Below are 57,671 nucleotides of genomic sequence, written 5' to 3' on the forward strand. Positions count from 1 at the left end.
GAACGTCGTACCGATCAGCAACCCGAAGGCGCTTCCGAGCAAGGAGGCGAAGATCAGGACGAAGATGAACAACGGGACGTTATGGATCGCGACTGACGGCGCCTGCCCGTGGGCGTGTACGAGGAGAACGATCGGGAAGACGATGCCGGCCGCGAACACCGATTGGGTCGCGCCCGAGAAGATCTTCGCCAGACCGACTGTCCAGACGGGTGCCGGCGCCAGGACCCGGTCCTCGATCTCTTTCGAGTAGGAGAACTCCTGCACGAGCGGCAAGGCAACCGCCTGAATGCCCTGGAAGTTGATCGCAACCGCGATCAGGCCCGGCACCAGGATGGTCGAGAACGACGGAGCTCCCGGGACGTGGTTGTGCTGTCCGATGCCTTGGCCGATCTTCGGGAACACGTAGGCAAAGACGAACGTGAACAGCAACGGCTGCATGACGACCCGCACGAGGAACTGTCCGACGTCCTTGCGCAGCACCCAGAGGTCACGGGTGTAGAGCGCGAACAGGACACGCGCGCCGCCGGGCGGCCTCGATTGGTCACTCACGGTAAGCCCTCCCGGTCAGGGTGAGAAAGACGACCTCCAGCGTCGGCGGCGTGATGCTCGCGTCGCGCAGGGCGAGGCCGCGCTGAGCGCCGGCGGCTGCCACTGCGCCGACGATCCCGGAGGCGTCACGCGTGAAGACTCGCGCAACCGGGCCCTCGATCTCCACCCGGGTCACTGCGGGGATCGCCTCCACCTCCGGCTTTATCGCACCCGCATCGACGTCGAAGGTGACCGTGACCAGGCTGTCGGCGCCCAGCCCCGACTTCAGCTCGCCCGGGGACCCGAGCGCCAGCACCCGGCCGTGGTCGATGATCGCGATCCGGTCGCAGAGGGTGTCGGCCTCTTCCATGTAGTGCGTGGTCAGCAGGATCGTCTGGCCGGCAGTGTTCAGCTCGCGCAGGATGTCCCAGAGGTTGATCCGGGTTTGCGGGTCGATGCCGCTCGTCGGCTCGTCCAGGATCAGGACATCCGGCTCGTGCAGCAGCGCCCGCGCGAACATCAGCCGCTGCGCCATGCCCCCGGACAAGGTGAGGACCTTGGCGTCGGCGCGATCCGCGAGCTGGAACCGATCGAGCAGCTCACCGGCGCGCCGCCGCGACTCGCGTCCACTCAAGCCGAAGTACCGGCCGTGGAACACCAGGTTGTCCAGCACCGACAACGCCCGGTCGAGGGTGTTGGTCTGCGGTACGACGCCGAGGTGCTGCTTCACCGCCGCCGGATGCTTCGTCACGTCGATCCCGGCCACCTGGGCCAGACCGCCGGTCGGCCTGACCCGGGTGGTCAGCATCCCGATCGTCGTCGACTTGCCCGCACCGTTCGGACCGAGCAGCCCGAAGAACTCACCGGACGCGATCTCCAGGTCGATGCCGTCCACCGCGACGATCGGGCCGTGCGGACCGTCGTACACCTTGCGCAGGCCTTGCACCTGGATCGGTGCCGTACCAGGTGTGGCAGCGCTCAAGCCAGCGCCTGTCGCAGGTCGGCCACCAGGTCGTGCACGGTCTCGATCCCGACCGAGAGCCGGACCAGGTCGTCGGGCACTTCCAGGGCCGACCCGGCAACGCTCGAGTGAGTCATGCGCCCCGGGTGCTCGATCAGCGACTCGACGCCGCCCAGCGACTCCGCCAGCGTGAAGACCTTCGTCCGGCGGCACACGTCCAGAGCCCTCTCGACACCGCCAACGACCTGGAAGGACACCATCCCGCCGAACCTGGACATCTGCTTCGCAGCGATCTCATCGCCGTCCGGATAGTGCACGGCCGTCACCGCGTCGTGCTCCCGCAGCATCGCGACGACCTGCTCGGCGTTGTCGCAGTGCCGATCCATGCGAACCCCGAGCGTCTTGATCCCGCGCAACACCAGCCAGGCGTCGAACGGCCCGGCAACCGCGCCCATCGCGTTCTGGTGGAACGCAATCCGCTCCCCGAGCTCCTGGTCGGCGACGACCAGCGCCCCACCGACGACGTCGCTGTGCCCGCCGAGGTACTTCGTCGTGGAGTGCATCACGATGTCCGCGCCGAAGCCGATCGGCCGCTGGAGGTACGGCGAGGCGAAGGTGTTGTCAACGCCAAGCAGTGCGCCGGCCTCATGGGCGATCGCCGCAAGTGCGGAGATGTCGACGATCTTGAGCAACGGATTGGTGGGCGTCTCGCACCAAACCAGCACGGTTTCGTCCCGGACCGCAGCCCGCACCGCATCCAGGTCGGTCTGGTCGACCGCCGTGTGGCGCAGCCCCCATCGCTCGAGCACCTTGTCGAACAGCCGGAAGGTCCCGCCGTACGCGTCGCCGGGGATGACGACGTGGTCGCCCGGCGAGCAGATGGTCCGCAGCACGGTGTCCTCGGCGGCCAGCCCGCTGGCGAAGCCGAATCCGCGCGCGCCGCCCTCGATCGCGGCGAGGCAGGCTTCGAACGCCGTCCTGGTCGGGTTGGCGCTGCGGCTGTACTCATAGCCGCCGCGTAGACCGCCGACGCCGTCCTGTGCGTAAGTCGACGTCAGATAGAGCGGCGTGATGACGGCGCCGGTCCCGGCGTCGGGCTCCTGCCCGGCATGGATCGCGAGCGTCTCGAACCCCGGCTGATCATCCACACGGCCAGCCTACGGCCCGGCGAAGGTCAGCGGGACGCGAGGAAGCCGAGGACGTCCTGGCGGGTGAGGATTCCCACCGGCCGGCCGTCGTCGAGCACCACCGCCGCGTCCGCGTCGTGCAAAGCCGTCATCGCCGCATCCACCGGTTCGCCGGCCCCGATCATCGGCAACGGCGCGGACATGTGCCGCTCGAGCGGGTCGGCAAGCCGCGCCGTACCTGCGAACAGCGCGTCCAGCAGGTCCCGCTCCACCACCGAGCCCATCACCTCGGCCGCCATGACCGGCGGCTCGGCGCGGACGACGGGCATCTGGGACACGGCGTACTCGCGAAGGATGTCGATCGCCTCGCGAACCGTCTCGTTCGGATGGACATGGACGAACTGCGGGACCTCGCCGTCCTTGCCGGTGAGCACCTCGCCGACCGTCGCACTGCGCTCGCCGACGGCAAGAAAGCCGTAGTCAGCCATCCACTCGTCGTTGAAGATCTTGGACAGGTAGCCGCGACCGCCGTCCGGCAGCAGGACGACGACCAGGTCGTCGGGCGTGAGCCGCCGGGCGACGGTCAGCGCCGCGCACACGGCCATCCCGCAGGAGCCGCCGACCAGAAGCCCTTCTTCGCGCGCGAGCCGCCGAGTCATCAGGAACGAGTCCGCGTCCGACACCGCGACGATTTCGTCGCAGATCTCGCGGTCGTAGTTCGCCGGCCAGAAGTCCTCTCCGACACCCTCAACCAGGTACGGCCGGCCAGTGCCACCCGAGTAGACCGAGCCCTCCGGGTCGGCGCCGATCACCTGCACCTGGCGATCCGACACCTCCTTGAGGTAGCGACCGGTGCCGCTGATCGTGCCGCCGGTGCCCACGCCCGCGACGAAGTGGGTGATCCGGCCATCGGTCTGCGCCCACAGCTCCGGCCCGGTGGTCTCGAAGTGCGACCTCGGGTTGGCCGGGTTCGAGTACTGGTCGGGTTTCCAGCCGCCCGGGCGTTCGAGAGCCAGCCGGTCGGAGACGCTGTAGTAGGAGTCCGGGTGCTCGGGCGGCACCGCCGTGGGGCACACGACGACCTCGGCGCCGTACGCGCGGAGGACGTTGATCTTGTCGCCGGAGACCTTGTCGGGACAGACGAAGACGCAGGAGTAGCCGCGCTGTTGGGCGACGATCGCGAGCCCGATCCCGGTGTTTCCGCTGGTCGGCTCGACGATCGTGCCACCGGGCTGCAGCTCTCCCGAGCGCTCTGCGTCGTCGATCATCCGCGCCGCGATCCGGTCCTTGACCGAGCCGCCCGGATTGAAGTACTCAACCTTGGCCAGCACCGGCGCGGCGACGCCTTCGGTGACCGAGTTCAGCCGAACGAGCGGGGTGCGCCCGATCAGCTCGGCGACTGAGTCGTAGACCTCCACGGTGCGCAACGTACCCTGAGGCAGACCTTCAGCGGGAGGAGCCGCCATGCCGGAAGCCGTCGTCGTCGCAACCGCTCGTTCGCCGATCGGCCGCGCGTTCAAGGGCTCGATGGTGGACTTCCGCCCCGACCACCTCGGCGCGACGATCATTCGAACGGCGCTGGACAAGGTGCCGCAGCTCGATCCCCACACGATCGACGACCTGATCGTCGGCTGCGGGCTGCCGGGTGGCGAGCAGGGCTTCAACCTCGGGCGCGTGCTCGCGGTCAAGCTCGGGCTCGACGACGTGCCGGGTACGACGATCACGCGCTACTGCTCGTCGAGCCTTCAGTCGACGCGAATGGCCTTCCACGCGATCAAGGCCGGCGAAGGCGAGGTGTTCGTCAGCGCGGGCATCGAGATGGTCAGCCGGTACGTCAAGGGCAACAGCGACTCGTTGCCCGACACCCAGGACCCGGACTTCGCCGCCGCGCAGGCGCGTTCAGCGAAGGCGGCCGAAGGCGGCTTCCACTGGACCGACCCGCGGGAGTCGGGCGAGCTCCCCGACGTCTACATCGCCATGGGCCAGACCGCGGAGAACGTCGCGGAGCGCGACGGCATCTCGCGCGAGGAGCAGGACGAGTTCGGCGTTCGCTCGCAGAACCTCGCCGAGAAGGCGATCGCGAACGGCTTCTGGGAGCGGGAGATCACCCCGGTCACCTCACCGACCGGTGCCGTCGTCGAGAAGGACGACGGCCCACGCCCCGGCGTCACGATGGAGGGCGTGGCCGGGTTGAAACCCGTGTTCCGCCCGGATGGCACGGTCACGGCGGGCAACTGCTGCCCGCTCAACGACGGCGCCGCCGCGGTCGTGGTGATGAGCGACACCAAGGCGGCTGAGCTCGGGATCACGCCGCTGGCCCGGATCATCTCGACCGGCCTGTCGGCGCTCAGCCCCGAGATCATGGGCCTCGGCCCGATCGAGGCAACCGGGCGAGCACTCGCTCATGCCGGCATGAGCATCGACGACATCGACCTGGTCGAGATCAACGAGGCCTTCGCCGCGCAGGTCATCCCGTCCGCGCGCGGCATCGGCATCGACCCGTTCGGGGACAAGCTCAACATCAACGGTGGCGCGATCGCGGTCGGGCACCCGTTCGGGATGACCGGCGCGCGCATCACGACCACGCTGATCAACTCCCTCCAGACGCACGACAAGACCTTCGGCCTCGAAACGATGTGCGTCGGCGGAGGCCAGGGGATGGCCATGATCCTCGAACGCCTTAACTAGCGGGTGAGCTCGAGCACCTCTCGCAGGACGGCCACCAGCTCGGTGAGCAGCTGCTCGTCCGGCGCGCCGGCCAGGGCCTCGATCGCGTCACCGCCGATCACCGCGACCGCGTCGGCAAGCGCATGGACCGCCACGGGCGGCACCGGCGGCACCTCGCGACCCTCGGCCCGCCCGGAGAGGCGGGCCAGCCGGTCCAGGCCGCTCACGACGACCTTCCGGCGCGAGCGCCAGGCCGGCGGGCTGAGCGACCGCAGCCGCAGCACCAGCCGGGCCAGGTCGCCCCTGGCCAGCACCAGCCGGTCTGCGTAGGCCGGCTCGTAGTCCGGCTCCGGCCCACCCATCGGCCGAAGGGTAGCGACAACTGCGCACGGAGGCTTGTCCCCGGAGCCGGACTGCGGGAAACTGACCAACACACCCGCGGTCAGCCAGGAGGCGCACATGTCGATGCCCCAGTCCGAGGACACCCACCAGTCACTTCTGGCGAGAATCCCTCTGGCGACGGGTCGCGACCTGCCTACCTGGCTCGGCTGTCTGGACGAGGGACCGACCCTGCTCCGCTTCGACGAGCGGGTCACCTGGCTCCGCGACGAGCACAGCCTCCCGCACGGCTACGCCCGCGCGATCGTGCACGAGCACGATCGTCGGCGAGCGGCCAACCGCGCCTAGCCCCGGCCGGTGGACCTCGACGAGGCGCGGGCGTTCGTCCGCGCCAACCACCGCGCCGTTCTCACCACCCTGCGCCGTGACGGCACCCCGCAGCTTTCACCCGTGCTCTGTGCGGTGGACGGCACGGGCGCAGTCGTCGTATCGACCCGCGAAGCCGCGGCCAAGGCGAAAAACGTACGGCGGGACCCGCGCGCCTGGCTGTGCGTCATCACCGACAACTTCTTCGGGCCGTTCGTCCAGGTCGAGGGCGCGGTCACGGTCGTCTCGTTGCCGGACGCCATGGACGGACTGGTCGAGTACTACCGGGCGATCTCCGGCGAGCACCCCGACTGGGATGAGTACCGCGCCTCGATGGAACGCGAGCAGCGGGTGCTGATCAAGCTCGAGCTCACCCGTGCCGGCCCCGACTACCAGGGCTGAGCAGCCGCTCAGCCGTAGATGATCCGACTCAGCCACTCGGCGACCAGCGCCGGCTTCGACTCGTTCTCGATCTCGACCGTGACCGTGCGCGTCACCTGGATGGTGCTCGGATCTTTCAGCTCGACGCCGGACAGGACGCTGGACGCGCGGATCCGGGAGTCGACCTTGACCGGGTTGATGAACCGCACCTTGTCGAACCCGTAGTTGATGCCCATGACGACGCCGTCCAGCCGGTCGGCACGTTGCGGGATCGACTCGCATAGCTTGACGAGAAGGGACAGGGTCAGGAAGCCGTGCGCGATGGTGACGCCCCACGGCGACACCTCGGCGGCAAGCTTCGGGTCGACGTGGATGAACTGATGGTCTTCGGTGACGTCGGCGAACGCATCGATCCGCGCCTGGTCCACGACGAGCCAGTCACCGGCTCCGTCCGACTCACCGATCGCAGCCTTGAACAGCTCGTACGCCGACTCCGCCTTGGTCATTGCGTGTCCCTTCCTCGTCGAGGTGCCGAGAGCCTGTGCCCGGGGTGGGGTTCGAACCCACAAACCCTTGCGGGCCAGGGCTTTTAAGGCCCCTGCGTCAGCCAGTTGCGCCACCCGGGCGACAGCAGTGACGCTACCCGGATTCGCCCGCTCGCGGCTACTCGCCGATTGCCCGCGTGAAGTCCCGTCGAGGATCCGCGAACGACCCGAACGAGACGATCTCGCGCCGGAAGAACAGCGCCAGCGTCCAGTCCGCGATCACTCGAACCTTCCGGTTCAGAGTCGGCAGCCGCGTGACGTGATAGGTGCGGTGCATGAACCACGCGGGGAAGCCCTTGACCTTGACGCCATAGACCTCGGCAACGCCACGATGCAGGCCGAGGCTCGCGACCGAACCCGCGTACGCGTGCCGGTAGTCCTGGAGCGGCTTGCCTCTGAGCGCGGCGACGATGTTGTCGGCCAGCCGCTTCGACTGCCGGACCGCGTGCTGAGCGGTCGGCCCGCACAGCGCATTCGGATCGTCCTTCGTCAGGTCGGGCACCGCCGCGCAGTCACCGGCCGACCAAGCACCATCAACCCCATCGACCCGCAGGTCCGCCTTGCACTTCAGCCGCTTCTTGTCATCGAGCGGAAGATCGGTTGACTCGAGCAGCGGGTTGGCGCGCACGCCCGCAGTCCACACGATCGTGTCGGCCTCGAACGCCGAGCCGTCGGTCAGGACGACGTGCCCGTCGACCATCGACTCGACCCTGGTGTTGCGGCGTACCTCGATCGCGCGCTTCTCGAGCTCGCGCACCGTGTACTCCGCCATGTCCTCGCTGACTTCGGGAAGGATGCGCCCAGTGGCCTCGACCATGACCCAACGCATGTCGCGCTCGGTGAAGCCCGGGTAGAAGCGCATGGCGTCCCGCGCCATGTCCTCGAGCTCGGCCATCGCCTCGATGCCGGCGTATCCGCCGCCGACAAAGAGAAAGGTGAGGGCGCGCTGCCGCAGCTTCTCGTCCTCGGTCGACGCGGCCAGGTCGAGCCGCGAAAGCACCTGGTTGCGGAGGTAGATCGCCTCGGCGACGGTGTGGAACCCGATCCCGCGCTCGGCCAGGCCGGGGATCGGAAGGGTGCGCGCGATCGATCCCGGTGCGATGACCAGGACGTCGTAGTGCAGGTCGCGACCCGCACCCTCGGACGGCTCGAAGCGCGCAACCCGACGGTCATGGCTCACCGACGTGATCCGGCCGTTGAGAAGCTCGCAACGCTTCAGCACCGTGCGCAGCGGTACGACGAGGTGCCGTGGTTCTAGGTTGCCGGCCGCCGACTCAGGCAGGAACGGCTGGTAGGTCATGTAGGACTGCGGGTCGACGACGGTGACGCGGGCCTCGTCCGCCCGCAGCCGTCGCTGCAGTCGCAGCGCGGTGTACATGCCGACATAGCCGCCTCCGACCACAAGAATCCGGGGCGGCGGTGACGTGGTCATGCGCTCGTTCATACCCGAACGGTCGATTGCCAATAACACCGACCCGGTGCATGCAATGGCACAGTAGACAGGTGAGTCGTGGACAGGGGGCTCGACCATGAGCGAGTCCGTGGGAACGGGCCGCCGGGCGACGTTCCGTGACGTCCTCGCGATCCACGAGTTCCGCTCGCTCTACCTCGCGCAGACGCTAAGTGTTGCGGGTGATCAGCTCGCGCGGATTGCGGTCGCCTGGATCGTGTATCAGCGCACTCACTCGCCGTTCCTGACCGGAGTCAGCTACGCCGTCACCTACCTGCCGTGGCTGATCGGCGGCCCACTCGGGTCGGTCTACGCCGACCGGTATCCGCGGCGCACCGTGATGATCATCTGCGACGCATTGCGAATGCTGCTCGTCTTGTGCGTCGCGATCCCGCGGATGCCGACCGCCAGCCTGCTCGTCCTGGTCACCTTGGTGGCCTGCCTCGAGCCGCCGTTCGCCGCGTCGCGTGCCGCCCTCGTGCCCGAAGTCGTGGGCGAAGGAGATGCCTACGTCGCCGCCGCAACTCTCGGGAACTCCACGAACCAGCTCGCGGTCGTTCTCGGCTTCGCACTGGGCGGCGCACTCGTTGCCTTCGTCGGACCTCACACCGCTCTGGTGGTCGACGCCGTCACGTTCGCGCTGTCCGGATTGGTCGCGAGCCGCTACGTCGCGCACCGGCCGGCCGCGATGGCCGCTCGCAGCCGGTGGCGTTCGGAGATCAGCGACGGCGCTCGCGTCGTCTTCGGCGATTCGCGACTGCGCTGGCTGGTCGTCACGTCGTGGATCGTGGTGGGCACCGTCATCGCGACCGAAGCGGTCGCCGTGCCCTATGCGCACGCGGACGGCCACGGTGCCTTCGCCGCCGGCCTGCTCAGCGCCGCAGCGCCGCTCGGCATGGTCATCGGCACACTGCTCATGGGCCGGGCGGTACGGCCGGAGGTCGCCGAACGGTTGATGCTCCCGACCGCGCTGCTGACCCCGGCATTGCTCGCGCTGACCGCCGCCAACTTTGCCATCCCGGCCACCCTCGGCCTGTGGTGCGTCGCCGGTGCAGCGAGCGCAATGACGGTCATCGCCAACCGGGTCTTCGTGGTCGCCGTGCCCCACGAGCTGCGCGGCCGGGCGTTCGGGATCGCGGCGGCGGGGATCTCCGGCTCGTACGGGGTCGGCACGCTGCTCGCCGGCCTGCTGACCGCACACGTGGGCCCCGCACACGCCGTGGCCGACATCGCACTGCCCGCTTTCGCCCTCATCGTCGTGTTCTCGGTCGGCTCGGCCACCTTCAGGCAGCGTCAGCTTCGGTCGATATCGGAACTATCGCCCCCGGAGGAGGACGAGGACTCCGCCATGCCGGCACTCAAGCGCCGATCTGAAGCACAGGTCTGGGCGCTCAACGTCGTGCTGGCAGCGATTGCCTGCGCGACGGCACCGATCCTGCACGGCGACCATGCCTACGCCGGGGTGATCCTGCCGAGCTGGTGGGTGCTCTGCCTGTTCGTCCTCGGCATCGCGTTCCCGCTGCGGTTCGAGTACCGCCAGCAGTCGTGGAACATCTATCTCGAGACCGTGCCGTTCGTCCTCGGCCTGCTGTTCCTGTCTCCGCTGATGCTGCTGGCGCTCAGGACCGGCGCCGTTGTGATCACCTACGCGATCCTCCGCCGCCAGCCGCTGATCCGCAGCGTCTTCAACACCGCGAGCTATGCCTGCCACACCCTGGCCGCGATCTGGATGTTCCGACTGGTCGCGCCGGTCCATGCCGGTGCACATCCCTCGGTGTGGCCGGCCGTGTTCGCCGCGGTGATCTTCAGTGAGCTGGTAGCCGGCTCACTCGTTGCCCTGGTCATCTCACTCACGGACACCTCGTGGCAACTGAAGCAGAGCGTTCGCACAGCGATGATCGGAACCGGCGTCGCCACCGCGATGGCGTTCCTCGGGCTCGCCATGGCAGCCGCGATCGACTACGACGAAGCGACGGCATGGGCGATCACCGTCTTCGTCGTACTGACGATCGCGGGCCTGCAGACCTACCAGCGACTGTCGGAGCGGGCCAACGCCTTGGACCGTTTGTACGTCGTGGCGCGCGAGCTCAGTCCGACGGCGACCGGACCGGCGGACCTCGCTCCGGCGCTCACCCAGCTGCGTCGCATCATCAAGGCGGACTCGCTCGAACTCGCGGCACCGTCGGGCAACGAAGGCGAGTTCGCCACTGTCGTCACCGTCTTCGACGACCCGCTCAAGGGCGAGGGCACGACGGTGTCCGAGCGACCGATCGGCGAGGGGTTCGGTGCCGCCAGTGACAACGCAGCGACCGCGCACTGGTATTCGTTGCCGGGGCTCGGGCGGCCGCGACGGGCGCATCACGCGCTGTCCGCTCCGGTCCGCGCAAGCGACCGGGTGCTCGGTGAGCTGACCGTTGCCAACCGTCCCGGCGAGTCAGCCGCCTTCGAACGCGGCGACCTGCGCCTGCTCGAAGCGGCCGCCGACCAGCTGGCCGCCGCACTCGAGAAGGGTCGACTGGTCGAGAGCCTGCGTCGCGCCGCGACGCTGGACAAGCTCACCGGTCTCGCCAACTTGGAGAGCCTGCGATCCTTCCTTGACACGACTCTCGACGGGTCGGCGGGCGGCGTGCTCGTGCTGCTCAACATCGACCGGTTCCACGAAGTCAACGACATGCTCGGCCACGACGCCGGCGACAGCGTGCTCGCCGAGGTCGCCCGTCGACTGGAGAGCTCCCCGACCCACGGCGCCCTGGTTGCGCGCGTCGGCGGCGACCAGTTCGCGTTGGCGATTCCCGGTGCGGCCGGCAGCGAGGTCGCGCGGCTGGCCGCGATGGCGGTCAAGTCGCGGGTCGACGGCTCGATCCGGTTCGCTGACGTCAGCGCCGATGTTCGCGTCACGCTCGGCATCGCGCGAGCACCCGACCACGGCAGCGATGCCGCCACCCTGCTCCGACGCGCAGAGATGGCGATGACCGCCGCAAAGGGCAGTAACGCCGGCATCGGTGAGTGGGAGCCCGACTACGAGCGGGACGGGAGCCGCCGCCTTCAGCTGCTCGCCGGGTTGCGCAACGCGCTCGGCGACGGTGCGCTGCGCGTCGCCTACCAGCCGAAGCTGCGCCTGGGCAGCGGCGAGGTCACCGGCTTCGAGGCGCTGGTCCGTTGGAACCACCCGGAGCTCGGCCCGATCTCTCCCGCCGAGTTCGTCCCGCTCGCCGAAGCGACCGGGCTGATCTCCGCGCTCACCAGCACCGTCCTGCGTTCAGCGCTCACCACGTGCCGGTCATGGCATGACGCGGGCAAGCCGGTGGGCATTGCCGTGAACATCTCAGCACGCAGTCTCGACGACTCGGTGCTGGTCGGCCAGGTCGCGGCGATGCTGACCGCGAGCGGGCTCGAGCCGCGTTGGCTCACCTTGGAAATCACGGAGAGCAGCGTCATGGAGGACCAGTCGCGAAGTGTTGACGTCCTTCGCGAGCTGCGCATGCTCGGCGTACGCCTGTCCATCGACGACTTCGGCACTGGTTACTCGTCGCTGCACCAACTTCGAGGGCTGCCCGTGCACGAGGTGAAGATCGACCGCACCTTCGTCGAGACCGTGGACTCCGACGAGGCGGACCGCGCGGTGGTTCGCGCCGTAGTCGAGCTGTGCGACTCACTCGGTCTGGTCACCGTCGCCGAAGGCGTGGAGAAGGCCGCCCAGGCCTACGCGCTCGAAACCCTCGGAGTCGCCCAGGTGCAGGGCTACTTCCACGGCCGCCCGATGACCGAGGCGGCGGCGATGGAGTGGCTGCTCCCGCGCCGGGTGGCAACCTTCGCCAACTTCTGAGCCGCTACCGCGCAGGAACAAGCCGGTCGAGCGCGGCCGGAAGGTCGGCGCTGTCCGCTGCGGCTTCCGGCGTCAACGTGGCGAGGTCGGTCGCTGCGAGCGACTCGTAGACGACGGCCATCGCGTCGTAGAGCTCGGGTCGCGCACCTGCCGCCTCCTGAGTGTCCGCGATCTGGTGCATCTCGCCGACGTACCTGCTTGCCTTCGACGCCGCCATCGCAATGCGGGTCGCAGCGTCCTCGATCAGCTGGCCGAACTCTTCAGACAGATCCGCCAGCACGATGTCGAGGACGTCGTTCGCATACGCCGTGCGCAATGCCTGGACGATGAGCGCGGTGAAGCCCTTGTAGACAGCGGCCGTCGACATCTTCACCGCAGACGCGGTTCCGATGCGGTCACCGACCTTCTTCGAAGCAAGCCCGACGCCTCTCAAGCGCACAACGGTGTCCGCCGACGGGCCCGAGAGATACAGATGCGTGGTCGATCCCGGCCTGGGTGGCCCGCCGCTGATCGATCCGTCGATCAGCTCGCAGCCGGCCGGCACGAGTACGGCGGCAATCCGGGCAACGGTCGCCGGCGAGATCGCGTTGAGGTCAGCCACTCGCGGCTGACTGCCGGTCGCCACGCACGCTGCGGCGATCTCACGCGACATCGCGACCGCTTCGGCCGGCGGGCCGATGCTGACGACCAGATCCGCAGCCGCAACGACCGCCTCGAGGTCCGGGAGTGTCGTCAGGTTCTCGGCAAGCGAGCGAGTGCGCTCGCTGCGCCCGGCAACGGTGGTCACCACGTCGCAGCCTTCGTCTCGCCAGGCCCGGCCGAGAGCGCTGCCCATCGCGCCCGGTGAATAGATGCCGATCGTCGTCGTGGTCACACCGTCAGTGTCGACGATCGGGTCGATCGTCATGGCGGGCGACAGCGGCGCGCACCGCCCAGCGCCGCAAGCAGAGGTCGTCGACTTGACCGGCTCACTTGACTGAACGCCGACACAGATGGTGGGTGGTGGGAGGCTCGGGAACGCGGTCCTGAGCGAACTGACCCCACAAATAGCGATGGGTTACGACTTGGCGCTGCAGCACCAACTCGTAACCCATCGTCAGGCGTGCCCTCTATCTGACACACCAATCACTGTGGAAGCTGTTCTCTCAGCCCCAGCCCTGTCCGCTCTGCACTGTGCTCACCTCCGTCCCACCCGTGACGAACTGTCGGCCACCAGTGTGGGCCAAACGGAGTAGGAGCGGTAGGCCAGATGGCGGAATTGGTATGAACTAAATTCGGACATTCAGTCGGAGTGAACCCTCATTCAGGCGGCCTGAGCGCCCCGAACGGCTCAAGAAGCCTGCGCCGAATGCCGATCAGGCGCTGCGCCGAGCGGCCTAGCGAGGACTCCGCCGGTCGAGTGACCCGCTGCGACGGGGGTCCCCGAGCCTCAGTTTGACTTTCCGATCTGACCACGCGCCCGGGCGAAGACGGCGTCGAGCATGGGTTCGGTCAGCTTTCCGGTGAACGTGTTCTGTTGGCTCGGGTGGTAGCAAGCGACGAGCAACAGGCCGTCCGGGGTCGATACCTCCACGCCGTGGCCGAACCTGGCTCTGGCCCTCGGCAGGTCGTAGCCGAGCTCGCGCAGCACCGGCCACGACGCCGTCCACGCGAAGTTGCCGAGTGCGACCACGACCCGAAGCGTCGGGCGGAGGAGCGACAGCTCGCGAACCAGCCACGGCCGGCAGGTGAGCCGCTCCGCCGGCGTCGGAAGGTTCTGCGGCGGCGCGCAGCGGACGGCCGCAAGCATGCGAACGTCGATCAACGCCTGCCCGTCGCCCGCGGTGACCGACGTCGCAAGCCGGGCCAACCCGTTGCGATGCAATGACGCGAACAACCAGTCGCCGCTGCGGTCACCGGTGAAGACGCGGCCGGTGCGGTTGCCGCCGTGCGCCGCTGGGGCGAGCCCGACCACCGCGATGCGGGCGTCCGCAGGTCCCCAGCCGGTGACCGGCCGCCCCCAGTACGCCTCGGTGGCGAACGACGCCCGCTTGGTGGTCGCGACCGTCTCGCGCCACTCGACCAGGCGAGGGCAAGCCCGGCAGACCGAAACACGCGCGTCCAGATCGCCGAGCTGCTCAGCACTCGCGGCGAGCGCCACGACCTCGTCAGATGTCGTCGCCACCGGCGTAGCAGCATCAGCGAGGTCGCCGGGCCAACCGGTTCCCGGCGCCACGACCATCGCGCCATCCCACCACGGCATCCGACCGGGCACTTCCAAGGCACCGCTTCACCCGCGCCCCCACCATTCCGTGATCTTGACGTTGGAGGCGCACAAACCTCGATCCGTGCGCCTCCTACGTCAAGATCAGCGCGGGTCGGGCCAGTGCTGGAGGCAGACCCGGCCACCGATGACGTCGAGGACCAGCTCCGGCCGGGCGGTCGCAGCATCGCGGACCCGGACCTCGTAGCTGCCCTGCTTCAGCGCCGGGAAGACCGCAGCCCACACGGAGCCGGTCGCCAGCACCCGCTCCAGAACCGCGACGTGCGTCCCGTTCCAGACCTGGCCGGCCTCGCGGATCTCGATCTCCTCACCGGCGAGCGACAAGGGCACGTACAGCACGACCGCACCCACGTCGCCCCCGATGTCGAGGACGACCGTGCCGGTGCCGCTCGGCTCGGGCAGCGGCGCGTGCCCGACCGACGTCAATACGCTCACCCGGTGCTGCCGGTGATCGTCGACGACGGGGTGGCGAACCCGCTGTACGGCGTACCGAGGTAGGGGAACGAGGTGAGGTAGTTCTCAGTCCCCTTCGCGGTCAGGTCACCGCCATCGGTGGTCAGGCCGAAGCTCACCGCTCCGGCCGCCGCGTCGGCACTGAACGAGGAGTCGACGAGCGGCAGCGTCGCGCCGGCGATCGCGCGCAGCTCGATCGTGGCCACGTCGTCGAAGACCCGCCGGCCGTTGGGGAACCCTCCCGGGTCGCCACCCAGGTAGCCGAGGTTGTTCGCACTGCCGAGGTCGGTCGGCGGCTGCGCGACGTTCAGCCTCAACATGTCCGCCAACGCCTTGCCTCCGACGTTGGTCGGCGGCACGCCGGCGATGACGCCGTGCGGGATTCCCGAAAGCAGGATGGCAACGAGGTCGGGTCGGGCCGGGTGCGTCTTCGACGTGCCGTTGTGCGCAGTGTTGTACGCAGCGAGGTTGGGGAACACGCCCGGATAGAGATCCGGCAACAGCCGCGCGAGCAACGGGTCGGCGAAGTACTTGAAGAACGGCGAGCCATCGGCGGTCGGGTCGAGGTGGTTCCACTCGTCCTTGTCGTCGATCGCGATGAGGACCTCGTTGACGAGCGGGTTGCCGAGCCGCGATACCTGGACGTGCGGGCCGGTGTGCACGTTCTCGCCGCGCTTGGACTCGTTGACGGTGATCTTGCGCCGGTGTGCCGTCGTCCAGACCCCGATGACGGCGTTCTTCGCGGTCGTCGAGGTCGGGGCCTTGCCGCCCTCGACCAGTTCCTTGATCGGCACCTGCAAGGCGAGCGAGTGCACGTTGACGTCGGCGGTCGAGTTCACGCCCGGCATCGCGCTGAGCATCCCGGACAGGTGCAGGTTCGAGAACGGCCGCAGGTCACCCAGGTCGAAGACGGCGCCGAGATCGACGTAGAAGCCCTCCGCGCGCTGACCGGCGAAGACCGTTCCGGTGTGGCCGTGCGCACTGAAGTGCTGGATCGCCGAGGTGCCACTGCTCGGCAGGTAGCTCGCCGCGTAGTTCGGCGTCGATGCGGGTCCGATGTTGCACGGTGGGACCAGCAGGTGCGTACCGAGCACCGATTCCTTGGGATGCCCCGTCTTGGGATAGTCGATCCGGGTCAGCGTGAAGGTCTGCTGCCGGTTCCAGTTGGTCCCTTTCGTGCCCGGCTTGGACAGCGTGATCGGGCCATCGTTGTAGAGGAACGACGACGGGATGTTGTTGACCGTCGTGAACTCGAAGCGGTACGTGATGTTCGCCTTGCCGTCGCCGTCGTTGTCGATGTGGATCCCGTACCGCACGTCATCAGCGAACTCGTAGAAGTTCGGACCGCCATCCGGGCGCTGCGACGGGATGTAGTTCGCGATCAACGTGACGGTCGACGGCTTGTCCGGGCTGACGAAGGCATACAGGTCGGTGCTGTCAGCACATGGATCCTTGGAGATCTGCGGGGCTTCACGGTGGGACGACATAGCTCACCTCTGCCAGTTGTGCGGTGGGATCCGCGGGAACGAAGTGGTACGACGAAGGGCTACTTGGCGGCGTTGTAGAGACGGGCGGCCAGACCGCGATCGAGAATGCTGATCTCGCGCTCGCCGGTGTAGAGACTGACCTCGCCGGTCTGCAGGTTCTTGACCTGAGCGACCAGCGGCTCCGACATCGACACTCCCGCGCCGACCTCGCTCTCGGCGGCCGGCGCCTCGGACTCGGCGGCGCTCACCGCGGCCGGCAGCGCCGGCATGGCACTCACGACGCCGGCGGCAACCACCGTCATCGAGCCGCGAGCGAGAAACAATCGACGACTCAACGCGCTGGACCTCTGGCGCTGGCCGGCTTCGACGGCGCGCTCGTCAGACTGGGGCATGGCCGGCCCACCCCACGGGGGTAGCGACTGGAGCAGCAAGGATCTTGGTCTCGGGCACACCGGTGGTTCGTCTCGCGACCCCGGTTTGGATCAGTCCCGGCCGAGAAAATTCCGGCGCCACAAACCCTCGGTGATCTTGACGTTGGAGGCGCACAAACCGACCGCCTGCGCCTCCTACGTCAAGATCACCGTTTCAGTCGGCGGCGGCGCTGAACGCGATCCCGTCAAGGATGTCGTGCTCGCTCGCAACCACGCTGTCGATGCCGGTACGTTGCATCACCGTGTCGAGCACGAGCGCACCGCCCCCGATCACGTCGACCCGCCCCGGGTGCATCAACCCGACCTGTGCCCGCTCCTCGTGCGTCGCCGCGAGCAGCGACTTCGTCACGGAGTGCACGTCGTCGGCCGCGATCCTGGCGTGATGGATGCGTAGCGGGTCGTACTCCGGAAGGTCGAGCGCGATCCCGACCACCGTCGTCACCGAGCCGGCCAACCCGATCAACGTGCGCGCGCTCTCGAGGTCCACGTGGGCGGCGACCTCATCGATCGCGGCGAGGATGTCGCCGCGAGCCGCCTCGACCTGCTCGGCGGTCGGCGGGTCGTCGCGCAGATGTCGCTCGGTCATGCGCACGCAGCCGATGTCGACCGATCGCGCGGCCTGTGGCCCGGTGTCGTCCCCGAGCACGAACTCGGTCGAGCCGCCGCCGATATCGAGGACCAGGTACGGCGCAAGCAGCCCGCCGGCCCCCCGCAGCTCACGCGTGGCGCCCGCGAACGACAGCCCTGCCTCGGCGTAACCGTCGATCACCTCCGGCTGCACGCCGAGGCGGTCGACCACGCCCGCCACGAAGGTGTCGCGGTTCGCCGCGTCGCGGGTCGCGCTCGTCGCGACCATCCGGATCCGGTCGACGCCCCGCGACTCGATCGCCGCCGCGTAGTCGTCGAGCACGCGAAAGGTTCGCTCGAGCGCCGCGTCAGCCAGCCGTCCGGTGCGGTCGACGCCCTCACCGAGCCGGACGATCTCCATCCGGCGTACGACGTCGGTCAGGCTGTCACCCTCGACGTCCGCGACCAGCAGACGCAACGAGTTCGTGCCGCAGTCCAGCGCCGCTACCCGGGTCACCCCTCGATCGAACCATCCGACGCCCCGATGGCGACACAGGGACCGTCGGCTCCCCAGCAGCCCAGCTGCGCGACCACCTCGTCACCGAGCGGGTTGACCCCGGCACCGACACCGAGCGAGTGCGCGACGAGGACGTGCAGGCACTTCACCCGGTCCGGCATCCCGCCGGCGCTGATCGGCGTCCCCAGGTCCTCGATCGCGTTCCGTCGCCGCAGATAGTCCTCGTGCGCCGCCCGATACTGCTTGGCGAGGTCCTCGTCGGTGGACAGCCGCGCGGTCATCTCGCGCATCAACCCGCTCGCCTCCAGCCGGCCCACCGCGGATCGCGCCCTCGGACAGGTGAGGTAGTACAAGGTCGGGAACGGCGTGCCGTCGGCCAACCGGGGCGAGGTTTCGACGACGTCAGGAAGTCCGCAGCTGCACCGGTGCGCGACCCGGCGAGCGGCGCGCGGCGGGCGGCCGAGCTGGGCGGCGACGACGTCCAGGTCCGCGCGCGAGACCTCCGCGCCAGCGTTCACTTGCCGGTGGTTGACGCGCCGGCCGACTCGACGGACGTCCAGAACGTCGAGTACCACGCGAGATCCGAGCCGGTTCCCGACCGGGCCGGCGTCGACCGGCCGCGCGCAGCCGACCGGCCGAGGACGACCTTCGTGGTCTGGCCGGGCATGGTGTAGTGCAGCCGCTTGCGGGCCTGCGACTCGACGTACTTCGGGTCCTGCCAACGACGCCCCTGCGCGTTGAGCCGGTCGAGCGCCCGTTGCTCCTGCTGGCTCTGGGACTGTAGCGACGCGATGTCACTGCGCTGGCCGAGCCAGAGCTTGAACGGCAATGCCAACGCGATCATGACCGCCGCCACGGCCACGACGAGCACCGCCGCACGTGCGGTCAAGGTCGTCGAGCGACCGCGGGACTCGGTGGGTGGCTCGGCAACGGTACGGCGCGGAGCCGCCGTCGCCCGGGACGCCTTCGGCCCGGAGCGGGCCGTCCGCTTGGAGTTCGGGCGTGGCCCGGCTGCTTCGCCGCGCGTCATCCGGTCGCCGTCTGGGTCGCTCGCGGGAACGCGCTTCGACCGGCGAACCGCGCGGCATCGGCGAGCACGCCCTCGATGCGGAGCAACTGGTTGAACTTCGCAACCCGCTCGCTCCGTGCCGGCGCTCCAGTCTTGATCTGCCCGCAGTTGATCGCCACGGCGAGATCCGCGATCGTCGTGTCCTCGGTCTCGCCGGAGCGGTGGCTGATCACGCAGCTGAAGCCGCTTCGGTGAGCCAGGTCGACGGCGTCGAGGGTCTCCGACAAGGTTCCGATCTGGTTGACCTTGACCAGCAGCGAGTTAGCCGTCGCCTCGCGCACGCCGCGCGCGATGCGTTCGGGATTGGTCACGAAGATGTCGTCGCCGACGATCTGGACCCGGTCGCCAAGAGCGGCGGTGAGCGCGGACCAGCCTTCCCAGTCGTCCTCGGCAAGCGGGTCTTCGATCGAGACGATGGGGTAGGCCGACAGCAGCTCGCCGTAGTACTCGGTCATCTCGGCGGCACTGCGCGCGCTGCCCTCGAACTGGTACTTGCCGTTGTCGTAGAACTCACTCGCCGCGGCATCGATGGCGAGCCCGACGTCGACGCCGGGGGCGTAGCCCGCGCTGCCAATCGCCTCGACGATCAGGTCGAGTGCCTCCCGGTTGTGCGGCAGGTCGGGCGCGAACCCGCCCTCGTCGCCGAGGCCGGTGCCGAGCGAGCGGCTCTTCAACACCGCCTTGAGCGCGTGGTAGACCTCCGCGCCCCACTGCAAGGCCTCCCGGAAGGTGCTGGCGCCGAGCGGGACGACCATGAACTCCTGGATGTCGACGTTGGTGTCGGCGTGCGCACCACCGTTGAGGATGTTCATCTGCGGCACTGGGAGCACGTGCGCGTGCGAGCCGCCGACGTACCGGAACAGCGGGAGGTCGCTGGACTCCGCCGCGGCCCGGGCCACCGCAAGGGAAACCCCGAGTACGGCGTTGGCGCCGAGCCGGCTCTTGTCCGGTGAGCCGTCGATGTCGATCAGCGTCTGGTCGATCAGGCGCTGCTCGGTGGCCTCTTGGCCGATCACCCGCGGCGCAAGCTCATTGACGACATTCGAGACCGCGGTTTCAACGCCTTTGCCGCCGTAGCGGTCACCGCCGTCGCGCTTCTCCACCGCCTCGGACGCACCGGTCGAAGCACCGCTCGGCACGGCCGCTCTGGCGATGGTGCCGTCCTCGAGCAAGACCTCGACCTCGATGGTCGGGTTACCACGCGAGTCGAGAATCTCTCGCGCAGCGACACCGGTGATGCTGGGCACGTAGATCCGCTCCTTGCACGGGGAAGCAAGCGCCGAAAGCCTATCGCCGAAGCGCTGGCGAGTGCGGTAGGCCACTCGGCGCGCAAACCCGGGCTGTTCCTGGGCGGAATCAGTGCGAGGGCGAGGAACTCTCGCGGAAGGCACGTGCCCTCGCCCGCAGCGCGCGCTCGGGATCGATGTCGGCCGATCGCAGTACCGCAACCAGTGCCCACAGCAGCGCCCCGGCGCTCACCTCGGTGGGACCGGCCAGATACCGGTCGACCGCGTCGGCGAAGGCCGCTGCGGAGTCGCTCAGCTCACCCTCGTCGAGGCCGGCCTTCGCCGCCTTCCGCTGCAGGGTCGAGGCGAGGGTCAAGGCGGGCAGGGCGAGCGGCACGCTCGACAGCGGCGAGGCGCCGCCGCGCTCGGCCGACTTGATCGCTTCCCAGTTCGCGTGAACCGCCTCGGCACTGTCGACGGTGGCGTCGGCGAACACATGCGGATGCCGGCGGACCAGCTTCTCGACCAGACCGGCAGCGACATCGTCGATCGACCAGCGGACGTCCTCGCTTTGCTCCTCGGCCATCCGCGCATGGAAGGCGACCTGCAGTAACACATCGCCGAGCTCGTCACGCAACGCCTCGAGATCGCCGTCCTCGATGGTCTGAAACGCCTCGTAGGCCTCTTCGAGCAGGTAGGGCGCCAACGTGACGTGATCCTGCTCCGCGTCCCACGGGCACCCGCCCGGCGAGCGCAGCCGGTCCATCGTCGTCACGACGTCGAGCAAGCGCGCGCCGGGAAGGTCCCAGGTCCCGGCCACCGACTCGACCACCAGGCTCGAGCTCTCATCGCCGGCGCCAAGCGCCGCGGCCAGCTGTGACGCCTCCGAATGCCGACCCTCGGGGCCGAGCAGTACGACGGCACCACCGGCGTCCGCTGCCGCCGCTCCAACCGCTCTGGCCAGCGCCACCGGCGTCGCGTCATCGAGTGAGGACACCTCGACCCCCGCGGCACGCAGAACGCCGGCCAAACCGGCTGCGCTCTCAGTGGCGAGAACGATGCCCGCCACCGTCAGCTCCTGCCACGCCTGGGCGCTCAGCAGTCCGGTCGCGACCCGAGGGCTGGTCGTGACCAGGACCACCCGGGTCACGGCGAAGCGGTCGCGCTCGGGCTGGACGTGGACGAGCTCACCGAGTTGGAGTTCGCCACGACGGAGTCGGTCTTGGCGTCCCAGTGGCCGTATCGCGGGCTGACGTGGACGCCGAGCTTGACCGCCTCTGCCGAAATCGCCTTCTCGAGCAACGTCGCACCCTGGCTCGAGAACAACGACTGCTTGAGCTGGGAGGTGACCTGCGACTCAGGCGTGGTCCGCCGGGAGATGATGTGCACCACGTCCCAGTTGCCGGTCGAGTGCGCGATCGCGAAAGTCCCCGGAGCAACCGAGACGCCGGATCCGAGCGCCTTCTGCACGGCGCTGCGGCCGACGTAACCCACCACGCCGCCGTTGGCCTTCGTCGTCGTGTCCAGGGAGTACTTCTGCGCCAGCGACGCGAACGACGAAGGCGTCCGGCGAACCTTGGCGAGGATGTGATGGGCCAGCGCCTTGGTCTTGACCGAGATCTGGGCGACCTGGAGCTGGTCGAACTGGTCGATGTCCTTGCGGTACTCCGCCGCGAGCTGGGCCGAGGTGACCGGGAGCGTGTTGATCAACGCCGTCGTGAGGTTCTTCTCGAGCGCGGCGTAACGGATGAACCCCGGCAGCTGCGCCTTGCTGACCCCGCCCTCTGCGGCCTGTTGCTGAAGGGCGGCGTAGCTGCCGGTCTGCTGGACGAAGGACGCGGTCTCGGCGCTGATGTCCTGCCGGCTCACCGACACGTGGTGAGCCGCGGCGGCGGCATTGAGCAGGTCGACGTTGATCATGTGGCTGAGCAGCTGCTGGGTGAAGGTCGTGCGGTTGAAGCCCTGCTGTGACGCGGCCTTGCCATCGGCGAGCGAAGCGTGCACCTGGGCCTGCAGCTGTCCGGTCGTGATCCGGGTGTTGCCGACGAGCGCGGCGGCGCCGGGGCTGGTCGAGCACGCCGAAACGACGGGTACGACGGCAAACGCCGCGACCGCGAGCACGCCTAGGCGCAGATGCTTAGCCACGGGAAGCCAGGCTAGCCTGCTCGGGCGAAAGCTCTGCGACGACGACCTGAAGCAGCTCGCGACACCAGTCCAGCAGCGGCTGGTCGCGCAGCGTCGCTCCGCCGATTCTCGCCGTGACCGGCGCGGTCGCAAGCACGATGCCGGACGCCGGCTTCACCACCGACCCGGGATGCAGCCGCTTGAGCCGGAGAACCTGGGACTCGCGCAGCTCGAGCGGGGTGAAGCGGATGTACTTGCCCTGTGCCGCGATCTCGGTGACCCCGAACCCGCGTGCGAACGCCCGCAGCCGGGCGACCGCGAGCAGGTTCTCGACCGGCGGCGGCAGCTCGCCGTACCGGTCGCGCAGCTCGTCGCGCACCCCGTCGACATCGGCGTCGGTCTGCGCGGAAGCGATCCGCCGGTAGGCATCGAGGCGCAACCGCTCCCCGGGCACGTAGTCGTGCGGCAGGTGGGCGTCGACCGGCAGCTCGACGCGTACGTCGACGGTCTCCTCGGGCGCGCCGCCCTTGAACTCCGCAACCGCCTCACCCACGAGCCGCATGTAGAGGTCGAAGCCCACCGCGGCAATGTGACCGGACTGCTCGCCACCGAGCAGGTTTCCCGCACCGCGGATCTCGAGGTCCTTCATGGCGACCTGCATGCCGGCGCCGAGGTCGGCGTTCGCCGCGATGGTCGCAAGCCGGTCGTGCGCCTCTTCGGTCAACGGCTTGTCCGGCGGATACAGCACGTAGGCATAGGCACGCTCGCGGCTGCGGCCGACGCGCCCGCGCAGCTGGTGCAGCTGGGACAGCCCGAGCAGGTCGCCGCGCTCGACGATGAGCGTGTTGGCGTTGGAGATGTCGAGGCCGTTCTCGACGATCGTCGTGCAGACGAGCACGTCGAACTCGCGCTCCCAGAATCCCAGCATGACGCGCTCGAGGTGGTGCTCGTTCATCTGCCCGTGCGCAACCTCGATCCGCGCCTCGGGGACGAGATCGCGCAGCCGGCGGGCGGCGCGCTCGATCGACTCGACCCGGTTGTGCACGTAGAAGACCTGGCCGTCGCGCAGCAGCTCGCGCCGGATCGCGGCCGCGATCTGGCGTTCGTCGTACGGGCCGACGAAGGTGAGGACGGGATGCCGTTCCTCCGGCGGGGTCTGGATCACGCTCATCTCGCGGATCCCGGTGATCGACATCTCCAGCGTTCGCGGGATGGGCGTCGCGGACATCGTCAGCACGTCGACCGAGGTCCGCAGCCGCTTCAGGAACTCCTTGTGCTCGACACCGAAGCGCTGCTCCTCATCCACCACGACCAGCCCGAGATCGTGGAAGCGGGTCTCGGGCTGGAGCAGCCGGTGGGTGCCGATCACCACATCGACCGAGCCGTCCGCCAGCCCGGCGAGGATCTCGCGGTGCTCCGCGTCGGTCTGGAAGCGCGAGAGCCCGCGGACGACGACGGGGAAGGATGCGAAGCGCTCCGTGAAGGTGGAGAAGTGCTGCTGTGCGAGCAACGTGGTCGGCACCAGCACCGCGGCCTGCTTGCCGTCCATCACCGCCTTGAACGCCGCGCGAACCGCGATCTCCGTCTTGCCATAGCCGACGTCGCCGCAGATCACGCGATCCATCGGGTGCGCGGCCTGCATGTCCGCCTTCACCTCGTCGATCGCCGCCAGCTGGTCGGGGGTCTCGACGTAGTCGAACGCGTCCTCGAGCTCGCGCTGCCACGGCGTGTCCGCAGCGAATGCATAGCCGGGTGCGGACATCCGTGCGGCGTAGAGCCGGATCAGCTCCGCGGCGATCTCGCGGACCGCCTTGCGCGCCCGACCCTTGCGCTTCGCCCAGTCGCCGCCACCCATGCGGTCCAGCGTCGGCGCCTCACCCCCGACGTACTTCGTGACCTGGTCAAGCGAGTCGGTCGGGACGTAGAGCCGGTCCCGCGGCTGCCCGCGCTTGCTCGCGGCGTACTCGATCACGAGGTACTCGCGGGTCGCGCCGGCGACCGTCCGCGTCACCATGTCGAGATAGCGGCCGACGCCGTGCTGCTGGTGGACGACGATGTCGCCGGTCTTCAAAGTCAGCGGGTCGATCGATCCCCGGCGCTTGCTCGGCATCCGTCCGAGGTCACGAATCGCCGAACGCGACCCGGTCAGGTCACTCTCGGTAAGCAGAGCGAGTCGGGGGGTGGTGACGATGATGCCCGCCTCGAGACATCCGGTCGTGACGTGCACGACCGAGGGCTCGGGCACCTCGTCGATCGAGACCTCCAGGCGGGCCGGAATGTCTTCACCCCGCAGCACCTCGACCAGCCGCTCGGCCGGACCGTGGCCCTCGGTCACGATTGCCACCCGCCAGCCGGCCCCGATCCAGCCACGAATGTCGTCGAGTGCGCGCTTGACGTCACCTCTGTACTGCTCGACCTCGCGAGCGCTGGACGCAACCGCACCCGGGTCAAGCTCCTCGTCGGCCGTGAACGGTGTCACGCTCCACCACGGCAGGCCGAGCTCGAGCGCGCGACCGCGGACATCGGCAATCGTGCGGTACGCCGCCGCGCCCAGGTCGATCGGCGCCTGACCACCGCCGGCGGCCGCGGCCCACGACGCCGCGAGGAACTCCTGGCTGGTTGCCACCAGGTCCGTTGCACGTGACCGCACCCGCTCCGGGTCGCAGACCACGACGTGCGTGGCGTCGGGTAGCTCGTCGAGGAGGAGCACCATCCGCTCCAACAGGACCGGGGCGAGCGCCTCCATGCCCTCCACCGAGATGCCGGCCGCGATCTTGTCCAGCATCTCGGCGAGCTCAGGATGGCGCTCGGCCAGCTCCCGCGCCCGCGCGCGGACGTCGTCGGTGAGCAGGATCTCGCGGCATGGCGGCGCCCACACGCCCTGCGCGGCTACCTCGAGCGAGCGCTGGTCGGCGACCGCGAAGTAGCGGATCTCCTCAACCGTGTCGCCCCAGAACTCGACCCGCAGCGGGTGGTCCTCGGTCGGCGGGAAAATGTCGAGGATCCCGCCTCGAACCGCGAACTCACCTCTCCGTTCGACCATCTCGACCCGCGTGTAAGCGATCCCGGCCAGCGACTCGATCACCGCGTCGAACTCGGCCTCGTCACCGGCCCGCAACGCGACCGGCGCAAGCTCGCCGAGCCCGGGCGCCTGCGGTTGAAGCACGCTGCGCACGGGAGCCACCAGCACACTGACCGGGCCGGTGGCCGGATCCGTTGCGCTCGGGTGGGAGAGCCGGCGGAGCACCGCGAGCCGGCGGCCCACGGTGTCCGCTCGAGGAGACAGCCGTTCGTGCGGAAGGGTCTCCCAGGCCGGGTAGTCGACGACGGACTCGGCGGGCAGCAGGGAACGCAGCGCCAGGGCCAGGCTCTGCGCCTCGCGTTCCGTGGCCGTGATCGCGAGCACGGGGCGCCCTTGACCGGCGATCGCAGCGATCACAAAGGGACGAAGACCTGCTGGGCCGGACAAACTGAGCTCCGGCTCCCGTGCCTGCGCACCAGCCGCAGCAACCACCGGGTCCGGATTCAGCAGCGCGGTAAGCCCAGCAAGCGTCATAGCGAACACCCAGGCTACCGACCGGCACCGACAGCGCCGCGCTCGGCGACGCCGCCTCGACGGGAACCGGGCAGGGACTTTCGGTCTAGGCCGACCGGCCGAGCCCAAGTTGCTGCGATCGGGTCTCCAGAACCGCTGGCAGCCCTTCGGCCGGTACGGCAAAATAGAAGGGCAAATCCCGCCGGATCGGTCGCGACGACCGCCCGGCTCGCTTGCCTCGTGAGCGACCACAAGAGGGAAGGTGGCGTGATGCGTTCGGCCATCCCGCCCCGAGCCCTGCCCCGCACTCCTGGTCAGCGCGAGATCGATCTCACCGCGTACGAGTCCGAGCCGGCCTCGGCGGCGGCTCCCACCCGCCCGAGGGTGATGTTCGTCGCGTCGAACGGCGGCCACCTGGCCCAACTGATCGGCCTGCGCGGCTGGTGGTCGGGACGCGAACGCGTGTGGGTCTCGTTCGACAAGCCGGACGCCCGGTCGAAGCTGGCCGACGAGGACGTGGTCTGGGCCCACTGGCCGACCACGCGCAACCTGCCGAACCTCGTACGCAACTTCTGGCTGGCGGTCGCCGCGATCCGTCGCCACAAGCCCGATGTGATCGTCTCCACCGGTGCCGGAGTCGCGCTGCCGTTCTTCATCGTCGGCCGGATCCGGCGGATCCCGACCGTCTATATAGAGGTGTATGACCGCTTGGACTCGCGCACGCTGACCGGCCGGCTCTGCAAGCCGCTGTCGACCAAGTTCCTCGTCCAGTGGCCCGAGCAGGAGGCGCTCTACCCCGGTTCGACGAACGTTGGGCCGCTGCTGTGACCTCGACGTACCGCAAGCCGCTCGTCTTCGTGACGGTCGGGGGCGACCACCACCCCTTCGATCGGCTGATGCAGTGGGTCGAGCGGTGGTTGAGCGATGAGGGCGACCGGGTGAGATGCGTCGTGCAGTACGGCACCGCGCTGCCGCCGGCCGGCGCCGAGTGCTTCGACTACCTCGACCACGACGCGCTGCTCGGTTTGATGGAGTCCGCGCGTGCGGTCGTCTCGAGCGGCGGCCCGACCACGCTGCTCGAAGCCCGGCGACTCGGTCACCGGCCGGTCGTCGTACCCCGCCGGTCGTCACTCGGCGAACACGTGGACGACCACCAGCGCCTGTTCGCGGCCCGCCTGCACACGGAGAACCTGGTCGTCCGGGCAGAAGACGAGCCGGCCTTCCGCGACGCGGTGCATGCGGCCATTGACGCGCCCCGCATCGTCACGCCGAGAGAGCTGTCGACCGAGGGTGTGATGAGGATCGGCCGGCTGATCGACGAGACCGCCGGCTTCTCGACCAACGACCGGACCGGAAGCGGCGGGCAAAGTCGCGATCTGTCAGTGACGATGCTGCCTTGAGCGTCGACACCGCCACCGAGTCGGCGCCCGCGGCAGAGTCCGCGGTGCTGCCGACCGTCACCGTCGTCATCCCGACGCGAGACCGTCCCGAGATGCTCAAGCGTGCCGTCGAGGCGGTGCTCGGCCAGACCTACTCGGGCGACGTCGAGTGCATCGCGGTGTTCGACCAGAGCGACCCCGAGCCGATCGATGTCGAGATCGGCCCGCGCCGCACCCTGCGAGCGGTGCGCAACAGCCGAAACCCCGGGCTCGCCGGCGCGCGCAACACCGGTGTTCTCTCCGCAACCGGCTCCCTCATCGCGTTCTGCGACGATGACGACGAGTGGATGCCGGGAAAGCTCGAGCAGCAGGTCGAGCTCCTCACGATTAACCCGAAGACTGTAATTGTGGGATGCGGAATCGTCATGAGGCAAGGCGAGGTCGACATCGCCGTCAAGCCCGGAGCGGCCACCGTCACACTTGATGACCTCCTGCGGAGCCGGGTACTCGAGCTCAATCCGTGCACCTTGCTCGCGAGGCTTGACTTCTTCCGCGATCGAGTCGGCTTGGTCGACGAGTCGCTGCCTGGGGGGTACGCCGAGGATTACGACTGGCTCCTGCGCGCAGCGAGCCTCACCTCCATCCCGATGATCTCCGCACCCCTTGTCCGCATCAATTGGCACAGGGGCTCGTTCTTCCAAAGTCGCTGGGCAACGATTGTTGACTCGTTGACCTACCTGTTGGCCAAGCATCCGGAGTTTGAGCGAAGCCCTCAGGGGCGCGGCCGCATCCTCGGACAGATCGCGTTCGCCCAAGCAGCTCAGGGTAAGCGTCGCCAGGCCCGGCAAACGGCGGGTCGCTGCCTACGCAGCAACTGGCTTGAGCCTCGCGCGTACCTCGCCCTTGCCGTGGCATTCCACTTGCTCTCGCCGGAGCTCGTTCTTCGGGCGGCGCACGCGAGAGGCAAAGGAATCTGAGGTGATCGCGACGCGGTCATCCCGCACCCGTCAGCGCGCTCGCGAGCTTCCGATCTGGCCTTTATGGGGGCTGTTCGCGGGCTTTCCTATCGCATGGTTATTGGGACTGGGCGGCTTCATCCCGCAGATCGTTGCGGTACCGATGGTCTTCATCCTCGCGACGGTAGGGTCGGTGAGACTGCCGAAGTCCCTGGGCACGTGGCTTCTGTTCCTGCTCTGGATGCTGCTGAGCGCACTTGAGGTGTCCGGCGCGACGCACTTTCTCGGTTTCGCCTATCGCGCCAGCCTCTATGTGGCTGCAACTGTGATTTTCGTTTATGTGTACAACTGCGCTCCGGAACGGCTTCCGGTCGAGCGACTGTGCACGATGGCTGCCATCATGCTCGGATTCGTGGTGGTGGGCGGCTACCTCGGAATCGCCCACCCGCATGGTTCTCTCACGACACCCTTCCAGCATGTCCTGCCAGGAAGCATTGTTAACAACGATCTCGTAGGGAAGCTTGTCCACCCCCCGTTTGCCCAAGTAAGCACACAGACCGCGGCGCGGGTAAAGCCAAGACCGGCAGCCCCTTTTCCGTACACGAATACTTGGGGAGTTAACTTCGCATTCCTGGTTCCCTTCGTCCTCGCCGGAGTGGCATCGGCTCGGCGCTCTCGCGTGCGGGTTGCGCTCATCACTCTGCTGATCGTCGGTCTCGTGCCGGCAGTCGCGACCCTCAATCGAGGCATGGCGTTCGGCATCGCCGTGGGGGTCGTGTACGTCGCAGTGCGCTTCGCCATGCAGGGGCATGGCCGGGCGCTGGTAGGCGTGCTCGTCGTAGCCGGCCTTCTGGTCGGCATCGGCTCGGCCTTGCATGTGACGCGGCGCTTGGACGAGCGGCTGAGCAACAGCTCGAGCAACGACAGCCGCACGGCGGAATACGCAGCGACCTACAACGAAGTTCGACAGTCACCACTCCTCGGCTACGGCGCACCCGCAGCTTCCACGGTCAACACCAACGGCCCCGATCTGGGCACCCAGGGCGAGTTCTGGACCGTGCTCTATTCGTCTGGCTTCCCGGGCGCGGCGTTCTATGTCCTCGCCCTGATTGGGTTCGCCTGGTCTACCCGCCGGGTGCGGTCTCAGAGCATGATGTGGATGCATGCGGTCCCAATAATCGCCCTCGCCGTTCTCATCGTCTACCGGATCCAGGGCACCGAGCTCGACCTATTGATGGCCGCGACCGCCATTGCGCTGCGCGACCGCCCGGTGCGCTGGGTTCTGGCTGATCGAGCGGTTCAGCCGGCTCGCGAGTTCGCCTCGATCAGCGGATGAGCGTCCACCAGATGGATGCGCCGGCTACCTCGTCGGCGACCGGACAGCGAGTCATCCGCGGCGGCGCGCTGAGCTTCGCGGGCGGGTTGATCGCGGGCGTCGGCGGATTCCTCCTCACGGTTGTCGTTGCTCGCGGACTCGGCGCCGAGCAGGCCGGCGTCTTCTTCGTTTCGCTTGGTTTGTTCACGATCCTCAGTAACGCACTCGAGCTCGGGGCTGACACCGGACTGGTTCGCGCGATCCCGCGGCTGCGCGCCCTTGGCCGACCGGCCGACATCTCGCGGACCTTAATCGTCGCCACCGTTCCTGTTCTCGTCGTCGGGTGCATCGCGGCGGTGCTCGTGTCCATTTACGCGCCGACGCTTGCCCGGGTGTTTATGACTCAGGGCAACAGCGTCCACGGCGCGAGCTTCCTGCGAACGGTGGCGCCGTACCTCGCGTTCGCGTCCGTGGCAACCGTGCTAGCGGCCGGCACCCGAGGCTTCGGGAGCGTGGTGCCGTACGTCAGCATCCAGAACATCGGCCTGCCGCTGCTGCGACCGCTCGCGATCGGCGTCCTCGTCACCGCCGGCATCGCCACGGAGCGCTCAGTGGCGGCCGCGTGGGGGCTGCCGCTCGTCGCCGCCGCGCTCATCGCGGCCGGCCTTGTCGTGCGCTCGACCCGGCGGCTAGGCACGGCCGGCCAGTCCGCCACGGAGCCACGGCCGCTACCGGCCCTCGCAGGGGAGTTCTGGGCGTTCGCCGGCGCTCGCGCCTTCGGCGGCGTCGCAGAGATCATGCTGATCTGGCTCGACGTTTTGCTCGTCGGCTGGCTCGTCGGGCCGTTGGAGGCGGGCGTCTATGCCGCTGCCAGCCGCTTCATCACCACGGGAACCCTGGTGCTCCAGGCCACCCGGATCGCGATCACACCGCAGCTGTCGAGGCTCCTAGCCACGGAGCGGACATCGGAAGCGGAGGCGCTGTTCAACGGCGGCGCCCAAGCCGTCGTCGCCGCCTCCTGGCCGCTGTATCTCGGGCTGGCATGTTTCTCGCCAGCCATCCTTCGCGTCTTCGGCAGACACTTCACCAGCGGCGCAACCTCGCTGACGATCCTCTCGCTGGCCATGCTGGTCGACACCGCGACCGGCAACATCGGCAGCGTCCTGCTGATGGCCGGGCGCAGCCGCTGGAACGTCGTGAACGCTACGAGCGCGCTCGCGGTGGACGTCATTATCGACCTGCTGCTCATTCCGCATCACGGAGCGACCGGAGCAGCAATCGGATGGGCCGCGGCGATCGTTGTCCTCAACGTGCTCGCATGTCTTGAGGTGCATTACCTGATGGGTCTGCAGATCTTCGACCGGGCGACGATCCGGACCGCCATCCTCGCCGGGCTGTGCTTCGGCGCACCCGGTGTCGTTCTCGGCCTGCTCGAGCCTCGATTGTTGTGGCCACCGGCAGCGTGGCTGGTCATCGGCGGTGCCTGCTATGTCGCGTGGTGGTGGCGACGGCGCAACGATCCAGAGATCCGCCTCCTCCTCGACGCGCTCGGGGTAAGCCGGCTGCTCAACCTCCGCCCGGCGACTGACCACCACACGTCGGGGCCACGATGACTCGGCCCATGCGAACGGTTGCGAAGACCGCTTTCCGCGAATGGGGAGTCGCCACCGCCTCGCTACGGCAACTTCCGGACTTCCTGATTATTGGAACCAAGCGCGGCGGCACGACCTCGCTATGGAACTACCTGTTGACCCATCCCCACATACTGCCCATGTTCCCCGCCGCGCAGAACCTGAAGAGTCCGCACTACTTCTACTGGCACTACGACCGCAGTGAGCGGTGGTACCGATCGCATTTCGCCACCCGACTACGCCGCACTCAGTTGGCGCGAGTTGGGAAGACCGCCCCGGTCACCGGCGAGGCGAGTCCGTACTACCTCTACTCGCCGTACGCCGCGGAGCGGGCTCGTGCCTTGCTCCCGCAGGCCAAGATCATCATCATGCTTCGCGACCCGGTGGCTCGCGCCTACTCGCACTACTGGGAACGGGTGCACGAGGGGGTCGAGCCGCTGAGCTTCGATGCCGCCCTCGCGGCCGAGGACGACCGGCTCGCAGGCGAGGCCGATCGGATGGCTGCCGATCCGCTGTACTACAGCCGGCCGCACGACTTCTACACGTATCGCGATCGCGGCGTCTACCTGCCTCAGCTCGAGCGCTGGCTCGGCCAGTACCCCAGCGAACAGGTTCTGATCGTCCAGAGCGAGGCGTTCTACGCCGACAAACAAGCGATTTTCGATCAGGTGACCGACTTCCTCGGGCTGCCCGGTCATCAGCTCGGTGAGGTCAAGCGCTTCAACTACCGCCCGGCGGAGCCGATGAGCGAGCCGAGCCGCGAGTTCCTCACAGACTTCTTTGTGCCGCACAACCGTGCGCTGTATGACTACCTTGGCCGAGACTTCGCCTGGTAGGCCGCACCATTCAGGTGCGTCGCAGATAGCCGTACCGCCACAACCACGGCCCGGTGAGCACCGACACCAGTCGGCGACGGCTCGCCGGCATCGCGCGGCGCCATTCGTCGTCCACCGCGAGCGGCACCCTGCCGCTGGTAAAGCGCATCGGATTCCCTGCGACACTGTGATCGGGCGCGAGTGATACCACACCTTCGCTGACCAGGCCCGCAGGCACCCCATCGAGCCGGGCGAAGGCGGCGATGCGATTCAGTTCTCCTTCGGTCTGATTGACGAAATCCTCGTAGCGCATTCTCATGATGGGAACGCGAACAAGCCGGCCAAGCTCAAACATCGAGTTGAAGCCCACCCATTCCACCGTGCTTCGCACGCTTGAGTAGGTGTCCATGTACGCCTCTTCGTGCTGGATCTCCGGGCGCGGCTTACGTCTCGTCCACGAGTAGGCCACTCCCCTGCTGTCACGCACGAGCAGGCAAATCCGGAGGTCGAGCGGCATCTGACGAAGGACGAGCGCGTGCGGCGGCCCCTTCGACGTATCGACGATGACGGCGGCACCGCTCACATCCGAGATGGCGCTGTAAAGACGCGTGATGTGCTCGCAATAGGACGCGAGCTCAGATCGCGTGAGTTTTGCGGCGCGCGGTACGGCTAGGGCCGGAATCCGCCGAGTCCGCTCGAGCCGCGCGCGCAAGGCTTCGGCTGCGTTCGCATCGACGACGTCCCAACCCCCGAAGGCGGCCTGGCCCACCGCGGTCCAGAACGAGCAGTCGAGGAATCCCTCTCCGCAGCCGCATAATTGGTTCTCAAGCACGCCACGGCGCCAGATGAACATCAACTCGCCTGCATTGAATGCACCCGGCATCGCACCCAAGACACGACCCACGAGCGTGCTGCCGCTGCGCCCCGCGCCGCCGACATACAGAACTCGAAGCGACCCCTGACTATCGCGACCCTTCTCCAACGATCATGCCTCCTCGCGCAACCTATGCCTCTTGCCCCGTACCCTCTGACCATGAGCCTGGGCGCACTATCACCCCGACTCAAGCGACTGGTCGATCATCTGTGGGGCAGTGACGACGTCATCGTCACGCTGAGTGATCGATGCCCTCCAGGGTATCGAGCCATCGAGTCCTATGCGATCGTTCCGTATGCAAACAAGGCGGAGTTTCTCGTCCCATTGACCGCCGGCCGTACAACTGCGGCGAGAAGTCTCACTGCCTATCGGATGCTTCGACCGATGTCTGTTCGGTTTACGCGTTTGGGCGTGGCTGCAGCCGTGCGGCTTCACGCGATTCCCATCACGTCACAGCAACTTACTATCTTCGTGAGGCGCGACGTCTCCGATGTGGATCTGCCGGCGGTGTCTCCCACTCACTGGTTATCGCAGCGACTCGGTACCGATCGCCTCGTCGCGGCGCTGGCCGTACCCGCACTGGCTCCGAACGCAAAACCGACGCTCCAGCTCTTCAGCGAGAAGGGCGATCCGGCCGGCTACGCGAAATTCTCCTGGAACGAGAGCACTCGAGAGCAGGTCCGTGCCGAGGCCGCTGCGGTCATACGCGTTGCACCGAAGCTATCGACCATCGACGTCCCCGCCTGCCTGTGGAGCGGTCAGTGGGGCGGATTCGACGTTATTGTCACTGCGCCGATGCCGACGGATGCCACGGCCTGGGCTGGCTCTCGCGCTCCCTCGCTTGAGATCGTCGAGGATGTGGCGCGTACCTCGAGGATGAACACGGCGCGCTTACCCGATAGCGCGATCGTGCAACGGATAGCCGCGATGGTGCAGGACGGCGGTGCAAGGCTAGACCCAGCGCTTCGACATGCGTTGCATCGCGCCGTCGAGACAGTCGGAGAGCGCTGGCCACACCTCGAACTACGCGAGGGCACCTGGCACGGAGATTGGGTTCCCTGGAACATGGCCACCGCCTCCGGACGGACGGTGGTGTGGGACTGGGAGCACAGCCGGGAAGGTGTGCCGGTCGGCTTGGACCTCCTGCACTGGCACTTCCAGCACGGGTTCATCGCTGAGAAGGTCAGCTTAGAGGAGTCGCTGCGGAGAATGCGCAGCGGCGGTACCAAGGGCGTCGGCCAGCTGCAAGGCTCCAGTGAGGCGGCTGAGGCCTGCGCCGACCTCTACAGCCTCGAGATTTGCGCCCGCTATCTTGCAATGCAGGCAGCGGGGAGTGGGTGGGCTCCTCGCTTCTACCCCGACGCGCTCACCGTGCTAGCTCGGCTGACCTCGTGACTCTCATCGTCGCGATCGTCAGTCCGTGCCTGGCTCCTGGTTGAAGACCGCGCTCTTGCCCGCGCTGGCAAACCCGGCCAAGGTGCCTGGATCGACAGTGAGCTCTGAGCTACAACCGCTCGCCGTGTCGTCCCACTCCATCACTGCCTTGATATTCGGGTGGGATGCCATGGCCGCGGGAACGGACGCGTACCAGTCACCCGACGCCGAAGGATCACTCGGGTCTGCAACAGTGCCGTACTCCGGGAGCATGAACGGCTTGTCCCCGTAACCGTTGCTCTCCAGCCACTGGTAGAAGGGGTCGATCGTGTCGTTGAACGACTTCCACGCGGTGTTGTGGCACGAGGCGAAGTTGTAAGGGTCATAGCCGATCCAGTCGACGTAGGAGTTTCCCGGGTAGAGCGAGTTGAACTCCGCGTCGTGGGCGCTGTAGCCGGTCACCGTCCACACCCAGATCACGTTCGTCACGCCATCGGCGGCAAAGCGGTCATGGATGTGCCGGTACGCGGCCACGTAGTCCGCCGCAGATCCGGCGACTGCCATCCGGCCGTCCATCTCGGGATCGAAGGTCAGGAAGACCGGCTTGCCGTAAGCCTTGAGACGAGCCGCCTCGGGATCGATGACGGTCGCGTCGTACTTGCCATCGGCGATGTCCGACCACAGCAACTGGGCACCGGTCGAGAAGTTCCTCGATGCCCACGAGAACATCAGGTAATGGTTCTGACCCAACGCCTGCTCGTACTTGTCCGGGAACTGGCCTGAACTACCGGAGTTCGACATGTCGTGGTAGCGATAGATGATGTCGAACGGGCGCCCAACCTGGGATTCAAGATCGGTGAAGGTCGTCTGCCAGTTCTCCCCGGTGCCCGGCGGTTTGTAAACCCCCCACCAGACGCCGCAGGACGGCACCAGTAAGGCCGAGACAGTGCACGGGCCGGCAGAGCCGGAGGACGACGGCGTTGGCGTGGGCGAGACGACCGGCGGCACGGTCACGGTGCTCGACGGGGTCGGCGTCGGGGTCGAGCTCGGCGTGGTTGACGGCGTGGGTGTGCTCGACGGCGTCGCGGTCGGCGTCGGGTCCGCGCTCACCGTCGGCGTCGCGGACGGCGACGTGCTGGGCTGCGGGTCGGAGGGGTGCCGGCCGCGCGACGGCGGCGCGACGATGCGCACCCGCCGCACGGTCACGGTCTGGACAACCTTGGCGTTGTCGACCTCGACGGGCACCTTGCGATGCCGGGTCGAGCCGGTCACGAGGACCACCAGGCGAGAGCCATCCGTGCGGTTCTGCGTACGCAAGGTGATCCTGCGCCAGCCGTTGTGGCGAAGCGTCAGCTCGCGGCTGTGGACCGCAACCACCCGGCCATGCTTGGTCGTCTCGAGGCGCAAGCGCGCGACGGTGCGGCGATGGTCGCTGCGCCGGACCATCACTGAAGCGTGATAGCGGTCGCCGAACAACGCCCGCTGCATCTTCAGTCGCTCGCTCAGGTTCGTGCGCCCGCGCTTGTGGCCGACGAGGCGCGCGGCCTGTCCGCTGTGCCATCCGGGGTGCACCAGGTTCAGCTTGGCGTGCCCGGCACCGCTCGAGTGCCAGTGCTTGCGCCCCTCGCCGAACCCGCCGTTTCGGACGAGCTCGATGTGGGTGTGCTCGAGCACCCGCCGGACCGTCACGGTCTCCCGACCGGCCGGCACGCGCTTGCTGGCCGACAGCGGGGACGCGTGGGTGAACGTCGGCAGCGCCACGCTCAGCATGCCGATCAACACGTTGACGGCTACTACCGCGCCGTATCTCCGCGCGGACACGATCGACATCTCCGACTCCGGTGCATCCTTGGGACTAGCCCTGACACACAACAAAGTCGGCCGCCGTATGCCCGAACTGACGAGCCCATTCGGGTGATGCCGCGGCTCGGCCGATGGCCATTTCTCCTTAGTCCGTTTGGACCAATCGGAGTAATCCTTTGGTGGCTCTCGCAGCGCACGCGGTGGAGGCGCCTCGATGAGCACGCCGAGAAGGCTAACCCGCCCGGCGCGCCTTTCCTGCTCGTTCGTCACCATTCCGGCTTGCGGCGCGGTGAAGGAGGATTGCCGTACAAGGCTCGGTGTAGATGGCGCTCGCTCTCGGTGCCCACACGCCAGCGCCCCGCCGGATGAATCCGACGGGGCGCCGAGATGCGAAGCGTTGTGCCTGCCTAATGCGTTGCTCGAGCGACGTTCCTCACGTGCCCGGACCGAGCGGGCCGGTGGTGCCGAACGCAACGTCATCGAGCCGGATGGTGCCTGGCGCGGTGGACGAGGACAGCACTTGACCGATCTGGAGCGATCCGAACGCCGTGCCGGTGTTGATCCCGCTCACCGTGTGCGACTCAATCGGCGTGGTCGAGTCACCGGAGTAGACGCTCACCGTCAGCGATCCCGACGTCGTCGAGTTCACCAGCGTCCACTCCACTCGCAGCCAGGTGTTGAGGGGCAGCGACTGCGTGAACGTGGCCTGCTTGGTGTTATTGGCGTCGTACAGCGTGATCTTTCCGGCGGTCGAAATGTTGATCTGCGCATCCCGGTTGAACGACGAGTCACCGAGGTGGGCGAACTCTTCCGTGACCGCGGGGTTCGCGGCCAGGTAGAGGTAGGACCGGCCATAGCTCGTGGTCGACGTCGAGGTGATCGACGTCTTCCCCCACTGGAGGTAGCACGGCGAGGTGCCCGGCGTAAGTGCGGCGGCGAGCGTGCCGTGCGCCGAGTTGGTGCTGTAGGTCGCCGTTCCACCCGTGCAGCTCACCGAGTCGAACTTGTTCCCGGATCCTCCGCCGGAGTTGGCCGCGGTGATCGCCGTGCCCGATGTGCCGCCCTCGAAGCTGTTCGCCAGGACCGCCGGGTTGAGTGCCGGCGTTGTCGCCGAGGCGGCGGTCGACGCCGGGCCTGGGCCCGCGGAGTTGCTAGCGATCACCTGATACCAGTAGGGCGTGTTCGGCGACAACCCGATGTCGTTGTACGAGGGTGAGCTGAGCCCGGTAGCCACCGGCGAGAACCCACTGGTGCCTGACACCGTCGACCGGTCCACCTCGTAGGCGGTGGCCCCAGGCGTCGCGCCCCAGGTCAGGTCGATCTCGGTCGGGGAGACCGCGTTGGCATGTACCCCGGTCACCTGGCCCGGCGGAACCTGGTTGGTCGTCGCCGACTGGGTGTCGGAGAACGCACCGGTTCCGCCGTTGTCAACCGCCGCAACCTGGTAGTCGTACGTCGTGCCCGGGTTCAGGCCCGTGTCGTTGTACGACGTCGCGCTCGAACCCGAACTGATCGTCGTCCAGTTCGACGAGCCATGCGGGGCTCGCTGCACCACGTAGGTCGACGCACCGGTTGCGGTGTTCCAGGTCAGGTCGATCTCGGTGCTGGACACCGCGTTCGGGTTCAGCCCCGTGACCTTCGCCGGCAGGGTGGTCGCGGACGCGATGTTGGACGTGGCGCCGGGACCGGCCGAGTCGGACGGGATGACCTCGTAGTCGTACGCGTCGCCGGGGTTGAGCCCGGTGTCGCTGTAGGTCGTCCCGTTGACCGTCGCCTGGTCGGTGAAGGTGTTCGCACCGCTCGGGCTACGCCAGACGTCGTACGACGTGGCACCCGTGGCAGCACCCCAGCTCAGATCGATCTCGCTGGTGCCGTTGGTGGACGCCGTCAGCGTGCCCGGCTGGGCCGGCACCGTGGTGATCGTCGTGAGGCCTGACGGCGGGCTGTCGCCGCCCGCGTTCGACGCAACGACCTCGTAGTCGTAGCTCCCACCCGGCGTGAGGCCACTGTCGTCGAAGCTGGTCCCGGTGACACCCGTCGCGACGTACGCGAAGTTGTTCGCACCGGACACGGAGCGCAGCACCTTGTAGGAGCTGGCACCGGCGACGGTGCTCCACGCCACGTGAGCCGTGGTGGGCGACGAGCTCGAGACGGTCGGCGCACCCGGCGCCGGCGGCGGGGTCGGCGTGGTGCTCTGGCCGGTCCCGATCTGGTAGTCGTTCAGGACCTGAGCGGCCGACAGGGCGTACGGGTAGATCGCCACCTCGTCGACGGAGCCCTGGTAGTCCTGGACGCTGCCCCAGCCGCTGTCGCCGCCGACGTGCCAGTACCCGTTGTAGGACTGGTTCGTGGTGACACCGTTCGACGCCACCAGGTTGCCATCGACGTACAGCTTCATCCCGGAGCTGTCCTGAGTCGCCACGACATGGTGCCACTGCCCGTCGGCAAGATTCGGCGAGGCGGGCGCGGAGACCACGTCTTCCTCGTTGTTCCAGACACCGAAGTTCAGAACACCGTTGTTGAAGTAGATGTGCTTGTCGTAGTTGCCGCTCCCGGTCGGTGAGCTGCTGTTGCCGAACCCGATGATCTTGCCGTTCGGGTTCGTGGTCTTGAACCACGCCTCGATGCTGAACGTCGACGGGCTCGGCGTCTGCGAGGTCGAGACCATCACACCGTCGTCGTTGCCGTCGGTCGAGATCGCGGTGTCGGCCGGCGAGCTGCCGTCGTTGATCGCGCCGGGCACACCGAGCGTGTCACCGGTGTTGTAAAGACCGTTGTCCGCGTTGCCCGACAGGTCGTTCGCCGTGTTGCCGGACGTCTCATCGAGCCGCCAGTACAGCGACGGGCCGTCGGCGATGACGGTCTTCGCGTACGGCGTGTTGGAACCCGGCAGGGTCGGCAGCGTGTAGCCGGCCGCGGTGTACTGCGCCGCCACCTGCTGCGGAGTCAACGCGGTGTTGTACACCGACGCCTCGTCGATGCTGCCGCCGAAGTAGTTGCTGCTCGGCTGGCTCGGCCACCCGTTGAGGTTGTCCTCACCCACGCGCCAGAACCCGTTGTAGGTCTGGTTGGTGGTGGTCGGGTTGCTGCCGACCTTCACGCCGTCCACGTAGAGCGACATGCCGGACGGACCCTGAGTGCCGACCACCTGGTGCCACTGACCATCGTTGTAGGACTTGGTCGTCTGGATGATGTCGGTGCCACCGTTGTAGGTACCGAAGATCAGCTGACCGCTGTTGGTCATGTAGATGTGCTTGTCGTAGTTGCTGCTGTCACCGGTCTGGTTGTTGCCGAAGCCGATGATCTTGCCGCCGGACGTCGTGGTGGTCTTGAACCACGCTTCTGCGGAGAAGACCGACGGGCTCGGCTCCGACTGGCCGGACGAGAAGTAGCCGGTCGAGCCATCGAGTGTCATCGCCGTGTTCGAGTCGCCGAGGATGCCGCCCGGCTGGCCGAGCGTGACACCGCCGGTGTAGACGCCGCCGTTCAGGCTCGGCGAGGAGTCGGCGGCGATCGTCCCGCCGGACTCTCCGAACCGCCAGTACCCGACTGGATTCTGGCTCAGCACGGTCGCGGCGTACCCGGTGCTGCCGTTGGAGACGGTGACCGGAGCGGATGCCACCGACATCGGACTACTGCCCGTACCGTAGGTTTCGACCGCTTCGACCTTGTACGTGTGTTGGCTACCAAGCTGAAGGCCGCTATCGGTGAACCCGACCACCGGCTGCTGCCAGAAGTACGACGTCACGTTCTGGCTGGCGATCGGAGTCGTGCCGCCGTCGCGGAACAGTTCCATGGTCAGGTCGACGTCATCGAGGTCCACCGGAGCCTGCGCGTAGACGTTGATCGACCCCGGGCCGGAGGCAACCGCGACCGGCTGGGCCGGCTTGGGGGTCGGGTAGTCGTTGGTCGTGGTGAAGCGAGCAATACCCTGTTGCCCCACGTAGTTCATCGTGGTGAAGTCGCCGCCGACGTAGAGCTGGGTCCCATCCGTCGCCATCGCCCGTGGGCCGAGGTTCGGACCGGCGTTGGAGAAGGGGTACCACGGGCCGAGGAAACCGTTGCTGGTGTTCAGCGAGAGCAAGTGACGGGCGTGGTTGGTGTCGACCTGAGGAAAGTTCGCCGGGTCGTCCGACACCGGCCCGTTGGTGTTGTTCTCTTGGCAGTCGTGCGCGTGGGAGCCCTTGTAGACGTAGTTGCCGATCACCGCCAGAACCTGCGTGGCACCGAGGCACCTGTTTACCCACTTCAATGAGCCGTCACTGAGGTTGACTGCCCACACGCCGTCGAAGCAGCCACCGCCGGTACCTTCATCGGCGATATAGGCGACTCCGCCGCTGATCGTCGCGAACTTCACGTCGGAAGTGCAGCCGTTGACCGGTGCGGCGTCGGTGCCCGGCGGGACCGCAACGGCATCGGCCGGCATCGGCTCAAGTGCTCCAGGCGTCGAGGACGTCACGCCACCGATGATGGCGGCCTTGTTGTAAACGGTCGTACCGTCCGCGCTCTGCGACAAACCGTCCACGTTGCTGAAGTAACCGCCGGCGACCACCTGTGAACCGTCAGAGCTGACGGCAAGGGCGTCTACTGTGTTGTCGAAGCTCGGCGTCGTTCCGGTACCCCACGACATAGCGGCACCGGTCGTCGCATTGATCGCCGCGAAATTCGTCCCCACCGTCGTCTTGCCCACCTTGGCGAACGAGCCGCCGACATACACGACGTTCCCGAACGTTGCGATCGCGCTCACCTTGCCACTGACATTCGGATTCCACGAAAGGAGGGCACCCGTGGATGTGCTGAATGCCGCGATGTGGTTGCGCGACAGGCCGTCGACGGTGGTGAAGCTGCCGCCGACATAGACCGTGCTGCCGTCCGGTGAGACCGCGACGGCGCCGTTGGTCAGGGGCAGGCCCGATGACTGACCGGAGAAGATATGGGTGTCATCGATCGCGGGGTCTGGCGCCCCGGTCGAAGCCTTCAGTGCGGCGAAGTAGTCCGCCGGCTGCTCGCCCGTCCCCAGCGGGTCGCCCGGCGGCCGCAGCGAGGTGAAGTCGCCCACCATCCAGATGTCACCATTGCCGTAGGCCATCTTCCAGACCGTCGCATTCGACTGCCATGAAGACGACACCTCCGCGGACATGCTCCCGGGCTCTACCGCATTTGCCGCGGTCACCGACGCCAGCTGCACGGCGGGCACCGCAACTGCCGTCAAAGTGAGAAGAGTCGCAATGAGGGTGAGGATGCGACGCATGTGGGCTTCCCTCCGAGGTCCTTCTGTCGTTTGTCCGACCCCCACGACAGGGGACGTCAGTGATGTGTGGAGAAGATCAGAAATCGAGGATGGCACAGGGACAGGACCGCTGTACGGCAAACTAAATAAGCCAATCGGGTGAAACGGGACCGCCTCTGCTCGAGCCCCTCAAAGCCCTATCCGGGTCGCCGCAGGTCACCGTTTCGGCAGGTAGACCGACCGGTGCACGACCCGATGGTGCGCCGCCCGAAAGAACTCGATCCGGGCGCGCGCATGGCCCTTGGACACCCGCCGCTTGATCGCCAGCGTAACCGTGTGGTTGCCCGCCCGTACCATTCGGGCGCGCCGCCTGGCCAACACGTGATGACCGCGGGTCACGTCGAAGCTGATCCGCATGGCTCTGGCCGCACACACGCGAACGCGGACGTGTCGGCTGTGGTGCCGATCGCGCTCGACCCCGATGCTGACGATCCCGGCCCGCACGAAGCTCGGCCGGCCGCAATCGACCCTGACGGTCGCGGGTGACGACAAAGGGCTCGCATAGGAGCCGTAGCGCTCGACTGCGCGGACCTCGAATATCGGCCTGGACCCGGGCGATTGGCCGGTTAGCGTCCATCGGACGACCGGCTGCCGCCAGAAAAGCGACTCGACTGCCTTGCTCGCGATCGGGGAAGAGCCACCCTTGCGGAACAACTCCATCACCAGGTCAGGATCGTCACGGTCGACCGGTGCTAGGGCGGTGACGGCAACCACACCTGTTTGCACGCTCGTCACGGAGGGGGGAAGTGGCCTCGGCGTGGCCGAGTCGTTCGTGTCGGTGAATCGCGCGATGCCCTGCTGAGCCTTGCCGTTGACTGTTGTGAAGTCGCCACCAACGTAGAGCTGGCTGCCATCGGTCGCCATTGCACGCGGGCCGAGGTTAGGGCCGGCGTTGGTGTTCGGATACCATGGCCCGAGGAAGCCGTTGCTCAGGCTCTCTGAGAGCAAATGACGCACTGCATGGTGCGGAAGCTGCGGGAAGTTCGCCGGGTCGCCGTTCGTGTTCTTCGATGCACAGTCATGCGCGTGCGAGCCTTTGTAGAGGTAGTCGCCGACGACCTCGATCGCCTGCGTCGCTCCGAGGCAGCGGTTGACCCACTTCAACGATCCGTTGCGCAGGCGAACCGCCCACGTGCCGTCGAAACAGCCAATCCCAGTGCCTTCGTCCGCCAAGTACGCAATCCCGGAGTCGAGGACGATGTCCTTGACGTCGGACGAGCAGCCGTTGACGCGATCGGTGTCGATTCCCGGCGGGACCGCGGCGGCATCAGCCGGCATGGGCTCAAGCGCACCCGGCGTCGTCGAGGTGACCCCGCCGATGATCGCCGCCTTGTTGTAGATGGTCGTACCGTCGGGCGACTGCGCCAAACCGTCAACGTGGCTGAAATAGCCGCCGACCACGACCTGGGACCCGTCGGAGTTCACGGCCAGGGCGTCTACCGTGTCGTCGAAACTCGGCGGGGTACCGGTCCCCCACGACAATGGCGCCCCGCTCGTCGCGTCGAGCGCCGCAAAATTGGAGCCCACGGCGACGCCACCGACTCTGGCGAACGAACCTCCGATGTAGACAACGTCCCCGCGCGCGGCAATTGCGCTGACCTTGCCGCCGACATCCGGGTTCCACGGCAGCAGAACACCAGTCGAAGTACTGAATGCCGCGAGGTGGTCGCGAGGCTGACCGTCGACCGACGTGAAGCTGCCGCCGACATAGACCGTGCTGCCGTCCGGCGAGACCGCAACGGCGCCGTTCGTCAGGGGCAGGCCCGATGACTGACCGGAGAAGACATGGGTGTCATCGATCGCGGGGTCTGGCGCCCCGGTCGAGGCCTTCAGCGCGGCGAAGTAGTCCGCCGGCCTTTCATCCGTCCCGGACGCGGTGCCCGGCGGACGCAGGGCGGTGAAGTCGCCGATCATCCAGACGTCGCCGTTCCCGTACGCCATCTTCCATACCGTCGCGTTCGATTGCCAGGACGACGACACTTTCGCGGACAGGCTTCCTGGCTCAACGGCGTGCGCCGCAGGCACAGAAACCAGCTGGACGGCAGGAACGACAAGAAGCATGCACGCTGCAATGAGAAGCGAGCACGATGCGCGTTTGGCCAACGCTTGAACTCTCACTTTCGGGCTGGGCTCACCCGGGCCGCGATCGTCGCCACCGTCCACACGTAACGATCCGGATCCGTTGTCTCGATGGTACTGACCTCGCCAGAGGCTCGCAGGCGAACCACAAATCCCATCAGCAACGCTACGAAGTCCAACCGGCCCGATCAGACCTCCGGCCACCCCATGTCGCTGGACGGCGGGGTTCGTTCATGCCGCAGAAAAGCGACTGGGGGCTCGAGCGGGTTCGCCGGATCAGTTGCCGAGAAGCCCGATCGCTCCGCGGCGGGCGTCCCGTTCGGACGGAACGTCGGATCGGCAGCCACGCGGTGCGAGGCCGGCGAAGAGGGTGACGCTGGCTTGGCGGGGCTCGGCACGACGTCCTGGCTGGATCGCGACCAGGACGTGCGGCGCGCGTAGGACCGAGCCTGATGCCCGCTGACCCGGTGCCGCGCGCGTCGAGCCCGGCGCGATACGACCCTCGAGCCGTCGCGGTTTAGCACAGTGCCGATGATCTTGGCTCCCGTGCCGTCGAGGAGCTCGGCCAACTCGGTCAGCTCGCTGCGACGGGTCGCCCCCGCATCGGCGACGACGATTACGCCGTCCACCGCCGGCAGCAGCGGGACCGCATCGGCGTACTCGAGCAACGGCGGCGCATCAATGATGGTCAGGTCCACCGCCTTCTGGTTGTCCCGCACCTGCCGGATGAGCTTGAGCGGATTCATCAGCCGACCGACGGGCAGTTCGCGCTCGCTTGTCGCCATCAAGGTGAGGTGACCCGTACCTCCACCGCTCTCGTCGTTGACGCCCAGCGCTAGCTCGCTACTCGTCTGCGGGTCGGGCGGGCCCTGGTCGGCAATCGGCACGATGCTCATGAGTTCCGGCGCGCTCCCGGGAGCGAAGAGCCGGTGAACCTGCGGCGGCATGAGATCCCCGGACACCAGCCACACCCGGCATCCGAGGTCAACGAACGAGGCCGCGAGATTGGCGGCTACCGAGCTGCGCCCCTCGCCCTGTGCCGCACTGGCGATCATCACCGACCCCACCGACTGCTCTCTGGCGGCGACCAGGAGACGGTTGGTGAGCAGGCGATAGGCCTCGGCGACCTTCGGGTGAGAGGTGCCTTCTGCCGCGAGGTCGTAGCGGCGCCAGGGAAAGAAGCTGCGCAGCAACGGGATCCGCGCGAGCACCGGACCGCGGATGAGTGCGGCGAGGTCACCAGGGCCGTGCAGGTGGTCGTCGAGGGCGTCGGTGAGGAAGGCAGCGACGAGGCCGAGCACGAGACCGACACCAAGTCCGAGCGCCAGCAGGATGTTCCGCGACGTTCCGGACGGGTGGGTCGGCAGCGTCGGCGACTCGGTCAGCGTGGCGCCGGCCGCATCGACGGTGTCGAGCCCCGTGAGCGCATCGCTGTTCGACTGGAGAGAAGTCGTCAGCGAGGTGATCTCGTTGTTGAGCGCCGCGACGACGCTGGTGCCGGTAGCCCTCGCCAGCTTGTCGAGCAGTTTCTGGCGCTGCTTCTGAAGGCGGCCGCGCTCGGCGGAAAGTTGCTTTCGCAATGTGCTGATCTCGGAGTTATTGGTCGCGAGACGATTCGCCATATACGCACGTTCGAACGCCGCGGCGCCTTCTTGCGCCGCCTTGGGAGTGGCGCCGCGATAGGCGAAGTTCAGGATTTGGCTGCTGGCAGGAACGCTAACGCTGAGGTGTGACAACGCCTTCGTGCCCGTCATGCCGTTGCCAAGCAGCTTGGCGGCCCCATTCGCGATCGTCAGCGAAGTAGCCACCCGCTGTTCGGTCGGCATGACGATCGCGTTGCCGATCGGGGTCGAGTTTGACGTGAACGGGGTTGACGTGACCGCCACCAGGCGGACCTCGGCATTGGAGACGTAACTCTCGTTCCGGGTCTTGACATACAGCACGCTGAGGCCGAGACCGACCACAAGACAAATCGCAAGGATGCGCCACCGCCGCGCGAGCACGGCGACCTGGTCACGAACCGTTACGGAGTCAGCAGGGACGAATCCGCTGTCCTGGGACAATCGCTCTCCATGCATCGTGGGCGCAAAGCCGGGCCGACGCTCGTCCCTCCATCGAGCTGCGAGAAGCAGAGTCTACCGGCTTCGGGGCACCGCAAATGCGGCATTTGGCGGAACCGCCAAAACGACTTGTCCGGATTTGATCAGAGCTTGGTCGCTCGTACGGCCGTTCCGTAGGCGCAGATCTCGGTCCACACGTCGCCCATCTCCGAGGTGTCGAACCGCATCGCGAGCACGGCGTTGCCGCCGCGGCGCTCGGCCTCCTCACACATCCGGTTCATCACCTCGTTGCGGCTTTCGTAGAGCGCCCTGGTCATCCCTTTGAGTTCGCCGCCGAACATCGACTTCAGGCCCGCACCCATCTGCGAGAAGGCGTTCCGAGAGCGAACGGTCAGCCCCCAGACCTCGCCGAGCACCTCGTCGATCTGCCAGCCCGGGAGATCATTGGTCGTCACCACAATCACGGCCGCACCCTACCGCCGAACCTGCTCGGACCGCTGGCTCAGTCGTTGAAGGCGTTCTGAGCGGTTACAAGACCGGCTTGGAGGAGCGCCTCGACGGCGTCTGCCGCCACGTCGAGCTCGGTCCCGAGCGTTTTGCGCTCGGCGGCGGAGAAATCCCGAAGGACGAAGTCGGCCGGGTCCTGGCGGCCCGGTGGTCGCCCGATGCCCACCCGCACGCGATAGAACTCCCCCGTTCCCAGCGACCGTCGCAAGGACCGCAGCCCGTTGTGCCCGTTGTCGCCACCCCCGAGCTTCAACCTCAACCGGCCGAGGTCCAAATCCAACTCGTCGTGGACGACGATGATTCGGTCCGGGGGGGTCTTGAAGAACTCGCGCAGCCCTGCCGCCGGGCCTCCGGACTCGTTCATATATGTACGTGGCTTGGCCAGAACGACCCGCTGCCCGGCCAGGCGCACCTCAATGACGTCGTTGCGGGTCTTGTGCCGTTTGAACTTTCCACTGACGCGGTCGGCCAATACGTCCACGACCATTGCCCCAACGTTGTGCCGATTGCCGGCGTAGCCGGCTCCCGGGTTCCCAAGGCCGAATACCAGCCAGGGGGCTTGCTCGGTCACCCTCGCGCCCGGCGGTGTCAGTCCTGGGCTGGCTCGGCCTCGGCAGCCGCGGCGTCCGACGGCGCGCGCTCAGCACCGGCCTCTGCCGCTTCGTCGGCCTCGCCGGTCCCGGCGGCTCCGACGTCGAGCTCGGCCTCAAGCTCTTCGGCAGTCGGTGCGGCCGCGATGTGCAGGACGACCTGCTCGCCGTCACCGGCCAGTTCCACTCCTTCGGGCAACGCCACATCACCTGCGTGCAGGGCCTGACCGATCTCCATGCCTTCGACGGACACCTCGACGCTCTGGGGGATGTTGGTCGCCTCGGTGGTGACCGACAGCGTCGTGAGCGCCTGTTCGAGCAATCCGCCGGCGGCGATGTCACCACGGACCTGGATCGCGACCTCTACGGTGATCCGCTCGCCGCGACGGACGAGGATCAAGTCGACGTGCTCGATGCTCCCGCGAACCGGGTCGCGCTGGATCGACTTGGGCAGGGCCAGCTCACTGCCCTCAGCCAACTGAAGGTCCAACAGTACGTTGGCACCGTCGGAGCGCAGTGCGTGCTCGAACTCTCGCGTCGGCAGCGAGAGGTGCCGGGGATCGGTGCCGTGGCCGTAGAGCACCGCGGGAAGCCTCCCGGAACGACGGGTACGGCGCGCCCCACCCTTCCCGAACTCCGTTCGGTTCTCGGCGGCCATGCGGACCTCGGGCACGGCATCTGCTCCCTGCGACTAGATCGTGGTGAATGCGAGCACCGAGTCTAGGCGAACCGCGCCGCGCGTGCGGGCTCGGGACATATCGCAGATTTGGCGTGCAGGCCGGCAATTCGCCGTAACCGACCGCCCGCCCCGCCGGTGCGCCCGGTCTCGGCAGTCCGAGACCATCGGTTAGGTTGGCTTCCGGTTCTCGAAAGTGCACCGCTGCACCAGCCGATGTAGTTATCGGTGACCGAGATCAACCCCTTCCCACCAAAGGACGTCATGCCGGCTTGCCCTAGTTCCCGCACTCGACAGTTCTGGGCCGCGACGGCAATGGCTGCCGTCATTGCCACAACCGTTGGCCTGGCCCCGCTTGGCGCGGCCGGAGCGCCGGCGCATCTGGGATCTCGGGGCGGCGCAGTGCCCAAGTCGGTGCTCGCGAAGCACAACAGATGCAAGCGAAACGCGATCGATGTCCCCAAGTGTGGCGTCCTCTGGGGTATCTATCTGCCGCCCCAGCCGGCATCCACCGGCTGGATCGCGCCGTACAGCAAGATCGAGGTGCCGATCGGGCGCCGATTCGACCTGGTGAAGAACTACTCGCAGTGGAAGGCGGGCGTCACGTTCCCGACGAAAGCCGAGGCCAGTTACGCCAACCGCCGGCACCAGATACTGGAGTTCGCCTGGGCTGCTGTCGATTACGGCACCCGAGCCAAGATCTCCTACGCCTCTATTGCGAGCGGTGCCTGGGACAAGTCCGTTATCCGCCCTGAGGCGAGGGCGTTGAAACACTTCCATCACAAGGTGTTCATCGACTTCTCCGCCGAGTTCGACGGCGCTTCCCAGACTGGCCACGGCACGCCCGCGCAGTACGTCGCCGCCTACCGCCATATCCACGACGTAATGAAGGCGGCCGGCGTGAAGAACGTCATCTGGGCGTGGGTCTCGACCGGTGACCTGGAGCATGCGTCCGTCATCAGGGCGAGCTACCCGGGGCCCAAGTACGTGAACTGGGTGGGCTATGACCCGTACAACTTCGCAGGCTGTCACAACGAAGGATGGCGGAGCCCTTACGAGACCTTCTCGCCGTTCTACAAGTGGACTCGCCACCAGACCGGCATGCGGCACAAGCCATTGCTGCTGGGCGAGTACGCCTCGGCGATTGGGCCAAAGGTGGGCGCGTGGTATGCCCACGTCGCTACGGCGCTGCATCACCTGCCGAGGATCAAGGCGCTCATGCAGTGGAGCTCAGCAACTTCATCGACCTGCGACTTCCGGCTCACCGACTCAGCCGCGGCGCTGGCCGGCTTCGGGGTGTCGTCGAACTCGCGGTACGTGCTGGGCGCCGGCTGATCCGCGTGTCTGGCGGGCCTGCTGGCTCAAGCGTTGCCGTCGAAAAGGCTGGTCACCGAGCCGTCCTGGAAGATCTCCCGGATCGCACGCCCGATGAGCGGCGCGATGGACAGCACGGTGAGCCGGTCGAAGTACTGCTCGTCCGAAGTAGGCAGGGTGTTCGTCACCACGAGTTCGCTGATCCGGCTGTTCTTCAACCGGTCGATCGCCGGCTCGGAAAACTCGCCATGGGTCGCGGCGACAATCACGTCGGAAGCACCGGCGTCGAGCAACGCGTCAGCAGCCTTAGTGATGGTGCCGGCCGTCCCGATCATGTCGTCGATCAGCAGGCACGGCCGCCCGCTGACCTCGCCCACCACGCTGTGCGCAACGACCTCGTTGGCGACGAGCGGGTCGCGGGTCTTGTGGATGAACGCCACCGGGCGGCCGCCGAGCCGATCCGCCCACCGCTCGGCCATCCGTACCCGGCCGGTGTCGGGTGATACCACAGTGAAGGCTGAGACGTCGTACTGGCTGCTGATGTAGTCGGCCAGCAACGGCAGCGCGAACAAATGGTCGACCGGCCCGTCGAAAAAGCCCTGGATCTGGGCGGTGTGCAGATCGACCGACATCAACCGGTCGGCCCCGGCAGTCTTGAACAGATCCGCCATCAGTCGCGCCGAGATCGGTTCGCGGCCAAGGTGCTTCTTGTCCTGGCGTGCGTAGGGATAGAACGGCATCACGACGGTGATCCGCTTTGCGGACGCCCGCTTGAGCGCGTCCACCATGATCAGCTGTTCCATGATCCACTTGTTGATCGGCGGTCCGAATGACTGGATCACGAAGGCGTCGCAGCCTCGCACCGACTCCTGCGGGCGAGCGTAGATCTCGCCGTTCGCGAACTCGCGGATCATCGTGGGGCTGACGGCAAGATCGAGCTCGAACGCAACCTCATCGGCGAGCGCAGGATGCGCGCGGCCGGAAAAGAGCAGCAGGGTCTTCTCGCCGGTCGTCTTGATGCCCGTCACGCGTTCACTCCCCAACTCGCCATGGGCGAGTGCGCCCGGTGTCGAGCCTACCGAGGGCAAGTGGGAGGCCTCCGCCACACCGGTCGATCTGAGATGATCCGCCGGCTACGTCGCCTGCACGACACTCTGTCCGGGTCGCCACATGTTCACCGTTTGGTCATTGAAAGCAGGCGCGCATGCGCATACGTTGGCCCAACCTTCCCCAATTGACCCTCGCCGAAGAAGGCGACGACGGCCCGCCAGCGGCCGTGACCTCCGACCACGGGGAAGTCATCTGTGAAGCACCGAATCCCACGGCTCGCCTGCGCCCTTGCCCTGCTCACCCTAGGCGTCGTCGGCTTTGGCCCGTCATCGACGGCCAGCGCGGCCACCTGCACACTTTCGGCGAAGGAGGTGCCGAGCTGCGGAGTGCTCTGGGGCGCCTACAAACCTCAATCGGGCTCCGAGACGGTCCTGACGGCCGTCACCGACCTCGAGGCACAAGTGGGGCGAACGTTCAGCCTGACCTACCACTACCACGACTTCTCCACGACGGGACCCGGCGTCTTTCCGAACAAGTACGAGGCGCAACTGGCCGCAACCGGACATGTTCTGCTCGAGGACTGGGTGCCTAAGATCTTCACGACCGGCGCGACGTTGGAGTGGTCGCAGGTTGCCGCTGGAAAGTACGACGCTTCGGTGATCGACCCCGAGGCCGAGAGAATCAAGTCGTTCGGTAAGCCGGTCATGCTCAGCATCGAGTCGGAGATGGACCGCGATCTCACATCAACCAATACCGCCGCAGAGTTCGTCGCGATGTACCGACACATTCATAGCCAGTTCGCGTCACTCGGCGTCACGAACGTCATCTGGGTGTGGACGATCACGGGCGGCGCCGGGCACGACTCATTGTTCTCCGGGCTCTACCCAGGCAGCTCCTACGTCGACTGGATCGGCTATGACCCATACAACTTCGCGACGTGCCACAGCGCCCCATGGCACACGTTCGCCCAGACGATCGCCACTGGCTACGACTGGCTGGAGGCCAACGGCTACGGCAACAAGCCATTCATCCTGCCCGAGTACGGCACAGTGCCGGAGACCGGGGTACCCACTGGAGCTGCGAGCTGGTTCGACGGAATCCCAGCCGCATTGACTAGCTACCCGAACATCAAGGCACTATCGGAGTGGGACGACTCGAGTAACGGGTGCAATACCGAGCTCACCGCCGCCCCCGGTGAGATGGCGGCGTTTACGGTGGCCGGGTGGTCCTCCGCGGTGGTCGGCTAACGCACGGAGGACACCCGGACGCCACGACTCCCTTAACTGCCAGGGCCCAACGGCCCGGCAGTGCCGATCGCGACGTCGTCCAGGAGGACGGTCCCCGGAGGGGTTGACGACGCAATGGCCTGGCCGAGTTGCAGCGAACCAAATGAGGTGCCGGTGTTGATCCCGCCGACCGTCTCCGTTTCGAGCGGCGTATAGCTGTCTCCCGCGTAGACGCTAACCGCCAGCGAGCCCGTCGTGGCCGAGTTCACAAGAGTCCACTCGACCCGCAGCCAGGTGTTCAACGGCAGCGCACTCGTGAAGGTGAGCTGCTTGGTGCCGGCTGCGTCGTACAAGGCGAGCTTGCCATTCGTCTGAATGGTGATCTGTGCATCGCGGTTGAACGACGAGTCGCCGAGCTTGGCGAGCTGCACCCCGACCGCAGGGTCGGCTCCTAAGTTCAGGTACGTCCGCCCGTAGCTCGTAGTGGACGGCGTTGTGATCGACGTCTTGCCCCACTGGAGGAAGCATGGCGACGTGCCCGGCGTCAGCGCCGCCGCGAGCGTGCCGTGCGGAGCGCTCGACGTGTAGCTGACGGTGCCGGTGCCGGCGCAGGTCACGGCGTCGAACTTGTTGCCTGACGCACCGCCGGAGTTCGCCGCAGTCAGAGCCGTACCGGCGCTGCCGCCCTCGAAGTTATTGGCCAGCGTGGGCGAATTCACATTTGGCGTCGTCGCCGACACGACTTGAGAAGCCGGGCCCGGCCCGGCGGAGTTAGACGCGATGACCTGATACCAGTAAGTCGCGCCTGCGGTCAGCCCAGTGCTCGCGTACGACGCCGAGGTGAGCGTGGTTGTCAGCGGCGTGAACGGGCCCGAGGCAGACGTAGTCGAGATGTCGACCTCGTAGCTGGACGCCCCTGTCGTCGGATCCCAGGTGAGGTCGATCTCGGTCGCCCCAACTGCGTTGGGGTTGAGGTCGGTCACCTGACCCGGCGCGATCTGCGGCGTCGTTCCGACCTGGGTCGCCGAGACCGCGCCGGTTCCCCCGGCGTTCACTGCCGCGACTACGTAGTCATACGCCGTACCCGGGCTGAGCGACGTGTCGTCGTAGCTGCTCGCCGAGCTACCCGAACTGATCGTGGTCCAGTTCGAGGTGCCGTCCGGAGCCCGCAAGACATCGTAGGTTGCCGCACCCTGTGCGGGGCTCCAGGACAGGTTGATGTCCGTGGGCGACACGACGTTGAGCTCGAGGCCGGTGACTTGCGCCGGCAGCGTCGTGCCGGTCACCGCATTGGACGCCGGACCTGATGCGGATGCGTTCTCGGGGATGACCTCGTAGTCGAACGAGTCACCCGGGTTGTGACCGGAGTCCGCGAACGTGGTACCCGTGACCGTACCCAGATCGGTCGGGAACGTGTCCGACCCGCCCGCGCCGCGACGAACGTCGTACGACGTGGCGCCGACTGCAGCGCCCCAACTCAGGTCGATTTCGCCAGTGCCGTTCGCGCTCTGGGTAAGCACGCCCGGTTGTCCCGGCGCCAGGGCGGCAGTGTATTGCGCGGCCACCTGCGTTGCAGACAGAGCCGAGTTGTAGACCGAGGCGTCGTCGATGGTCCCGTTGAAGAAGCTGCTGCTCGGGCGACTGGTCCAACCACTCAGGCTGTCGTCGCCAACCCGCCAGTAGCCGGTGTAGGACTGGCTCGTCGTCGTCGTGTTGCTGGCCACCTTCTGCCCGTCGACATAGAGCACCATGCCCGACGGGCCCTGGGTCGCGACCACCTGGTGCCAGGCACCGTTGTTGTACGACTTCGTGCTCTGGATCGTGTGCGTCTGGTTGCTGGACTTCGTCCCGAAAATCAACAGGCCGCTGTTGGTCATGTAGACCAGCCGATCGGACGTGCTGCTGTTGCCGGTCTGGCTGCTCCCGAAGCCGATCAGCCGGCCGCCAGCCGACGTCGTTGTCTTGAACCACACCTCCTCCGAGAAGGTGGAGGGGCTGGCCTGCGCGGTGCCGGTCGAGAAGTAACCGGTCGAACCGTCGAAACTCGCCGCGGTGTCCGGGTCGCCGGCGATGGCACCAGGCTGCCCGAGGGTGACCCCGCCTGTGTAGATGCCCCAGTTCCGGCTGGATGACGCGTCACCCGCGAGCGTTCCGTCCGGCTCATCGAATCGCCAGTAGCCGGACGGGTTCTGGCTTGCCACGGTTGCTGCATAGCTGGTCGAGCCGTTCTGCACCTGCACGGTTGCCCCGCGTGAGAGCGAGCTGCCCGGCGAGCCCGAGGTTGGGACAGCCTCGACCTGGTAGGTGTGCTGGCTCCCTGCGGCCAAGCCAGAGTCCGAGAAGACCACCGTCGGCTGCTTCCAGAAATACGACGTGACGGTCTGACTGGCGATCGGAGTCGACCCACCATCGCGGAACAGCTCCATCGTTAGCTGGGTGTCGTCGAGGTCCACGGGTGGCACCGCATAGATGTTGACGGTGCCCGGACCGGCGTCGACCGCAACCGGGCCGTCCGGCTTCGGGGTCGGGTAGTCGCTCGTGGGCGTGAAGCGGGCGATGCCCTGCTGACCAACGTGGTTCATCGTGGTGAAGTCACCACCGACATACAGCTGGCTGCCGTCCGTGGCCATTGCCCGCGGACCGAGGTTTGTACCAGCGTTCGAGAACGGGTACCAGGGCCCGAGGAAGCCGTTGCTGGTGTTCAGCGACAGCAGGTGCCGGGCCTGGTTCGTCGCAACCTGCGGGAAGTTTGCTGGGTCATTGGAAACCGGTCCGTTGGTGTTGTTCTCCTGGCAGTTGTGCGCGTGCGAACCCTTATAGACATAGTTGCCGATGACCGCCAGGATCTGCGTGGCGCCGAGGCACCGGTTCACCCAAACCAGACTGCCGTTGGAGAGATTGGCCGCCCAGACCCCGTCGAAGCAGCCGCCACCGGTGCCCTCGTCGCCTAGGTAGACGACCCCGTTACTAATGACTGCGGACTTTACGTCGGAGGAGCAGCCGTTGACCGGCGCCTTGGACGTGCCCAGCGGAACGGCGACGTTGTCGGCCGGCATCGGCTCGAGCGCACCCGGCGTGGCCGAGGTGACACCACCGATGATGGCAGCCTTGTTGTAACGGGTTGTGCCATCGGCGCTCTGGGTCAACCCGTCGACCTGATCGAAGTAGCCGCCGATGACCACCTGGCTGCCGTCCGGCGTCACCGCCATTGCATCAACGGTGTTGTCGGTGCTCGGGCCGGTGCCGGAGCCCCAGGGCACGATCGCGCCCGTGCTGGCGCTCAGCGCGGCAAGGTCGGGGCCGACCGCGGTCTTGTTGACCTTCGCGAACGACCCCCCGATGTACACCACGTTGCCGACTGCTGCGATGGCGTTCACGGCGGCGCTGACGTTGGGCGCCCACGGAAGCAACGCGCCCGTGGAGGTGCTAAATGCGGCGATGTGGTTGCGCGGTTGACCGTCGACCGTCGTAAACGCTCCACCGACGTAGATCGTGCTGCCGTCCGGCGACGGGGCGACAACGCCATGCGTCAGCGGCAGGCCGGAAGTCTGGCCGGCGAACACGTGGGTCTGGATCGCCGGGTCGAGCGCCCCTGTGGACGCGTTAAGCGCCCCGAAGTACGGCGAGGACACCTCACCCGTGCCGAGGGCGTCGCCCGGTGGCCGCAGCGACGTAAAGTCCCCCACCATGAAGATGTCGCCGTTCGCGTAGGTCATGCTCCAGACCGTCGCGTTGGCCTGCCACGACGACGCAGCATCGGCACCCACGCTGCCCGGAACGACTGCACCGGCCGACGGTGCACCTAGCAGCTGGACGCCGGGGACGGCCACTGCAAGGGCGGTGACGATCCCGATCAGAAGAGTGAAAAGGCGACGCACGACGAGACCCCTTCGGCTGCGCTTCCATCCCCGCGCCGGACCCCGGCGGCAGAAGCATTGATGACGAGACGCGGACTGGTAACCAGAGAATGTCATGGGGACGCGCCGACCTAATAGCCCACTCGGACCGATCTTGATAGCCCGATCGGGTGAAACCCTTGTACGCCAGCATGAGCTGCAAGCTCGTGACGCTACCGACCGGTGTCGTCCGGATCCGGGGGACCATCCTGCTTCTTGCCGGCGGAGTTGCCGGCACGCTTGCGCTCGACCCAGCCCTCGACGTTGCGCTGCCGTGCGCGACCGACGGCAAGCGCACCCGGCGGCACGTCCTCGGTGATCACTGAGCCCGCTGCGGTGTAGGCGCCGGCGCCGATCGTCACAGGAGCCACCAGCATCGTGTCGGACCCGACCCGCGCGTCGTCGCCCACCACCGTCCGGTGCTTGTTCTCGCCGTCGTAGTTGACGAAGACCGTGGCGGCACCGATGTTGCTGCGCTCGCCGATCTCGGCATCGCCGACATAGGACAGGTGCGGCACCTTGCTGCCGTCCCCGACCACCGCCTGCTTCATCTCGACGAATGCACCCGCCTTGGCATCGGCGCCAAGGACGGTGCCGGGGCGAAGGTAGGCGAACGGTCCGACCGCTGAGCGCGCGCCAATTCGAGCGCCCGTGCAGTGCGACTTCACGACCGTCGCGCCTGCGCCGACATGGGTATCTCTCAGCGTCGAGTCTGGGCCGACCTCTGCACCCGATTCGACGTGGGTCGCGCCATGCAGTTGCGTGTTCTGATGGATCGTCGAGTCCGGCGCAAGAGTGACTCGAACACCCATCCAGGTGGTCTCGGGGTCGACGATCGTCACCCCCTCGCGCATCCAGTGCGCGACAATCCGATCACGCATCGCGCGACGAACGGCAGCGAGTTGCACGCGGTCATTGACCCCCAACGTCTCGGTCGGGTCGTCGCTGCGAACGCTGGCCACGACCTTGGCGTCGTCGACGAAAAAGCCGATGACATCGGTCAGGTAGTGCTCGCCCTGCGCATTCCTCGTCTCCACGCGGGCGAGCGCCGGTCCGAGCTGCTCTAGATCGAAGGCGTAGACGCTGGTGTTGATCTCGCTGACCTGGCGTATCCGGTCGTCGGCATCGCGCTCCTCCACGACCGCACGAACCTGGCCGTCGGGATCCCGAACGACGCGGCCGTACCCGGTCGGATCAGCTAGCTCCGCACTCAGCAGGGTCACCGCGGCGCCGGTTTCCTCGTGCCGAGCCAGCAGCCGTTGCAACGTCTCGGTCGTCAACAGGGGAGCATCGCCGGGGACGACGAGCACGGTGCCTTTCGTGGTGGGGTCGAGCGCCCCGAGCGCAAGCTCGGTGGCGTGCCCGGTTCCGCGCTGCTCGTCCTGCACGACAGCAGCGGCACCGGGATCGATCTCGCTCAGCTGAGCCGTCACCGCGTCGCGGCCGTGACCCACGACCACCAGCGTGCGAGCGGCGCCCAGCGGTGCGGTCGCGGCGAGCACGTGCCCCAACAACGAGCGTCCGCAGATGGCATGCAGCACCTTGGGGAGCGCCGACTTCATCCGCTTGCCCTCGCCGGCCGCCAGCACGATCACGGCAACCGGCGCGGTGTCAGTCACGCGGGCTCCAAGGTGGCGTGCGGCGGTGCTGGACGGCGCCGAGCCTATCGAGCACGCCCGAATACATCCGCTCCCGGAGGAGGAGTCGAACCTCCATAACGAAATCCAAAGTTTCGGGTCCTGCCGTTAGACGATCCGGGACTGCTGCCTCGCAGCCTAGGGTGCTCGGGCGCCCGTGCCCCTTCTAGGAGGGCGTGCGACCATCGTGCCGAACGAGAGGAGCGGGAATGACCCAGACCGCGATCCCCAGGGCGGCCGCGCCCGCCGCCGCCCGCCCGCTCCCGGCGACGGTTCGAACCCGCACCGCGCGCGGGGCGCGAGCAGAACAAGCGATTCTGCTGGTTGTCATCGTCGTCCCGCTGCTCGCCCTGGTCGCGGCGATCCCGGTCGCCTGGGGCTGGGGGATCGGCTGGCACGACATCCTGCTCGCCTTCGTGATGTACGCGATCAGTGGCCACGGCATTACGGTCGGCTTCCACCGCTACTTCACCCATGGCGCCTTCAAGGCCAAGAAGGCGCTGCGGATTGCGCTCGCCGTGGCGGGCAGCCTGGCGATCGAAGGCCCAGTGATCCGCTGGGTCGCCGACCACCGGCGCCACCACGCGTTCAGCGACCGACAGGGCGATCCGCACTCCCCGTGGCGGTACGGCGAGACCTTCCGCGCTTTGCTCAAAGGTCTTTGGCATGCCCACATCGGCTGGATGTTCGACGTGGAGCAGACCAACCACCAGCGTTTCGCTCCGGACCTGCTGGCGGATCGCGCGATCGTCCGCGTCTCGCAGGCGTTCCCCTGGCTGAGCGCGGTCAGCCTGCTCCTTCCCGTGCTCGTCGGCTATGCCTGGTCTGGATGGCATTGGCAGGGTGCAGTGACGGCACTTTTCTGGGCGAGCCTGGTCCGCGTGGCCCTACTGCACCACGTCACGTGGTCGGTGAACTCGATCTGCCACACATTCGGGGCGAAGCCCTTCATGACGAGGGACCGGTCGGTGAACGTCTGGTGGCTCGCGATTCCCGCGATGGGTGAGTCCTGGCACAACCTTCACCACGCGGAACCCACCGCAGCTAGGCACGGGGTGCTGCGCGGCCAGCTGGACTCTTCGGCACGAATCATCTGGACTCTCGAGAAGCTCCACCTTGCCTACGACGTCCGCTGGCCGACACCCGAGCGACTTGCAGCCAAGCTCGCCATGAGCTAGCCCGCGGCGGCGGCGCCCGAGTGGCGTGAGCGACTGGCGTGAAGCCTGAACGACAGGCATAGCACCACAAATCAGACCTGACGAGGGCAACGATCGAACTCGGCTGCGGTGGCCGAGAACTGTTGCTATCGTCCGCCCACCGGCGTCCGTCGCTTGCCA

General features: G+C 67.3%; 44 protein-coding genes and 1 tRNA gene. 14 read left to right on the plus strand and 31 right to left on the minus strand.

Annotated elements, in window-relative coordinates:
• The 4 genes from VME70_02600 to VME70_02615 all read right to left on the minus strand — a co-directional run.
• On the minus strand, positions 1-549 hold a 549-nt coding region (locus VME70_02600; GenBank protein ID HTW19084.1), incomplete at its 3' end, for an ABC transporter permease.
• Positions 542-1,510: an ATP-binding cassette domain-containing protein gene (locus VME70_02605; protein ID HTW19085.1), complete on the minus strand. Its 969-nt coding sequence runs from the start codon at positions 1,508-1,510 to the stop codon at positions 542-544. The genes VME70_02605 and VME70_02600, both read right to left, overlap by 8 nt.
• Positions 1,507-2,637 (minus strand): cystathionine gamma-synthase, encoded by a 1,131-nt coding sequence (locus tag VME70_02610; GenBank protein ID HTW19086.1) that lies wholly within the window; start codon positions 2,635-2,637, stop codon positions 1,507-1,509. Before VME70_02610 ends, VME70_02605 begins: the two co-directional genes overlap by 4 nt.
• A 26-nt stretch (positions 2,638-2,663) precedes the next feature.
• Complete coding sequence (locus VME70_02615) at positions 2,664-4,034, minus strand: cystathionine beta-synthase (protein HTW19087.1); 1,371 nt, start codon at positions 4,032-4,034, stop codon at positions 2,664-2,666.
• A 46-nt stretch (positions 4,035-4,080) separates the two neighbouring features.
• Here VME70_02615 and VME70_02620 point away from each other — a divergent pair, with 46 nt between their 5' ends.
• A complete protein-coding gene (locus VME70_02620) occupies positions 4,081-5,304 on the plus strand; it encodes an acetyl-CoA C-acetyltransferase (GenBank protein HTW19088.1) in 1,224 nt (407 codons plus the stop codon).
• Here VME70_02620 and VME70_02625 read toward each other — a convergent pair.
• Positions 5,301-5,645 carry a hypothetical protein gene (locus VME70_02625; protein HTW19089.1) on the minus strand — a complete coding sequence of 115 codons (345 nt, stop codon included), beginning with the start codon at positions 5,643-5,645 and terminating at the stop codon, positions 5,301-5,303. The two genes, VME70_02620 and VME70_02625, sit on opposite strands and share 4 nt — an antisense overlap.
• Before the next feature lie 97 nt (positions 5,646-5,742).
• Here VME70_02625 and VME70_02630 point away from each other — a divergent pair, with 97 nt between their 5' ends.
• On the plus strand, positions 5,743-5,970 hold the full coding sequence (locus VME70_02630) for a DUF4287 domain-containing protein (GenBank protein ID HTW19090.1): 228 nt from the start codon (positions 5,743-5,745) through the stop codon (positions 5,968-5,970).
• Positions 5,971-5,979: 9 nt separating this feature from the next.
• Entirely contained in the window at positions 5,980-6,390 is a 411-nt protein-coding gene (locus VME70_02635; protein ID HTW19091.1) for a PPOX class F420-dependent oxidoreductase, read from the plus strand.
• A gap of 8 nt (positions 6,391-6,398) precedes the next feature.
• Here VME70_02635 and VME70_02640 read toward each other — a convergent pair whose 3' ends face one another.
• From VME70_02640 to VME70_02650, 3 genes are all read right to left on the minus strand, one after another.
• Positions 6,399-6,875 carry a MaoC family dehydratase gene (locus VME70_02640; GenBank protein HTW19092.1) on the minus strand — a complete coding sequence of 159 codons (477 nt, stop codon included), beginning with the start codon at positions 6,873-6,875 and terminating at the stop codon, positions 6,399-6,401.
• A 36-nt stretch (positions 6,876-6,911) separates the two neighbouring features.
• A tRNA-Leu gene (locus tag VME70_02645) sits at positions 6,912-6,995 on the minus strand.
• A gap of 37 nt (positions 6,996-7,032) precedes the next feature.
• Positions 7,033-8,358 carry an NAD(P)/FAD-dependent oxidoreductase gene (locus VME70_02650; protein ID HTW19093.1) on the minus strand — a complete coding sequence of 442 codons (1,326 nt, stop codon included), beginning with the start codon at positions 8,356-8,358 and terminating at the stop codon, positions 7,033-7,035.
• Positions 8,359-8,443: 85 nt separating this feature from the next.
• Between VME70_02650 and VME70_02655 the strand changes: the two genes are divergently transcribed.
• Positions 8,444-12,190 (plus strand): MFS transporter, encoded by a 3,747-nt coding sequence (locus VME70_02655; GenBank protein ID HTW19094.1) that lies wholly within the window; start codon positions 8,444-8,446, stop codon positions 12,188-12,190.
• A 4-nt stretch (positions 12,191-12,194) separates the two neighbouring features.
• Here the strand turns inward: VME70_02655 and VME70_02660 are convergent, their stop codons facing one another.
• The 12 genes from VME70_02660 to mfd all read right to left on the minus strand — a co-directional run bounded on the left by VME70_02660 (position 12,195) and on the right by mfd (position 25,883).
• Positions 12,195-13,064: a DUF1932 domain-containing protein gene (locus VME70_02660; GenBank protein ID HTW19095.1), complete on the minus strand. Its 870-nt coding sequence runs from the start codon at positions 13,062-13,064 to the stop codon at positions 12,195-12,197.
• A 555-nt stretch (positions 13,065-13,619) separates the two neighbouring features.
• Complete coding sequence (locus VME70_02665) at positions 13,620-14,432, minus strand: uracil-DNA glycosylase (protein ID HTW19096.1); 813 nt, start codon at positions 14,430-14,432, stop codon at positions 13,620-13,622.
• Between the two features lie 105 nt (positions 14,433-14,537).
• On the minus strand, positions 14,538-14,888 hold the full coding sequence (locus VME70_02670; protein HTW19097.1) for a hypothetical protein: 351 nt from the start codon (positions 14,886-14,888) through the stop codon (positions 14,538-14,540).
• Positions 14,885-16,393: a DUF4331 domain-containing protein gene (locus VME70_02675; protein HTW19098.1), complete on the minus strand. Its 1,509-nt coding sequence runs from the start codon at positions 16,391-16,393 to the stop codon at positions 14,885-14,887. The genes VME70_02670 and VME70_02675 overlap by 4 nt, the downstream gene beginning before the upstream one ends.
• Before the next feature lie 59 nt (positions 16,394-16,452).
• The gene (locus tag VME70_02680) at positions 16,453-16,785 is read right to left on the minus strand and encodes a hypothetical protein (protein ID HTW19099.1); all 333 of its coding nucleotides are present in this window, start codon (positions 16,783-16,785) and stop codon (positions 16,453-16,455) included.
• 193 nt (positions 16,786-16,978) lie between these two features.
• A complete protein-coding gene (locus VME70_02685; GenBank protein ID HTW19100.1) occupies positions 16,979-17,908 on the minus strand; it encodes a Ppx/GppA phosphatase family protein in 930 nt (309 codons plus the stop codon).
• Positions 17,905-18,426 carry a DUF501 domain-containing protein gene (locus VME70_02690; protein HTW19101.1) on the minus strand — a complete coding sequence of 174 codons (522 nt, stop codon included), beginning with the start codon at positions 18,424-18,426 and terminating at the stop codon, positions 17,905-17,907. The genes VME70_02685 and VME70_02690 overlap by 4 nt, the downstream gene beginning before the upstream one ends.
• Complete coding sequence (locus tag VME70_02695; protein HTW19102.1) at positions 18,423-18,938, minus strand: septum formation initiator family protein; 516 nt, start codon at positions 18,936-18,938, stop codon at positions 18,423-18,425. The genes VME70_02690 and VME70_02695 overlap by 4 nt, the downstream gene beginning before the upstream one ends.
• Positions 18,935-20,224: a phosphopyruvate hydratase gene (gene eno / locus VME70_02700; protein ID HTW19103.1), complete on the minus strand. Its 1,290-nt coding sequence runs from the start codon at positions 20,222-20,224 to the stop codon at positions 18,935-18,937. The genes VME70_02695 and eno overlap by 4 nt, the downstream gene beginning before the upstream one ends.
• A gap of 109 nt (positions 20,225-20,333) precedes the next feature.
• A complete protein-coding gene (locus VME70_02705; protein HTW19104.1) occupies positions 20,334-21,353 on the minus strand; it encodes a MazG family protein in 1,020 nt (339 codons plus the stop codon).
• Positions 21,350-22,348, minus strand: coding sequence for a SurA N-terminal domain-containing protein (locus VME70_02710; protein HTW19105.1), 999 nt, complete (start codon positions 22,346-22,348; stop codon positions 21,350-21,352). The genes VME70_02705 and VME70_02710 overlap by 4 nt, the downstream gene beginning before the upstream one ends.
• Positions 22,341-25,883 (minus strand): transcription-repair coupling factor, encoded by a 3,543-nt coding sequence (mfd, locus tag VME70_02715; GenBank protein ID HTW19106.1) that lies wholly within the window; start codon positions 25,881-25,883, stop codon positions 22,341-22,343. The genes VME70_02710 and mfd overlap by 8 nt, the downstream gene beginning before the upstream one ends.
• Before the next feature lie 249 nt (positions 25,884-26,132).
• Between mfd and VME70_02720 the strand changes: the two genes are divergently transcribed.
• Genes VME70_02720 through VME70_02745 form a run of 6 tightly spaced genes read left to right on the plus strand, consistent with a single transcriptional unit; the run spans position 26,133 to position 31,979 of the window.
• Positions 26,133-26,690, plus strand: coding sequence for a UDP-N-acetylglucosamine--LPS N-acetylglucosamine transferase (locus VME70_02720; GenBank protein HTW19107.1), 558 nt, complete (start codon positions 26,133-26,135; stop codon positions 26,688-26,690).
• The gene (locus VME70_02725; GenBank protein ID HTW19108.1) at positions 26,687-27,262 is read left to right on the plus strand and encodes a glycosyltransferase; all 576 of its coding nucleotides are present in this window, start codon (positions 26,687-26,689) and stop codon (positions 27,260-27,262) included. Before VME70_02720 ends, VME70_02725 begins: the two co-directional genes overlap by 4 nt.
• Positions 27,259-28,218: a glycosyltransferase family A protein gene (locus VME70_02730; GenBank protein HTW19109.1), complete on the plus strand. Its 960-nt coding sequence runs from the start codon at positions 27,259-27,261 to the stop codon at positions 28,216-28,218. The genes VME70_02725 and VME70_02730 overlap by 4 nt, the downstream gene beginning before the upstream one ends.
• A 1-nt stretch (position 28,219) precedes the next feature.
• Positions 28,220-29,533 carry an O-antigen ligase family protein gene (locus VME70_02735; GenBank protein ID HTW19110.1) on the plus strand — a complete coding sequence of 438 codons (1,314 nt, stop codon included), beginning with the start codon at positions 28,220-28,222 and terminating at the stop codon, positions 29,531-29,533.
• Positions 29,530-31,125 carry a polysaccharide biosynthesis C-terminal domain-containing protein gene (locus tag VME70_02740; GenBank protein HTW19111.1) on the plus strand — a complete coding sequence of 532 codons (1,596 nt, stop codon included), beginning with the start codon at positions 29,530-29,532 and terminating at the stop codon, positions 31,123-31,125. Before VME70_02735 ends, VME70_02740 begins: the two co-directional genes overlap by 4 nt.
• 8 nt (positions 31,126-31,133) lie before the next feature.
• Positions 31,134-31,979, plus strand: coding sequence for a sulfotransferase (locus VME70_02745; GenBank protein ID HTW19112.1), 846 nt, complete (start codon positions 31,134-31,136; stop codon positions 31,977-31,979).
• 10 nt (positions 31,980-31,989) lie between these two features.
• Here VME70_02745 and VME70_02750 read toward each other — a convergent pair whose 3' ends face one another.
• Entirely contained in the window at positions 31,990-32,940 is a 951-nt protein-coding gene (locus tag VME70_02750; protein HTW19113.1) for a sulfotransferase, read from the minus strand.
• Positions 32,941-32,991: 51 nt separating this feature from the next.
• Here VME70_02750 and VME70_02755 point away from each other — a divergent pair, with 51 nt between their 5' ends.
• Positions 32,992-34,227, plus strand: a complete 1,236-nt coding sequence (locus tag VME70_02755; GenBank protein ID HTW19114.1) for a hypothetical protein — start codon at positions 32,992-32,994, stop codon at positions 34,225-34,227.
• Between the two features lie 18 nt (positions 34,228-34,245).
• Here VME70_02755 and VME70_02760 read toward each other — a convergent pair whose 3' ends face one another.
• The 7 genes from VME70_02760 to VME70_02790 form a co-directional block, all read right to left on the minus strand.
• Complete coding sequence (locus tag VME70_02760) at positions 34,246-36,027, minus strand: glycosyl hydrolase (GenBank protein ID HTW19115.1); 1,782 nt, start codon at positions 36,025-36,027, stop codon at positions 34,246-34,248.
• A 415-nt stretch (positions 36,028-36,442) separates the two neighbouring features.
• Positions 36,443-41,149, minus strand: a complete 4,707-nt coding sequence (locus VME70_02765) for a LamG-like jellyroll fold domain-containing protein (GenBank protein HTW19116.1) — start codon at positions 41,147-41,149, stop codon at positions 36,443-36,445.
• Positions 41,150-41,455: 306 nt separating this feature from the next.
• Entirely contained in the window at positions 41,456-43,240 is a 1,785-nt protein-coding gene (locus VME70_02770; GenBank protein ID HTW19117.1) for a hypothetical protein, read from the minus strand.
• A 326-nt stretch (positions 43,241-43,566) separates the two neighbouring features.
• Complete coding sequence (locus VME70_02775) at positions 43,567-45,441, minus strand: hypothetical protein (GenBank protein ID HTW19118.1); 1,875 nt, start codon at positions 45,439-45,441, stop codon at positions 43,567-43,569.
• 140 nt (positions 45,442-45,581) lie between these two features.
• Positions 45,582-45,902, minus strand: coding sequence for a YbjQ family protein (locus VME70_02780; protein ID HTW19119.1), 321 nt, complete (start codon positions 45,900-45,902; stop codon positions 45,582-45,584).
• A 38-nt stretch (positions 45,903-45,940) separates the two neighbouring features.
• Positions 45,941-46,516, minus strand: coding sequence for an aminoacyl-tRNA hydrolase (gene pth / locus VME70_02785; GenBank protein HTW19120.1), 576 nt, complete (start codon positions 46,514-46,516; stop codon positions 45,941-45,943).
• Positions 46,517-46,533: 17 nt separating this feature from the next.
• Positions 46,534-47,208 carry a 50S ribosomal protein L25/general stress protein Ctc gene (locus tag VME70_02790; GenBank protein HTW19121.1) on the minus strand — a complete coding sequence of 225 codons (675 nt, stop codon included), beginning with the start codon at positions 47,206-47,208 and terminating at the stop codon, positions 46,534-46,536.
• A 405-nt stretch (positions 47,209-47,613) separates the two neighbouring features.
• On the opposite strand from VME70_02790, the gene VME70_02795 reads away from it, so the two are divergent.
• Positions 47,614-48,546 (plus strand): glycosyl hydrolase, encoded by a 933-nt coding sequence (locus tag VME70_02795; GenBank protein ID HTW19122.1) that lies wholly within the window; start codon positions 47,614-47,616, stop codon positions 48,544-48,546.
• Positions 48,547-48,572: 26 nt separating this feature from the next.
• On the opposite strand, the gene VME70_02800 is transcribed toward VME70_02795, so the two are convergent.
• The gene (locus VME70_02800) at positions 48,573-49,553 is read right to left on the minus strand and encodes a ribose-phosphate diphosphokinase (GenBank protein ID HTW19123.1); all 981 of its coding nucleotides are present in this window, start codon (positions 49,551-49,553) and stop codon (positions 48,573-48,575) included.
• A 276-nt stretch (positions 49,554-49,829) separates the two neighbouring features.
• Here VME70_02800 and VME70_02805 point away from each other — a divergent pair, with 276 nt between their 5' ends.
• Positions 49,830-50,822 (plus strand): glycosyl hydrolase, encoded by a 993-nt coding sequence (locus VME70_02805; protein ID HTW19124.1) that lies wholly within the window; start codon positions 49,830-49,832, stop codon positions 50,820-50,822.
• Positions 50,823-50,854: 32 nt separating this feature from the next.
• On the opposite strand, the gene VME70_02810 is transcribed toward VME70_02805, so the two are convergent.
• Positions 50,855-54,679: a LamG-like jellyroll fold domain-containing protein gene (locus tag VME70_02810; GenBank protein HTW19125.1), complete on the minus strand. Its 3,825-nt coding sequence runs from the start codon at positions 54,677-54,679 to the stop codon at positions 50,855-50,857.
• A gap of 191 nt (positions 54,680-54,870) precedes the next feature.
• Entirely contained in the window at positions 54,871-56,316 is a 1,446-nt protein-coding gene (gene glmU, locus VME70_02815) for a bifunctional UDP-N-acetylglucosamine diphosphorylase/glucosamine-1-phosphate N-acetyltransferase GlmU (protein ID HTW19126.1), read from the minus strand.
• Between the two features lie 227 nt (positions 56,317-56,543).
• Here glmU and VME70_02820 point away from each other — a divergent pair, with 227 nt between their 5' ends.
• Positions 56,544-57,512, plus strand: a complete 969-nt coding sequence (locus VME70_02820) for an acyl-CoA desaturase (protein HTW19127.1) — start codon at positions 56,544-56,546, stop codon at positions 57,510-57,512.
• The last annotated feature ends 159 nt before the right edge of the window (positions 57,513-57,671 follow it).

Source organism: Mycobacteriales bacterium (assembly GCA_035504215.1).
Classification (GTDB): domain Bacteria; phylum Actinomycetota; class Actinomycetes; order JAFAQI01; family JAFAQI01; genus DATAUK01.

Excerpts from the sequence above, each read along its gene's own strand:
- VME70_02620 (HTW19088.1), top strand. The coding sequence starts at position 4,081 with ATGCCGGAAGCCGTCGTCGTCGCAACCGCTCGTTCGCCGATCGGCCGC.
- VME70_02625 (HTW19089.1), bottom strand. The coding sequence starts at position 5,645 with ATGGGTGGGCCGGAGCCGGACTACGAGCCGGCCTACGCAGACCGGCTG.
- VME70_02630 (HTW19090.1), top strand. The coding sequence starts at position 5,743 with ATGTCGATGCCCCAGTCCGAGGACACCCACCAGTCACTTCTGGCGAGA.
- VME70_02640 (HTW19092.1), bottom strand. The coding sequence starts at position 6,875 with ATGACCAAGGCGGAGTCGGCGTACGAGCTGTTCAAGGCTGCGATCGGT.
- VME70_02650 (HTW19093.1), bottom strand. The coding sequence starts at position 8,358 with ATGAACGAGCGCATGACCACGTCACCGCCGCCCCGGATTCTTGTGGTC.
- VME70_02655 (HTW19094.1), top strand. The coding sequence starts at position 8,444 with ATGAGCGAGTCCGTGGGAACGGGCCGCCGGGCGACGTTCCGTGACGTC.
- VME70_02665 (HTW19096.1), bottom strand. The coding sequence starts at position 14,432 with ATGCCGTGGTGGGATGGCGCGATGGTCGTGGCGCCGGGAACCGGTTGG.
- VME70_02675 (HTW19098.1), bottom strand. The coding sequence starts at position 16,393 with ATGTCGTCCCACCGTGAAGCCCCGCAGATCTCCAAGGATCCATGTGCT.
- VME70_02680 (HTW19099.1), bottom strand. The coding sequence starts at position 16,785 with ATGCCCCAGTCTGACGAGCGCGCCGTCGAAGCCGGCCAGCGCCAGAGG.
- VME70_02695 (HTW19102.1), bottom strand. The coding sequence starts at position 18,938 with ATGACGCGCGGCGAAGCAGCCGGGCCACGCCCGAACTCCAAGCGGACG.
- mfd (HTW19106.1), bottom strand. The coding sequence starts at position 25,883 with ATGACGCTTGCTGGGCTTACCGCGCTGCTGAATCCGGACCCGGTGGTT.
- VME70_02720 (HTW19107.1), top strand. The coding sequence starts at position 26,133 with ATGCGTTCGGCCATCCCGCCCCGAGCCCTGCCCCGCACTCCTGGTCAG.
- VME70_02740 (HTW19111.1), top strand. The coding sequence starts at position 29,530 with ATGAGCGTCCACCAGATGGATGCGCCGGCTACCTCGTCGGCGACCGGA.
- VME70_02745 (HTW19112.1), top strand. The coding sequence starts at position 31,134 with ATGCGAACGGTTGCGAAGACCGCTTTCCGCGAATGGGGAGTCGCCACC.
- VME70_02755 (HTW19114.1), top strand. The coding sequence starts at position 32,992 with ATGAGCCTGGGCGCACTATCACCCCGACTCAAGCGACTGGTCGATCAT.
- VME70_02765 (HTW19116.1), bottom strand. The coding sequence starts at position 41,149 with ATGTCCGCGGAGGTGTCGTCTTCATGGCAGTCGAATGCGACGGTCTGG.
- VME70_02770 (HTW19117.1), bottom strand. The coding sequence starts at position 43,240 with ATGGCGTACGGGAACGGCGACGTCTGGATGATCGGCGACTTCACCGCC.
- VME70_02820 (HTW19127.1), top strand. The coding sequence starts at position 56,544 with ATGACCCAGACCGCGATCCCCAGGGCGGCCGCGCCCGCCGCCGCCCGC.